Origin of the sequence: Empedobacter sp. R750, assembly GCF_030324345.1 — a bacterium.
GTDB lineage: Bacteria > Bacteroidota > Bacteroidia > Flavobacteriales > Weeksellaceae > Empedobacter > Empedobacter falsenii_C.
This window is the reverse complement of sequence record NZ_JACAGF010000003.1, coordinates 1-57671: the sequence shown is the minus strand read 5'-3', so window position 1 is coordinate 57671 and position 57671 is coordinate 1. Positions and strand designations below refer to the sequence as shown.

At 30.2% G+C, this 57671-nt stretch carries 57 protein-coding genes and 6 tRNA genes (1 of these 63 running past the window's edge); 34 read left to right on the top strand and 29 right to left on the bottom strand.

Annotated features, from left to right (window positions below; translation table 11 throughout):
- The 3 genes from typA to HXZ74_RS04325 form a co-directional block, all read left to right on the top strand.
- Positions 1–1284, top strand: partial view of a translational GTPase TypA gene (typA, locus tag HXZ74_RS04335; protein WP_038334507.1) — the 3' portion only. 519 nt of this gene lie to the left of the window's left edge; only the last 1284 of its 1803 coding nucleotides appear in the window; its start codon lies beyond the left edge, outside the window; the stop codon is at positions 1282–1284.
- 158 nt (positions 1285–1442) lie between these two features.
- Complete coding sequence (locus tag HXZ74_RS04330; RefSeq protein ID WP_115001378.1) at positions 1443–2075, top strand: phage tail-like protein; 633 nt, start codon at positions 1443–1445, stop codon at positions 2073–2075.
- Between the two features lie 10 nt (positions 2076–2085).
- Positions 2086–6294 carry a hypothetical protein gene (locus HXZ74_RS04325; RefSeq protein ID WP_286474021.1) on the top strand — a complete coding sequence of 1403 codons (4209 nt, stop codon included), beginning with the start codon at positions 2086–2088 and terminating at the stop codon, positions 6292–6294.
- A gap of 31 nt (positions 6295–6325) precedes the next feature.
- Here HXZ74_RS04325 and HXZ74_RS04320 read toward each other — a convergent pair whose 3' ends face one another.
- From HXZ74_RS04320 to HXZ74_RS04310, 3 genes are all read right to left on the bottom strand, one after another.
- Positions 6326–6658: a hypothetical protein gene (locus HXZ74_RS04320; protein WP_286474019.1), complete on the bottom strand. Its 333-nt coding sequence runs from the start codon at positions 6656–6658 to the stop codon at positions 6326–6328.
- Positions 6658–8952 (bottom strand): choice-of-anchor L domain-containing protein, encoded by a 2295-nt coding sequence (locus HXZ74_RS04315; RefSeq protein ID WP_280062543.1) that lies wholly within the window; start codon positions 8950–8952, stop codon positions 6658–6660. Before HXZ74_RS04315 ends, HXZ74_RS04320 begins: the two co-directional genes overlap by 1 nt.
- 92 nt (positions 8953–9044) lie before the next feature.
- On the bottom strand, positions 9045–9443 hold the full coding sequence (locus tag HXZ74_RS04310; protein ID WP_038334509.1) for a hypothetical protein: 399 nt from the start codon (positions 9441–9443) through the stop codon (positions 9045–9047).
- A gap of 41 nt (positions 9444–9484) precedes the next feature.
- On the opposite strand from HXZ74_RS04310, the gene HXZ74_RS04305 reads away from it, so the two are divergent.
- The 6 genes from HXZ74_RS04305 to HXZ74_RS04280 all read left to right on the top strand — a co-directional run bounded on the left by HXZ74_RS04305 (position 9485) and on the right by HXZ74_RS04280 (position 13071).
- Complete coding sequence (locus HXZ74_RS04305) at positions 9485–10081, top strand: NUDIX hydrolase (protein ID WP_280062542.1); 597 nt, start codon at positions 9485–9487, stop codon at positions 10079–10081.
- Between the two features lie 11 nt (positions 10082–10092).
- The gene (locus HXZ74_RS04300) at positions 10093–10659 is read left to right on the top strand and encodes a DUF4920 domain-containing protein (RefSeq protein ID WP_286474017.1); all 567 of its coding nucleotides are present in this window, start codon (positions 10093–10095) and stop codon (positions 10657–10659) included.
- Positions 10660–10734: 75 nt separating this feature from the next.
- Positions 10735–11163 carry a hypothetical protein gene (locus tag HXZ74_RS04295; protein ID WP_286474014.1) on the top strand — a complete coding sequence of 143 codons (429 nt, stop codon included), beginning with the start codon at positions 10735–10737 and terminating at the stop codon, positions 11161–11163.
- Between the two features lie 53 nt (positions 11164–11216).
- Complete coding sequence (locus HXZ74_RS04290) at positions 11217–12164, top strand: hypothetical protein (RefSeq protein WP_038334513.1); 948 nt, start codon at positions 11217–11219, stop codon at positions 12162–12164.
- 71 nt (positions 12165–12235) lie between these two features.
- The gene (locus HXZ74_RS04285) at positions 12236–12577 is read left to right on the top strand and encodes a hypothetical protein (RefSeq protein WP_038334514.1); all 342 of its coding nucleotides are present in this window, start codon (positions 12236–12238) and stop codon (positions 12575–12577) included.
- Positions 12578–12684: 107 nt separating this feature from the next.
- Positions 12685–13071: a hypothetical protein gene (locus HXZ74_RS04280; protein WP_038334515.1), complete on the top strand. Its 387-nt coding sequence runs from the start codon at positions 12685–12687 to the stop codon at positions 13069–13071.
- 49 nt (positions 13072–13120) lie between these two features.
- On the opposite strand, the gene HXZ74_RS04275 is transcribed toward HXZ74_RS04280, so the two are convergent.
- Both HXZ74_RS04275 and HXZ74_RS04270 read right to left on the bottom strand, forming a co-directional pair.
- A complete protein-coding gene (locus HXZ74_RS04275) occupies positions 13121–13723 on the bottom strand; it encodes a hypothetical protein (protein WP_038334516.1) in 603 nt (200 codons plus the stop codon).
- Positions 13724–13727: 4 nt separating this feature from the next.
- Positions 13728–14951, bottom strand: a complete 1224-nt coding sequence (locus tag HXZ74_RS04270) for an exo-beta-N-acetylmuramidase NamZ family protein (protein WP_286474013.1) — start codon at positions 14949–14951, stop codon at positions 13728–13730.
- Positions 14952–15025: 74 nt separating this feature from the next.
- Between HXZ74_RS04270 and HXZ74_RS04265 the strand changes: the two genes are divergently transcribed.
- The 4 genes from HXZ74_RS04265 to HXZ74_RS04250 all read left to right on the top strand — a co-directional run bounded on the left by HXZ74_RS04265 (position 15026) and on the right by HXZ74_RS04250 (position 19350).
- Positions 15026–16255, top strand: a complete 1230-nt coding sequence (locus HXZ74_RS04265) for an ABC transporter permease (RefSeq protein WP_038334518.1) — start codon at positions 15026–15028, stop codon at positions 16253–16255.
- 33 nt (positions 16256–16288) lie between these two features.
- A complete protein-coding gene (locus tag HXZ74_RS04260; RefSeq protein ID WP_280035549.1) occupies positions 16289–17650 on the top strand; it encodes a pyridoxal-phosphate dependent enzyme in 1362 nt (453 codons plus the stop codon).
- A 30-nt stretch (positions 17651–17680) separates the two neighbouring features.
- Positions 17681–18409, top strand: coding sequence for an LPS export ABC transporter ATP-binding protein (gene lptB, locus HXZ74_RS04255; protein ID WP_125348857.1), 729 nt, complete (start codon positions 17681–17683; stop codon positions 18407–18409).
- 161 nt (positions 18410–18570) lie between these two features.
- Entirely contained in the window at positions 18571–19350 is a 780-nt protein-coding gene (locus tag HXZ74_RS04250) for a polysaccharide deacetylase family protein (protein ID WP_038334520.1), read from the top strand.
- A gap of 31 nt (positions 19351–19381) precedes the next feature.
- Here the strand turns inward: HXZ74_RS04250 and HXZ74_RS04245 are convergent, their stop codons facing one another.
- The 3 genes from HXZ74_RS04245 to HXZ74_RS04235 form a co-directional block, all read right to left on the bottom strand.
- Positions 19382–19621 carry a hypothetical protein gene (locus tag HXZ74_RS04245; protein WP_038334521.1) on the bottom strand — a complete coding sequence of 80 codons (240 nt, stop codon included), beginning with the start codon at positions 19619–19621 and terminating at the stop codon, positions 19382–19384.
- A gap of 127 nt (positions 19622–19748) precedes the next feature.
- Positions 19749–20267, bottom strand: a complete 519-nt coding sequence (locus HXZ74_RS04240) for a nucleoside 2-deoxyribosyltransferase domain-containing protein (protein ID WP_286474010.1) — start codon at positions 20265–20267, stop codon at positions 19749–19751.
- Between the two features lie 127 nt (positions 20268–20394).
- Positions 20395–20529 (bottom strand): 30S ribosomal protein THX, encoded by a 135-nt coding sequence (locus tag HXZ74_RS04235; protein ID WP_219033578.1) that lies wholly within the window; start codon positions 20527–20529, stop codon positions 20395–20397.
- A gap of 153 nt (positions 20530–20682) precedes the next feature.
- Here HXZ74_RS04235 and HXZ74_RS04230 point away from each other — a divergent pair, with 153 nt between their 5' ends.
- The 3 genes from HXZ74_RS04230 (at position 20683) to HXZ74_RS04220 (ending at position 25160) form a co-directional block, all read left to right on the top strand.
- Positions 20683–20838, top strand: coding sequence for a hypothetical protein (locus HXZ74_RS04230; protein WP_286474007.1), 156 nt, complete (start codon positions 20683–20685; stop codon positions 20836–20838).
- Between the two features lie 2 nt (positions 20839–20840).
- Positions 20841–22046, top strand: coding sequence for a metallophosphoesterase family protein (locus HXZ74_RS04225; RefSeq protein WP_286474215.1), 1206 nt, complete (start codon positions 20841–20843; stop codon positions 22044–22046).
- 72 nt (positions 22047–22118) lie between these two features.
- The gene (locus HXZ74_RS04220) at positions 22119–25160 is read left to right on the top strand and encodes an AAA family ATPase (protein ID WP_286474005.1); all 3042 of its coding nucleotides are present in this window, start codon (positions 22119–22121) and stop codon (positions 25158–25160) included.
- Between the two features lie 47 nt (positions 25161–25207).
- On the opposite strand, the gene HXZ74_RS04215 is transcribed toward HXZ74_RS04220, so the two are convergent.
- Genes HXZ74_RS04215 through rlmH form a run of 5 tightly spaced genes read right to left on the bottom strand, consistent with a single transcriptional unit; the run spans position 25208 to position 28214 of the window.
- A complete protein-coding gene (locus HXZ74_RS04215) occupies positions 25208–25363 on the bottom strand; it encodes a hypothetical protein (protein WP_260392482.1) in 156 nt (51 codons plus the stop codon).
- Positions 25364–25412: 49 nt separating this feature from the next.
- Complete coding sequence (locus HXZ74_RS04210; RefSeq protein WP_286474002.1) at positions 25413–26336, bottom strand: ribonuclease Z; 924 nt, start codon at positions 26334–26336, stop codon at positions 25413–25415.
- Positions 26333–26914: an RdgB/HAM1 family non-canonical purine NTP pyrophosphatase gene (rdgB, locus tag HXZ74_RS04205; RefSeq protein ID WP_125348823.1), complete on the bottom strand. Its 582-nt coding sequence runs from the start codon at positions 26912–26914 to the stop codon at positions 26333–26335. Before rdgB ends, HXZ74_RS04210 begins: the two co-directional genes overlap by 4 nt.
- Positions 26915–27748: a CPBP family intramembrane glutamic endopeptidase gene (locus HXZ74_RS04200; RefSeq protein ID WP_286473999.1), complete on the bottom strand. Its 834-nt coding sequence runs from the start codon at positions 27746–27748 to the stop codon at positions 26915–26917.
- Complete coding sequence (gene rlmH, locus HXZ74_RS04195; RefSeq protein WP_286473996.1) at positions 27741–28214, bottom strand: 23S rRNA (pseudouridine(1915)-N(3))-methyltransferase RlmH; 474 nt, start codon at positions 28212–28214, stop codon at positions 27741–27743. The genes HXZ74_RS04200 and rlmH overlap by 8 nt, the downstream gene beginning before the upstream one ends.
- 26 nt (positions 28215–28240) lie before the next feature.
- Between rlmH and HXZ74_RS04190 the strand changes: the two genes are divergently transcribed.
- Positions 28241–29212, top strand: a complete 972-nt coding sequence (locus tag HXZ74_RS04190; RefSeq protein ID WP_286473993.1) for a YihY/virulence factor BrkB family protein — start codon at positions 28241–28243, stop codon at positions 29210–29212.
- Here HXZ74_RS04190 and HXZ74_RS04185 read toward each other — a convergent pair.
- A complete protein-coding gene (locus HXZ74_RS04185) occupies positions 29209–30084 on the bottom strand; it encodes an ion transporter (protein WP_286473991.1) in 876 nt (291 codons plus the stop codon). The two genes, HXZ74_RS04190 and HXZ74_RS04185, sit on opposite strands and share 4 nt — an antisense overlap.
- A gap of 45 nt (positions 30085–30129) precedes the next feature.
- Here HXZ74_RS04185 and HXZ74_RS04180 point away from each other — a divergent pair, with 45 nt between their 5' ends.
- From HXZ74_RS04180 to HXZ74_RS04165, 4 genes are all read left to right on the top strand, one after another.
- Positions 30130–31020: a TIGR01777 family oxidoreductase gene (locus HXZ74_RS04180; protein WP_286473988.1), complete on the top strand. Its 891-nt coding sequence runs from the start codon at positions 30130–30132 to the stop codon at positions 31018–31020.
- Between the two features lie 70 nt (positions 31021–31090).
- The gene (locus HXZ74_RS04175; RefSeq protein WP_286473985.1) at positions 31091–32959 is read left to right on the top strand and encodes a DUF3858 domain-containing protein; all 1869 of its coding nucleotides are present in this window, start codon (positions 31091–31093) and stop codon (positions 32957–32959) included.
- Positions 32960–33026: 67 nt separating this feature from the next.
- On the top strand, positions 33027–34544 hold the full coding sequence (locus HXZ74_RS04170) for a DUF3857 domain-containing protein (RefSeq protein WP_286473980.1): 1518 nt from the start codon (positions 33027–33029) through the stop codon (positions 34542–34544).
- Positions 34525–34887 carry a DUF3858 domain-containing protein gene (locus HXZ74_RS04165; protein ID WP_502875840.1) on the top strand — a complete coding sequence of 121 codons (363 nt, stop codon included), beginning with the start codon at positions 34525–34527 and terminating at the stop codon, positions 34885–34887. The genes HXZ74_RS04170 and HXZ74_RS04165 overlap by 20 nt, the downstream gene beginning before the upstream one ends.
- Before the next feature lie 43 nt (positions 34888–34930).
- Here the strand turns inward: HXZ74_RS04165 and HXZ74_RS04160 are convergent, their stop codons facing one another.
- From HXZ74_RS04160 to HXZ74_RS04145, 4 genes are all read right to left on the bottom strand, one after another.
- On the bottom strand, positions 34931–35914 hold the full coding sequence (locus HXZ74_RS04160) for a long-chain-fatty-acid--protein ligase (RefSeq protein WP_280063247.1): 984 nt from the start codon (positions 35912–35914) through the stop codon (positions 34931–34933).
- 44 nt (positions 35915–35958) lie between these two features.
- Positions 35959–36477 carry a DUF6584 family protein gene (locus HXZ74_RS04155; RefSeq protein ID WP_280063248.1) on the bottom strand — a complete coding sequence of 173 codons (519 nt, stop codon included), beginning with the start codon at positions 36475–36477 and terminating at the stop codon, positions 35959–35961.
- 181 nt (positions 36478–36658) lie between these two features.
- Positions 36659–37048 carry a hypothetical protein gene (locus HXZ74_RS04150; protein ID WP_286473978.1) on the bottom strand — a complete coding sequence of 130 codons (390 nt, stop codon included), beginning with the start codon at positions 37046–37048 and terminating at the stop codon, positions 36659–36661.
- 30 nt (positions 37049–37078) lie between these two features.
- The gene (locus tag HXZ74_RS04145) at positions 37079–38725 is read right to left on the bottom strand and encodes a Na/Pi cotransporter family protein (protein WP_286473977.1); all 1647 of its coding nucleotides are present in this window, start codon (positions 38723–38725) and stop codon (positions 37079–37081) included.
- 277 nt (positions 38726–39002) lie between these two features.
- Between HXZ74_RS04145 and HXZ74_RS04140 the strand changes: the two genes are divergently transcribed.
- From HXZ74_RS04140 to HXZ74_RS04120, 5 genes are all read left to right on the top strand, one after another.
- Positions 39003–39076: transfer RNA gene (locus tag HXZ74_RS04140), tRNA-Thr, on the top strand.
- A gap of 17 nt (positions 39077–39093) precedes the next feature.
- Positions 39094–39174, top strand: a tRNA-Tyr gene (locus HXZ74_RS04135).
- Between the two features lie 7 nt (positions 39175–39181).
- Positions 39182–39258 (top strand) — tRNA-Thr (locus HXZ74_RS04130).
- Between the two features lie 41 nt (positions 39259–39299).
- A tRNA-Thr gene (locus HXZ74_RS04125) sits at positions 39300–39373 on the top strand.
- A gap of 32 nt (positions 39374–39405) precedes the next feature.
- Positions 39406–39486, top strand: a tRNA-Tyr gene (locus HXZ74_RS04120).
- A gap of 99 nt (positions 39487–39585) precedes the next feature.
- Here the strand turns inward: HXZ74_RS04120 and HXZ74_RS04115 are convergent.
- Positions 39586–40344 (bottom strand): 5'-methylthioadenosine/adenosylhomocysteine nucleosidase, encoded by a 759-nt coding sequence (locus HXZ74_RS04115; RefSeq protein ID WP_286473975.1) that lies wholly within the window; start codon positions 40342–40344, stop codon positions 39586–39588.
- 218 nt (positions 40345–40562) lie between these two features.
- Here HXZ74_RS04115 and HXZ74_RS04110 point away from each other — a divergent pair, with 218 nt between their 5' ends.
- The 3 genes from HXZ74_RS04110 (at position 40563) to HXZ74_RS04100 (ending at position 42461) form a co-directional block, all read left to right on the top strand.
- The gene (locus tag HXZ74_RS04110) at positions 40563–41216 is read left to right on the top strand and encodes a hypothetical protein (protein WP_286473972.1); all 654 of its coding nucleotides are present in this window, start codon (positions 40563–40565) and stop codon (positions 41214–41216) included.
- A gap of 74 nt (positions 41217–41290) precedes the next feature.
- Positions 41291–41617 carry a DMT family transporter gene (locus HXZ74_RS04105; RefSeq protein WP_280063255.1) on the top strand — a complete coding sequence of 109 codons (327 nt, stop codon included), beginning with the start codon at positions 41291–41293 and terminating at the stop codon, positions 41615–41617.
- A 19-nt stretch (positions 41618–41636) separates the two neighbouring features.
- Entirely contained in the window at positions 41637–42461 is an 825-nt protein-coding gene (locus HXZ74_RS04100) for a helix-turn-helix domain-containing protein (protein ID WP_286473969.1), read from the top strand.
- A 391-nt stretch (positions 42462–42852) separates the two neighbouring features.
- Here the strand turns inward: HXZ74_RS04100 and HXZ74_RS04095 are convergent, their stop codons facing one another.
- From HXZ74_RS04095 to HXZ74_RS04085, 3 genes are read right to left on the bottom strand one after another with little or no spacing between them, the layout of a single operon-like run.
- The gene (locus tag HXZ74_RS04095) at positions 42853–44205 is read right to left on the bottom strand and encodes a UDP-N-acetylmuramate--L-alanine ligase (protein WP_280063258.1); all 1353 of its coding nucleotides are present in this window, start codon (positions 44203–44205) and stop codon (positions 42853–42855) included.
- 18 nt (positions 44206–44223) lie between these two features.
- Entirely contained in the window at positions 44224–45108 is an 885-nt protein-coding gene (locus HXZ74_RS04090; protein ID WP_038334575.1) for a lysophospholipid acyltransferase family protein, read from the bottom strand.
- A 19-nt stretch (positions 45109–45127) separates the two neighbouring features.
- Positions 45128–45772: an NUDIX hydrolase gene (locus HXZ74_RS04085; protein ID WP_180904922.1), complete on the bottom strand. Its 645-nt coding sequence runs from the start codon at positions 45770–45772 to the stop codon at positions 45128–45130.
- Between the two features lie 224 nt (positions 45773–45996).
- On the opposite strand from HXZ74_RS04085, the gene HXZ74_RS04080 reads away from it, so the two are divergent.
- From HXZ74_RS04080 to HXZ74_RS04065, 4 genes are all read left to right on the top strand, one after another.
- Positions 45997–48105 (top strand): M3 family metallopeptidase, encoded by a 2109-nt coding sequence (locus HXZ74_RS04080; RefSeq protein WP_286473966.1) that lies wholly within the window; start codon positions 45997–45999, stop codon positions 48103–48105.
- A gap of 95 nt (positions 48106–48200) precedes the next feature.
- Positions 48201–48932, top strand: coding sequence for a YebC/PmpR family DNA-binding transcriptional regulator (locus HXZ74_RS04075; RefSeq protein ID WP_038334591.1), 732 nt, complete (start codon positions 48201–48203; stop codon positions 48930–48932).
- Positions 48933–49018: 86 nt separating this feature from the next.
- Positions 49019–49426, top strand: a complete 408-nt coding sequence (locus tag HXZ74_RS04070) for a hypothetical protein (protein WP_286473962.1) — start codon at positions 49019–49021, stop codon at positions 49424–49426.
- A gap of 132 nt (positions 49427–49558) precedes the next feature.
- Positions 49559–49643: transfer RNA gene (locus HXZ74_RS04065), tRNA-Ser, on the top strand.
- Here HXZ74_RS04065 and HXZ74_RS04060 read toward each other — a convergent pair.
- The 7 genes from HXZ74_RS04060 to HXZ74_RS04030 all read right to left on the bottom strand — a co-directional run bounded on the left by HXZ74_RS04060 (position 49634) and on the right by HXZ74_RS04030 (position 56835).
- On the bottom strand, positions 49634–51157 hold the full coding sequence (locus tag HXZ74_RS04060) for a recombinase family protein (RefSeq protein WP_286473960.1): 1524 nt from the start codon (positions 51155–51157) through the stop codon (positions 49634–49636). The genes HXZ74_RS04065 and HXZ74_RS04060 overlap by 10 nt on opposite strands.
- A complete protein-coding gene (locus tag HXZ74_RS04055) occupies positions 51132–51302 on the bottom strand; it encodes a hypothetical protein (protein WP_286473958.1) in 171 nt (56 codons plus the stop codon). Before HXZ74_RS04055 ends, HXZ74_RS04060 begins: the two co-directional genes overlap by 26 nt.
- Positions 51303–51798: 496 nt before the next feature.
- Positions 51799–52515, bottom strand: coding sequence for an HNH endonuclease (locus HXZ74_RS04050; protein ID WP_115001310.1), 717 nt, complete (start codon positions 52513–52515; stop codon positions 51799–51801).
- 193 nt (positions 52516–52708) lie between these two features.
- Positions 52709–53944 (bottom strand): Shedu immune nuclease family protein, encoded by a 1236-nt coding sequence (locus HXZ74_RS04045; protein WP_115001308.1) that lies wholly within the window; start codon positions 53942–53944, stop codon positions 52709–52711.
- A 176-nt stretch (positions 53945–54120) separates the two neighbouring features.
- Complete coding sequence (locus HXZ74_RS04040; protein WP_115001307.1) at positions 54121–54924, bottom strand: DUF2971 domain-containing protein; 804 nt, start codon at positions 54922–54924, stop codon at positions 54121–54123.
- 263 nt (positions 54925–55187) lie between these two features.
- Complete coding sequence (locus tag HXZ74_RS04035) at positions 55188–56207, bottom strand: Kiwa anti-phage protein KwaB-like domain-containing protein (protein WP_286473955.1); 1020 nt, start codon at positions 56205–56207, stop codon at positions 55188–55190.
- A complete protein-coding gene (locus tag HXZ74_RS04030) occupies positions 56194–56835 on the bottom strand; it encodes a KwaA family protein (protein WP_115001304.1) in 642 nt (213 codons plus the stop codon). Before HXZ74_RS04030 ends, HXZ74_RS04035 begins: the two co-directional genes overlap by 14 nt.
- A 525-nt stretch (positions 56836–57360) precedes the next feature.
- Between HXZ74_RS04030 and HXZ74_RS04025 the strand changes: the two genes are divergently transcribed.
- The gene (locus HXZ74_RS04025; RefSeq protein WP_225540518.1) at positions 57361–57660 is read left to right on the top strand and encodes a transposase; all 300 of its coding nucleotides are present in this window, start codon (positions 57361–57363) and stop codon (positions 57658–57660) included.
- Positions 57661–57671: the final 11 nt, after the last annotated feature.

Here is a 57671-nt window from a genome sequence, read left to right as displayed (position 1 = left end):
GAAAATGTACGTGTAGACGATATTTCTCCATTAATGGATGGTATTCTTGAACATGTTCCTGCTCCAGAAGCTTATGAAGGTTCTTTACAAATGCAAATTACATCTTTAGATTATTCTAAATTCTTAGGACGTATTGCAGTTGGTAAAGTAAGTCGTGGTGTTATTAAAGAAGGAGATTGGGTTGCTTTAACAAAACCTGATGGAACATTCAAAAAACATAAAATCAAAGAATTATATACATTTGCTGGTTTAGGTAAAGTAAGAGCTACTGAGGTAAAAGCAGGTGATATTTGTGCTGTTGTTGGTATCGATGGTTTCCAAATTGGAGATACAATTGCAGATCCAGAGAATCCAGAAGCATTACCAGTTATGCACATCGATGAGCCTACAATGAATATGTCTTTCGGAATTAACAACTCTCCATTCTTTGGTAAAGACGGTAAATTTGTTACTTCTCGTCACTTAGTAGAGCGTTTAGAAGATGAGTTAGAGCGTAACTTAGCTTTACGTGTAGAGCCAACAGAAGATTCTAATACACAATTAGTTTACGGACGTGGTATCATGCACTTATCTGTATTAATCGAAACGATGCGTCGCGAAGGTTATGAGTTGACAGTTGGTCAGCCTCAAGTAATCTTCAAAGAAATTGATGGTGTAAAATGTGAGCCTTACGAAACATTAGTAATTGATGTTCCAGATGATTATTCTTCTAAAGCAATCGACTTAGTAACTCAACGTAAAGGTGATTTATTAGTAATGGAAGCAAAAGAAGGAATGCAACACTTAGAGTTCGAAATTCCATCTCGTGGATTAATCGGATTACGTTCTCAAATGTTAACTTCTACTGCTGGTGAAGCTGTAATGGCACACACTTTCTTAGAATACAAACCATTCAAAGGAGCAATCGCTGGTCGTTCTGCAGGTGTAATTATTTCGAAAGATCAAGGTACATCAACTCCTTATTCTATTGATAAATTACAAGATCGTGGAAAATTCTTTATCGAGCCAGGTGAAGAAGTTTACGAAGGAATGATTATCGGAGAACATTCTCGTAACAATGACTTAGTAGTAAACGTAGTTGAGGCTAAGAAATTAAATAATATTCGTGCAGCTGGTAAAGATGATTCATCTTCTATCGCTCCAAAAACAGAAATGACTTTGGAAGAATGTATGGAATATATCCAAGCTGATGAATGTATCGAGGTAACTCCAAACTTCATCCGTTTACGTAAAATTCACTTAAAAGAAGTAGATCGTAAACGTTTCGAAAAATCAATGAGCTAATCATTTGAAATTATATATAACAAAAAACCAGAAGTTAATCTTCTGGTTTTTTTATGGGTCAATATTTATTAAATCAAAAAATCACTATAATTAGTGATTTTTTGATTTAATAGACTGAATTACATTTGCTTATTAATCAGTCTTTAATCTATTTACCCATGAAAAAAATCTATCTTTTAGCAAGTGTTATAACTTTGCTATTATCTACAGCTTCATTTGCTCAAGTTGGAATCAGTTCTGCAACTTCATTCACGCCAGATACGAATTCAATTTTAGATGCAAGTTCTACAACAAAAGGAATTTTATTACCAAGAGTAGCTTTAACATCTACAACGACATTGGCACCAATTACAGGAACGTCTACAGCTCCAGAATCATTGTTTGTATATAATACATCGACAACAGGAACTTCTCCAAATAATGTAACACCAGGCTTTTATTTTTGGACTGGAACAAAATGGAATAGAGTTTTGAATACAGATAATGAAGCTAAGCCTATGGTTTTTTATGCTCCAAGTATTGCATTGGATACAACTCCCGGAGCACATACTGTGGATTTATATTTGGAATACAAAAATCAATTTGGCACACCAAAATATTCTTCAAATGTAGATACGCCTTTAACTGCCTACACAGTTGGTCAATTAGCTTATTTTATCACTTATATAGATGAAACAGTATTTACTTCTCCAAATTTATCTACTGACGGCAAATTAACTTACACTGTTCCGGCTAAGCCAACAATCACAGAAAAGACATTTATTAATGTAGTTTTTAAGGTTAGAAATTAATAAATAGGATATGAAAAAAATCTATTTATTTTTTGTTTTTGTACTAAGTATATTTAGTACGAAAGCATTCGCAGCTGATTTTTATTGGACAGGTAAAGGCTCAAATAGTAATTATAATTCTTTACAAAACTGGGCTTTAGGAAGTGTAAATGGAGGGACACCTACAGTAGCTCCGGGCGCTAGTGATAATGTTTTTTTTACAGATGGAGCAACAAAGTTTAATGTTGATTTTAGTCAATCAAATATTGTTTTTAATAATTTTACATCTAATTCTACTACAAATGATTTTGCATTTAGATTAACAGCTCCTGGTGGATCAGCAAAAACGTTAACTGTTAATGGAGTAATGAATTTATCATCTCGAGCTAGTTTTTCTAGTAGTTCTTCAGGTGATATTAGTTATGTTGGATCTTTAATTCTTAAGAATAATCCAATATTGAATAATAATGAACTTGCTGTTTATTTAGTTTTCAATTCAGGAACTAACATTGCTATTGCAAATAATTTTAATGCAATGTCTATTATTGTAGATAATGGAACAACGTTAGACTTATCTAATCGATCAATTATCTTAAAGAAATACGCTAACAATAATGAAAATTCTGCAGGAATGTTAAAAGTATTAAACAGTAACAGTGGAATTAAATTAGCAGGAACTACTTTAAATATAGAATCTTTATGGTTTGTAGATTTTAGTATAGCAAAATCAGATTTAACCAACTCAACTATATATATTCATGGAGGAGGATATGACCCTACTGGTAGTATGAATCATAATACGTCTGTATCTACATTTTACTATGGATTAACTATAGAAAAAACAGATCTAACTTTACCAAAAGTAATCATCGATAATGCTAATAATTATTCAACGAGAGTTTCTAGTATTATTAACAATAATAAATTAACCATTACAGATTTAACGATAAAAAATACGAGTACATATTTTGATACGGCTAATTTATTAGTAACTAATTTAACAATTGACAAAGGATATGAGTATCGATTTTATGGTACTTCTACACAGACAACACCAAGTATAAATCCTAATGTAAAGGTGACAAATCTTAATTTTAATCCTTCATCTTCAGGAACTACAAAGTTTAAATCATATTTATCAAAAGATAATACTTTAGCTCATTTAGATATACCTACAACTTCAATACCTGCATACAGTAATATGATTGCAAATGGTATTTATTCTAAGAATGTAGTCACATTTACTAATTCAGTTTTAGAAAATTTGAATAAAAATATAAATGTGACTAGTGGAGTTGCTGTAGATTATTATTGGGGAGGAAAAGGTGATGGAAAAACATGGACAGATTTAGCTAACTGGAGTTCTAGTGGATCAGTACAATCACCTGTTGCTACTTTACCATCTTCAAATGATAATGTATATTTTAATGCAAATTCAACTATTTCAGGAAGAATAGATATTGATCGAGTAATTGATATTCATAATTTCACTGTTTTACCAGATTTTATAGGGAAAACATTTGAAATTTTTAGTTTAGCAAGTGATGCATTTACAATACGAGGTTCTTTACAATTACAAGTAGGAGCTACACTAAGTATTAGAAACTTGTATTTTGTTCCTAAGTCTACAAATATTAATTCTCCTGAAACAATTACATTAAATAATGGAATATTAAAAGGCTCTACTTCAAATAGAGATAGATTAGTTGTAACTGGTGGAGGAGCATTAAGTTTAAAAGGTGCAGATTTTTCTTATTATAATTTTGCAGATGCAAATAGAAATACATTTGTCTTAGAGAATGGATCATTAATATTTGATGCAGCAACAGTAAATTTTAATGATTTCAATGGAACAATAGCAAAAGGTTCTTCTTTTAAAACGAATTTGTATTTAAATAATAGTATTGTCAATACAAAATATTGGACGTATAATAATGTAAATACCACTAACCCTGCTGGACAGTTTACGTTAAATGCTGGTTCTAGTACGTTTAATATATATCAAAGTTTTAATGCTGCTGGTGATACTAATGATTATACGATCGATAATAAGTTGAAGTATAATAAAATTATATTAAAAAACTCGAATAGTACTATAGGTCAAACAATATCAGGTGTCTTTGATGCTAGTTATATAGAATTAGAGCCAAATGCGACTTTTAGAACTGAAGGTGCAGGTATTTTTTCGACAGCCGCAAACCAAGTTAATATTAATGAATTGAAAGTATACGCAGGTAATTTAATTGCTTTTGATAGTGGATATCGAATAAATATTATTGATAAATATCAGACGATTAATACAGGAACATGTCAATTGGTTACAATCTTAGATGGACAAACATATAATGTTAATTTTAAGGTCGCATCAACTGTAACAGATGAAACAAATACGCCAAATGTTTTAACTTTAAAAGGTTATGATGTGCGAAAAATTGATTTTACGAAGAATGCTGGTTATAGCATTAATATATCAGGAAGTGTAACAAATTCGACAGGTTATACATCTATTAATCCTGCGACTCCTACAAATTTATATTGGATAGGAAGTACTTCTTCAACAAATGAGTGGCATAACTCAATCAATTGGACTACAAATGCAAATGGTACAGCAAATACGTCTTCATGTTCTCCAACAAAATTTGATAATGCTCATTTCAAATCATATTCAAACGCGAAAGGAAATGAAGTAGCGATTAACAATGATATTTATATCAATAATATCATTTTTGAAAATGATTCGCCTGCCGGAATGTCTCTGAAAGGAATTGGATCTAAAGATATTTATTTATCAGGTTCAATGTATTTAAACAATAATATAATTACAGGATTTAATCGTATTCTTACTTCTGGTAAACAAACCGATGCTACTTATGATGGTACAGCAAGACATAAAATACAGTTAAGAGGGACAGATCTTAAAATGCGTATCAACTTTCAGGACGAATCTTATTATAAATTAGTTGATGATTATAAAAGTACAAGTAATAATTTATATTTTATAGGAACTTCAGATATTGATGCTTCAAATATTACAATGAATTTAGCAAATATTACTGCTGCAACTGCAGCACCAATTGCTTCAGGTAAATTAAATATCAATAATTCGAAAGTTAATTTAACGAATAGTTTTGATAGTCAATCTCCAAGTTTTTTAGTTACTGCAGATAATGCTATAATTAAGTTGTTTTCAAATTCATCTTCAAGTTTTAACTATTTTAATCCAATAAATAGCACAACAGCTTTTAATACTGCTATGTTAGAATTTATTGATGCTAGAGCATCTACAAATACAATTCTAGGACCTACAACTGCAGCATTAGTCTTTAAAAGTATTACAACAAGAGGTGTAACATTTAATGCAAATTCAAATATCACAACAGAGGTTTTAAACTCTTTAAGTAACAAAATTTCTATTGCCGCAGGAAAAGAACTAAAAGTTACTCAACAAGCTAATTTAAGTGGAACAGCTTGTGATGTGACACGTTCTATTGTATCTTCTGTAGCTGGAACTAGAGCTAAATTTACGATAACAAGTGGTCCTACTAATTTTGATTATTTGACTGTTAAAGATATTGATGCAAATTCTAGTTATCAAATTTTAGTTTTTGGAACTTATAGTACAAATGGAGGAAATAATACAAGTTACGTAACTTTTCTTGATAAAACTCAAGATGACTCGACTTATGGTTTTGGAGCTGTATCAGCATGTAGAGATTTAACGACTTCTTCGTTCTTGTCAGCAGACGGATTTTATCCAAACGCATTTACAACATATAAGTGGTATAAGTTAACAGGTAACAATGCAGACCCATCAATACTTATTGCCACTACTCGAAATATTGATTTGTCATTATATGGTTATGGAACATATAAATTAGAAATTAATTATGATCCAACTACAGCAGGTTCTTGTGTGATTACAGATCAAATTATTATCAATCCCACACCAACTAAACCAACAGAATTATCTGATGATAAATTCTGTAAAAATAAAGTTGTTACATTGGGAGATATTCAATTACCAGGATCTACTTTAGTATGGTATAATTCAGATTCAGCAACTACACCATTGCCTTTAACAACTATTGTTTCAAGCGGTACAACATATTATGTTGCTCGTAAATATGATAGTGGGAGCGGAATGGCTTGCGAATCTACAGATCGATTAGCTTTACAAGTAAAATTGGATGCTTGTGGAGGAGTGTATTTGAACCCAGTTTTAAGAATGAGAGGTTTATAATAACAAATTCTATTAATAATAAAAAGGAACATCAATTTGATGTTCCTTTTTTATTGATTATATTTTTTAAAGTTTCAATTGCTAAATCTAATTCATTTTTAGAAGCGTTATATTCTATTATTTCGCCCTTAATTTTGAATCTCGAAACATTAAAACCTTCTTCGATATCATTGTACCAAATCAAATAATTTTCACATAAAGCAACGACCCAAAAATTATCCTCAATAACATCATTACATTTCCATATTTCAGGAGAGATTTTAATTTCATTCCAAAATAATAAAGTTTCGTCTTCCATATTTTGTTCCGAAAAATAAATTTCGAGCACCAAATCCTTTTTTGGGAAATTTATCCAATTATCCATTAATAAGTACTTTTTAATAAAATCCAATCTTCAAATTTTTGGATTTGAGTTGAATTTGGTTCAGTCCATTCGATAATATACCAATAACTATCAGAAGGAAGTGTTTGCCCATTCAGTTTTCCATCCCATGTATAATTATTAGCTTCAGAACCTGTAAATAATAATTTTCCTTTTCGATTATAAATGACAAATTTCGGATTGATTTTACTTTTTAATTGAGAATAATCCAACACGTCATTTTTACCATCACCATTTGGAGAAATAAAATTGATTAGTTTAATCAGCGAAAATTCTTTCGAAATAGGCGTACAATTAGCCGCAGATTTTACATAAACTGTATGAATTCCTAAAGTTACATTTGTGAAAATATTTGAAGATTGAAAAGCACCATTATCCAACGAATACAGATATGGCGGTGTAGATCCAGTAACTTTTATAGTCACCGTAGAACCTTGAATTTCGATGGATTGAATAATTGGATCTTCGGCTTCAATAACTTTTACTTCTTGGGTATAAAAACAACCATTTAATCCTAATTTTACATAATAAGTTCCAACAGAAACATTTGTAATAGATTGATTTTTATTACCATTATGCAACCATTCGTAAGTGTCAAATCCTGTACTTGCATCCAAAGTAGTCGTTGTTCCTTTGCAAATTGTAACATCTTTTAAGGTTGATGATTTTCCAGATTGTTTGAAAATAAAATGAATTGGAGCAACATTTTCGCATAAACCATTTTGTTTAAATCTTACCCAAAATGTTTGATCTGAATTTATTATTTGTGTCGCGCTGATTGCATTTCGACTATTTTTTGCATCAGCTTCGCTTAAATAATAAGTTGGAGATCCGTATATATTCGTAATCAAGTCATCAATATAATCGGATAAAACAATTTCTTCATCGTTACTTAAATCCTCGTCACAAATTTCTATTGGAGGAATTATGTTTGCAATACTTAGATTATTTAATGTAAAAGTAATTTTTTTTATAACTGGATCACAAGTCCCGATTTGAACACGAATCCAAACTTCTTTAGATGTCTGAATTCCATTTAGTTCAAAATTCGTTATTCCTGCAGAAATATTATCTTTAGCATCTTGTTCGGTATCAAAATATTTCACTTGATGAGCAGAATAATAATCTTCTACAATTCGATCAGTATATTCGTCTAAATTTATTTGTGTTTTTCCATCTAAATCATCATCACAAATAGAAAAACGATCTTGATAAATTTGCGGTTCTTCTTGTACAGAAACATTAATATGACCTTTCAAAGAACAACCAGTATTCAATGTGATTTCTACTTCGTAATAACCTGTTTCATTTACCACTAATGTTGCATTTGTTTCACCACTAATTTCCACACCATCTTTGTACCATTTATAAGCTGTAGCATTTGTAGTTGTCGCATCTATTGTTTCAGATTTTCCAGGACATAATACAACATCAGAACCTAAACTTTTTGATCCTACAAAACTTCCAGCTTTCAAGAAAACAGCAGAATCATAAAGGCCATAACTATCTCCATGGTCAGCAATTACCAATTTTATGTGGTATTTTACGCCTGCTACAATTTGTGCATTTGCTTTCAAAACTTTTGTTTGTCCATTGAAATTTGTTGGACTATTCCTAGAATTAAACCCTCCAAAATATTCTTGGAAACTTTTACATCTATCTGCTCCATTAATTGTTTTAGTTGTTACAGGAATAGTTGTATTTGGAATTAATGCAATGTTTTGATAAGGTTCAGAATTATCTGCTTTTTTGATTAAGAAGGCAAAAGCATCAGAATAATCACAATTATCAATTCGATATTCTTCTGAAAGAAACATGTACTCGAAACTAATTTGATCTGTTGTAAGGTTTGATACAAAATCAAATTCGAGAGATGTAGCATTTAAAATTTTGTCATGAGGTAAATTAGATTGTATCAAAATATCAATTAAGTCTTGATCTCCTCCCCAATTAATTCCATAAAAACTTTGTAAAGTAGCATTTGGACCTTCAGCAGCTTTTGCTTTTCCAGTAGATAAAATAATTCCTTCGGAAAGATCAAAATTACTAGTTCCTTTTGTAAAATAACCATAGCTTATTTCATCATAAGATCTATTGTATCCAGAAATATTAATATTAGAAATAGTAATACAACCTGTGTTTGTTCCAATAAATTTATCAATTAATTCTTCTTTCGATAAAGATGTATCTACCAGAATATATTGACCAAATAAAAAACTATTTAGTGTAAAAGTAAAAAAGAGTAGGAGAATTATTTTTGAATAAAAGTGTTTCATAAAAAATAATTTAGATAAAAAAACTGCTAAATAACTTTAAAATATAAAGTTTATTTAACAGTTTTAGGAATTTTATTTATCGAAAAATAGTCTTAGCCTATTTTTCCTAAATTTTCTGCAATAGTTTCAATGAAAGATGTCAATGGTTTTTTTGCCATCATTTCGATCATCATATTGAAATTTCCATCAAAATCTAACGTAACATCAGACGAATTCTCATCAACAGCATCAATAGAAATTGTCAAAGTATATTCAAAAGCAGGTGCAGGAGATTCGAAAACAATTTTCGATGGCTCAACTGTCTCTTTCAAACGCATTCCAACCTTTGGTAAAGCACCAACACCAACCGTAAATCCTTTTCCAGATTCGTGAATTTCAAACGATTTTGTATCCTCTGGCATCAATTGCTCATAATTCTTCATATCCAACAAAAAAGTGTATGCTTCTTGTTGATTTTTTGCAAAACGGACTTTATTTGTATTTACCTTCATATCCTTGTGAGTTTTTTATAAATTTGTAACAAATCGTTCAAATGTACAAAGTTTTTTTTAATGAAAGTTTGTTAACTTTCAGCAACCAATCTAATCCAGAAGCAAAAAATATTTTGTTTCAAAATGAAGCTCAATTTGATGAATCTTTTCATTTATTATCATCAAAAGCAGCAACTTTAGTCAATATTTTTAGTGAAGATATTGATGATGTTTGGACGAAATTCTTAAAATATTACAAACATATACAAGCTGCGGGCGGAATTGTTCGTAATCCGCAAGACGATTATTTGTTCATTTTTAGACTTGGAAAATGGGATTTGCCAAAAGGTAAAATGGAGAAAGGAGAATCGAGAGAACAATCTGCAATTCGCGAAATTGAAGAAGAATGTAGTTTGACAAATTTGGAGTTGAAACGATTTTTAATGCCAACTTTTCACATTTATTTTTTGAGAGAATATATTATCAAAGAAACATTTTGGTTCGAAGTTTTTTATGACGGTGTTGAATTGCCTTTGCCACAAACTGAAGAAGGAATTGAGTCGGTTGAATGGAAAAAAGAGAATGAAATTCCTGAGTTATTAGAAAATTCTTATCCAAATATTAAATTATTGATGGATAATTATTTAAATTTGAACTAAATAAAATTAATATGAAAAAATATATATTAACTTTTTGTGTCTTAACATCTTTTGCTTTGACAACTAATGCTCAAACGAAAAAAGATACCAAGGTTAAAACTGAAAAAGCTTCTAAATCTCAATCAAAAATTTTAGATAACGGAACGGCAAAAATAGACGATTTATATGCGTATCAAGTGTATGGAGAATCGTTTGATATCAAAAATACATTGACGAAAAACGAACTTGGAAAGTTATACGATAACATGAAAAGTGGTGATTCTTTGGAAAATGTTCAGTTTGTTTCGACGATAGAATCTGTTTGCAAAAAGAAAGGTTGTTGGATGAAAGTTGATCTTGGAAAAGGCGAAGAACAGTCGTTTGTGCGTTTCAAAGATTATGGTTTTTTTATGCCTTTAGATGGTGAAAAAGCGAATGTTGTCGTGCACGGAAAAGCTTTTGTAAATGAAATTTCTGTTGAGAAATTGCGCCATTATGCAGAAGATGCAGGACAATCGAAAGAAGAAATTGCGAAAATTACAAAACCTCAGTTGCAATATAATTTTGAGGCTGACGGAGTTTATTTGAAAGAAAACTAAGATTTTTAAATCAATAATTAATCAAAACCTTTCTATTTTTGGAAAGGTTTTTTTATGAAATCAATTCTATAAAATATGACAAACTTATTTCAAGCCAATCCAAATCAGTATTTTTCTTTGATCGGAAAATCGATGAATGACAAATTATTTCAATCATTTCAAACTGAATTTGAATCTGATATTTCAGAGCAAAATATTCCTCAAGGAAAAATTGTGTTGTACAAACAGCATGGAATTTCGGTGAAAATTGTTGATGAAATGATTGTTTCGATTAAGTTTTATCTTTCTCCAAATCCAATTTGTAAGGTTTATGAAGGTCAAAATATTTTTGATTTGAATCGAAATATTGATGAAACTCAAGTTCGTAAAAGTAATGATTATCAAAGAATTATTAATAATGATCCAAATCGTTTAGCAAATGATTATAGTCGTTTAAATTGTTTATTCTCTTTTGATTCGATGACAGGAGAATTCTTAACGATTGAAATATTAAACAAATTATAAGATGTTTTTCTGCTGAAAATTTTAGATATTTATCGTTTAATAATAAACCTTAAATGAAAAAATATTTATTTTTAATTTCTTTATCATTTTCTCTTTTTGCCACAGCTCAAACAAATTACAATAAATCATTTATAGAGAACGATTCGCAAGTTTCTTATACGTACAAAGCGGTTTTCGATTCGGGTTCTAAAGAAGCAATTATAAATCGAATTTCGTCTGAATTTAAAGCGCCAAAAGTCAACAAAAATGATTTGGTTTGGAATTATAATGGAAGTTATGAAATTGTTGTACGAGAAAATGATGTGAATATAAACTTCGGAAAAAGCAATGATAATCAGGCTTTGTATGAAAAAGTGAAAGCATTAGGAAAGGATTTATCGACAATTGTCAGTCAACCCGTTTTTAAACATCGCTTGATTACAGAGAAATTTTATGTTGTAAATGACAAAGCAAATACATTTTCGTATCATGGAGTTTTTACGCTGAATAAGCGAGCAAATATTAAGAAAAGTATCGAAAAATATTTTGGAGAACCAACGTTAAAAACAGATAATTTTGATTGGAAAACGGCTGATTATGATATTACGTTGAAGAAAGATCAAGTAGAATTTTTTCTAATGAAAAATAATTCTGATGATTCATTTTATCAGCAATTTCTGAATTTAGAGAAAGAATTAACTGAAATTATTATCAATCCAGGACCAAAAAATACATTGATTACAACCAAGAATTACGCCTTGAACGACAATCCAATGTCGTATACATACAAAGCAGTTTTTCATCCGCAACAAAATGATATGGTAAAAGAGTTGATTGAAACACAATTCGGAAAAGGAAATTTGAGTGGAGGAGATTTGGTTTGGAATCGAAATGGAAGTTATGAAATTATCTTGTCTGATTATCAGTTAAAAATAAATCTTGTAAAAAGTAGCGATACAGAAAGCATTTATCAGCAAATAAAAGAATTAGGAACAACGATTACAAAAGCATTGAATTATTAATTTAAGTATTTAATAAACGACTATTAATTTATTTTTTGTGATATTTAATCAATAAACCTAAATAAATTAATATGAAAAAATATTTAAGCTTGTTCTTATTGTTATCAACGTTTGCAGTTTTTGCACAATTGAGAGCGAATAATACGGAGTCTTATTACTCGATGAAAGGAACCTTTAATTCGAATATAAAAGATATTATCAAGAAAACAATCGAGAAAGAATTTGGTGAAGGAACTTTAGAAGACTCTGGTTATATCTGGACTGGACGAGGAAGTTTTGAAATTATTTTGAATGATAATTCGCTTAAAATGGAGATTCAAAAAAGTACCGATAATCAAGAAGTTGTGGATAAAATTAAAAATCTTGGAGACAAAATTCTTGCGACAAAAAATATAAATAATACGAATACGTAAAAAATGAGCTACAATTATTTTGTAGCTTTTTTTGTGTTAACGCTTCGTTAACCGTTCATTAACCTACGCAAATTAATCTTTTTCAGAATTTTATAAAAAATAAAAATATGAAAAAGATACTATTAATTGGAGCTATTTTGATAACAGCTTTTACTTGTCAAGCCCAGACTGCAACTGCGGTCACGAAAACAAAAACATCGGGGACAACAACTCATTCTACAGTTTCGATAAATGTGAGCGATAGCAACGAAGTTTATTCGTATTCGGCAATTTTTGATAAACCAAAATCTAAAGCTGCAATAAATGAAATAGAGAAATCTTTTGGAAAGCCAACGACTGAAGGAAAAAACTATGTTTGGAGAGAAGGAGAATCTTTAGAAATAAAGGCTCGTGAAGGAAAAATTTCGATAGAGTTTGAAAAAGGTTCTACAAAATTATATGAAAAAGTAAAAGAATTGGGTGAATCTATTTCTGTGGTTGTCGGAGAAAAATAATCATTCTAAAACATAAAAACGGAAGTCAAATTTGACTTCCGTTTTTTTATTATTTTAATTCTCTATACTTAAAATCTTTTCCAAAAAAGTAATTCCATATCAAGCTAATAAGAATCAAATTTGCTATTCCACGAATTGTTATAAATATCCCGAAATTACCAAAACGTTTGTATTTAATATGTGATAATTCTTCTTGATGATTAACTATATATTCGTATAAATAATAATCAAAAACTAACATCGAAAGGCTAAAAAGAGCTAAAATAACATAATGAAAGCGTATTATGTCTTTAATTTTTTTTAGATTTTTATACAATAATACAGCTCCAATAAAAGAAAAAAATACGCTTGAATGAAAAACAATTTCAGTTATAGTATGAAGTTTCGGAACCTCATTATTTTCTTCAATATCTTCAACTAAATTTGGCTCGAAAGAATTCTTCTTTTCTTCTTTTTCGTGATAAATAATTTTAGATGAAATTAAATTTTTAATTCGAGTTGTTTCGATTTCAGAAAACTGAACATTTCGTTCATTTTTTAAAATTTCGAAAGCCATTTCTATTGCTTCAGGAACAAATCTAGAATCATCTTTGATGTAAGAATTTAATTCATTTGTAGACAGTTTTTGAAGAACGCTTCTTTTAACTTGCATTAATTTAATTATAAATCAAATATTTTGCTCTTATCTTCTTGAAAGCTTCTAAATCTTTTTGCCAAGTTGCTTTTATTTCTTCTTCTGATAAACCTGCTTCTATTTGTTTGCGCAATTCATCAGTTCCAGAAAGTTGATCAATCCACAATTTTTTACCATTCATCGTCCAAAAAGGTTGCTTCGTATTGTTTTTATACGCATTGATTAACCATTTCAAATTGATGGAAGATTGATACGGAACATCCGATAAATCCTCGCCATAACAAACTTCATCTTTGAATTTTGGACTTGTTGCACCAGGTTTTGAAGTTGGCGTATATTGATAAGGCATATTTTTTAGGAATGGTGAACCATAAACCTGAAACTGAATATCTGTTCCACGACCTTCGTTAACGTTTGTCCCTTCAAACAAACAGGTGCTTGGATATAAATTTATCGCGTGAGCATTTGGTAAATTTGGTGATGGTTTTACTGGTAAATTGTACTTGGATTGATGGGTATAATTGATCAATGAAATAATTTCCAAATCTGCTTTTATACCATTTGCTAACCAACCTTCACCGTTGATCATTTGCGCATATTCGCCAATCGTCATTCCATAAACAATCGGAACATTGTGCATTCCAACAAAGGATTTATACTCGTTTTTCATCACAGGTCCGTCCACATAATGTCCGTTCGGATTTGGTCTGTCTAACACAATTACTTTCTTGCCATTTTCAGCCGCAGCCTCCAAAACATAATGCAAAGTAGAAATGTAAGTGTAAAAACGCGCACCAACATCTTGCATATCAAAAACCAAAACATCTACATCAGCAATCTGATTTGCTTTTGGTTTTTTATTATCACCATAAAGCGAAATAATTGGCAAGTTAGTTTTAGCATCAACACCAGATTTTACCTTAGCGCCAGCATCAGCATCTCCACGAAAACCGTGTTCTGGGGAATAAAGTTTAACCACATTGATGTTATTTTTTAATAACAAATCAACTGTATGCATCGTAGTTCCATTAATGGTTACAATTCCTGTTTGATTAGAAATTAATCCAACTTTTTTACCTTTTAATTTCGAAAGATAGTTAGCTGTATTTTCTGCTCCAACAAGAATAGTTGAATGATTTTCTATCGTTTTTGATGTATTATTTTGAGCTAAAATTGGAGTAGAAAAGCCGAAAAAAATAACTGAACTAAGTAAACCAATTGATGTATATTTGACAAAGTTTTTCATTTCGTTTTGAATCATTTGAATTTAGGCGAATTTAAAGCCTAAAGTTAGTTTTAATCTTATAAAAAATATATAATTTGAGTTTTTCTTGGTGGTTTTCAAAAAAAATTGCGCTTGGTAAAAATACTAAAAATAACTTATCGAGTATTATTATTCGAGTAGGTCAAATTGCGGTAGCATTAGGGTTGATTGTTTCTTTGGTGACGATTTCGACTGGTGTTGGTGCAAGAAAGGCAATCAAAGAAAAGTTGGCCGATTTTAATGGTCATATTACGATTAGAAACTACAATAGTAATACGTCATTAAATTCTGATTCATTATCACTTCATCAAGCTTTTTATCCAAAGTTTAAATCAATTCCAGAAATAGAACATGTACAAGCAATTGCTAATAAAAGTGGTGTAATCCGAACGGATGAAAACTTTAGTGGTGTTGTGTTCAAAGGAGTTGGAACAGATTATGATTCGGTTCGTTTCGAGAAATTTATGGTAAAAGGACATTTTCCACGAATCAATAAAGATTCGATAATGGATGAGGTTTTATTATCGAAAAAGATTGCGGACGAAATGAAATTGGATGTGGATAGTTCGTTTGTGATGTATTTTATTCAAGAGGATACGAAGCCAATTTATCGTCGATTTACCATTTCTGGATTATTCAAAACAGACATCAAAAATTTTGACGATCAAATTATGTTTGGTGACATCAAGCATGTACAACGTCTTAATCGTTGGGATTCGACAACTGTTGGTGGATTTGAATTATTTGTAAACGATGTCGAAAATATTGACCCAATTGCAAAGCGTGTGCAAGAAAATATTCCATACAATTTGTATGCAGAATCGGCTACGGCTTCTTTTGCTCAGATTAACGATTGGATTTCTATTTTCGATAAAAATATTGTCATTATTCTTTTTATCATGCTTTTTGTCGTGGTGATTAATATGGTGATGGTTTTATTGATTTTAATTTTAGAACGAACACATTCAATCGGAATTTTAAAAGCATTTGGTGCAACAAATTGGCGAATTCGAAAATTATTCATCAATTACGCATTATTTATTATGTTGCCAGGATTAATTGCTGGAAATGCAATTGGACTTGGATTATTATTCATTCAGAAATATTTCGGAATTATCAAACTTCCGGCAGAAAACTATTATTTATCAACAGCTCCAGTTTATTTAGATTTTGGCACAATTGTTTTATTGAATGCAGGAGCGTTATTAGTTTGTGCAATTGTATTACTTTTGCCATCGTATATGATATCTAAAATTACACCTGCAAAAGCGATTAATTTTAGATAAAATTTAATGTTTTAATTTAAAAGTTAGAAAAAAATGAAATACGCAAACAATATATTAGAAACGATTGGGAATACACCTTTGGTTAAAATTAATAAGATTACAAAGGATTTACCATGTACAGTTTTAGCAAAAGTTGAATATTTTAACCCTGGTCATTCTTGTAAAGATCGTATGGCATTGAAAATGGTCGAAGATGCCGAAAAAGATGGTCGTTTAGTTCCTGGAGGTACAATTATCGAAGGTACTTCTGGTAACACAGGAATGGGGTTAGCTTTGGCTGCTGTGATCAAAGGTTACAAATTAATTTGTGTGATTACAGACAAACAATCGAAAGAGAAAATGGATATTTTGCGCGCTGTTGGAGCAAAAGTTGTCGTTTGTCCTACAGATGTTGAGCCAGATGATCCACGTTCTTATTATTCAGTTTCGAAACGTTTGGCACAAGAAACGCCGAATGGTTGGTATGTCAATCAGTACGATAATCCATCGAATGCACAAGCGAATTATGAGCAAACTGGACCAGAAATTTGGGAACAGACAGAAGGAAAAGTAACGCATTTTATTGTTGGAGTAGGAACTGGAGGAACAATTTCAGGTGTTGGAAAATACTTGAAAGAAAAAAATCCTAACATTAAAATTTGGGGAGTTGATACGTATGGATCAGTTTTCAAAAAATATAAAGAAACCGGAATTTTCGACGAAAATGAAGTGTATTCTTATGTAACAGAAGGAATTGGTGAAGATATTTTACCTGAAAATGTAGATTTTGATATCATTGATGGATTTACAAAAGTGACTGATAAAGATGCAGCGGTTTATACGCGTCGTTTAGCTTTAGAAGAAGGTTTGTTTGTCGGAATGTCTTCGGGTTCTGCGATCAAAGGATTATTGCAAATGAAAGACGAATTCGGACCAGATGATGTTGTTGTTGTTTTATTCCACGATTCAGGTTCTCGTTACGTAGGAAAAATCTTTAATGATGATTGGATGCGTGATAGAGGATATTTGGACGAAGAAATCAAAACTGCTGTAGATTTGATTAAAGAGCATGTCGATAAACCTTTGGTAACGGTTCGTACAGAGGAATTGGCTTCTCATGCAATTGATCGTATGCGTCGTTTCAAAATTTCTCAAATTCCAGTAATGGATGTAAATGGAATTGTTGGTTCTTTGGATGAATCAGATTTGTTTCAAGCATTTTTAGAAGATAGAAATGTTGCTGAAAAACCTGTTCATGAAATTATGGGAAAACCTTATCCAGTTGTTAAAGCAGGAACATCTATTGAAGAAGTTTCGAAGTTAATTACAAAGGATAATCAAGCTGTTTTAATAGAATTAGAAAACGGAAAATATCATATCATCACAAAATATGATATTATTAACTCGATTAAATAACAAAAATCCTATCTTTGAAGCGATATGGGAATTGTATTAAAAGGTCAGAATTTAGTAAAAGATTACGGTAAAAAACACGTCGTAAAAAATGTGTCTTTTCAAGTAGAACAAGGAGAAATTATTGGATTATTAGGACCAAATGGTGCTGGTAAAACGACTTCTTTCTATATGATTGTTGGTTTAGTAAAGGCTACGCAAGGAAAAGTTTTTTTAGATAAACAAGATATCACAAACGATGCGATGTACAAACGCGCGCAAAAAGGTATTGGATATTTGGCGCAAGAAGCCTCTGTTTTTCGTAAACTTTCTGTAGAAGATAACATCAAATCTGTTTTACAATTCACGAAACATTCCAAAAAAGAACAACAAATGCGTACAGATGCTTTGATTGAAGAGTTTTCGTTAGAGCATGTTCGTAAAAATCGTGGAGATTTACTTTCTGGAGGTGAGCGTCGTCGTTGCGAAATTGCACGTTGTTTGGCAACAGAACCTAATTTTATCTTATTAGATGAGCCTTTTGCTGGAGTTGACCCAATTGCGGTTGAGGATATTCAGAAGATTGTACGTTCGTTAAAAGATAAAAATATCGGAATCTTAATTACCGATCATAATGTATCGCAAACGCTTGCAATTACCGATAAAACGTATATTATGTTCGAAGGTAAAATCTTGAAAGAAGGTTCGCCAGAAGAATTAGCAAATGATGAAGATGTTCGTCGCGTTTATTTAGGTGAAAACTTTATGTATCAGCAGATATAAATTACACTATAGTATTTTCTAAACCACTCAATTTTGAGTGGTTTTTTTGTTTTAAATCACTTCAAAATGATCTAAAATTAAGATTTGCTTAATTTTAAAAATTTCTCATTTTAGCAGTTACTTTTTCGATATATTTAAGTACTAAAACTTACTGATAAAGAATGCTAAAACTTAATTATTATTTTATTTGCTTAATTTCAATTTTTGTGTTGAATAGCTGTACACACGAAGAAGATGCGATAAAAGAACCAAAAAAATCTACAAATAGAGCAGGAGTGGTGCTTACGTTTGATGATGATTATGTGGACGAATGGTTCAATGCGAATATAAAATTGAAACAATACAATTGGAAAGGAACGTTCTATGTAACGCATTTTGATAAGCTTTCGGAGAGTCAAATACGTGAGTTAACTTATCTGCAACAAAACGGAAATGAGATTGCTGCGCATGGTTTAAATCACGTTCATACAACAAAGTATATAAAAGAATTTGGAGGAAAAGAATTTATTGATAAAGAAATCGCTCCAATGCTAACTTTGATGAAAAACAAAGGTCTTGATGTAACCGATTTTTCTTATCCTTATGGCGATCGAAGTGTAGAATCGGATCAATTACTTTTCAATCATTTTAAAACATTAAGAGGAACAACTTATGGAAACGAAGCACCTAATTTTCAGAACTGTTATTATCAAAATAAACCGTTATTTTTTGGTTTAGGAATCGATAATAGTTACGCGCATTTTAGTGTACCTTATTTTATTTCGTTGTTGCAATACGCAAAGGATAACAATAAGATAGTCGTTTTTTATGCGCATAAAACAGTTGCAAAAGCAACTAATAATTATGAAACTGAATTTAAAACCTTAGAAGAGATTTGCAAGTTTGTAAAGAACAATGATATGAAGTTTTATACGGTTAATGACTTACAAAAATTGAAATAAAAAAATGCTCAAATTCTTGAGCATTTTTCGTTTATTCTATAAAAAGTAAATCTCCTTTTTGGTTAACAGCTTCTTTGAAATAAAGATAAACATCTTGTATATCAAAACGTCTAAAATTGATTGCATTAGAAATATTTTGTTCAGGAAGTTGATAAATCATTTCAAAATTTAACATGCTACCAAAACCAGAACTCTCGATTTTTTCGACCAAAATTCCTAAAGATTCTAATCGTTCAATCAACCGATTAATTTCCAAATCATTATGTTTCATAATCTCTAAAACTTACTATTAAAGCGGTTTCAAAGCTAAAACATAAATTTTTAAAATAAGATTTTGAGAAATAAAATTATATGTTAAACCTTTCATGTTTCAACTTAAATCTCTCTTTTTTAATTATTTATTTTAGAATATTTTTTAAATAATCCAACACATTTTCTATTGAATCAAATTGTTTCACACCATATTTTTCTGCCGTAATATCAACATTCCCTTTTCGCCAAAAACCATCTGGACAAATCACCAAAAGTTTTCCACTTTTTGCATACAATCCCATTTCCAACAAACTAATCGGACTTTTAGAATCTTTTCCCAAAAACATAATAATATAGTCTGCGTTTTCCAATGCATTCAATTCCCACTCCACTTGTTTGCGAAATTCGGGCTCTTCTTTTACAGGTTTCCAAGCAGTATTCCAATCATCACGACGAGGATTTAGCAAGATGACTTTTTCATTTTTTAATTCTTTTGAAACTTTCGCTTGCCAATCTTCAGAATTTCCCATATCAATCGTTCCTCCCAAAAATATCTTTGTACGTTGATCATTTTTAGGAAGTTCATTTGGTGATTTTATTTCAAGAGATTGAGCAAAAATTGTAGTATTCAATAATAGAAATAAGGCAAATAAAATTGCTTTCATGTTATTTTTGTTTCGGCAAATATAATGAGGTTGTTGATTTTGTATTCAATGACTTTTGTTAGAATGTCTAAAAATTCAATAAAATAAAAAAGCTGAAAATCAATCGTGATTTTCAGCTTCAAAAAAATTACTTTTTAGCTTTTTTGGTTGGTTTTTCTTCAACCACATCTTCCTCATAATAATACTTATGTCTCGGTCGTTTTACACCATAAGAGCCATTCACAATTTTTCCTCTTCTCGATTTTTTATCGCCTTTTCCCATTATAAATGTTTTAAAATTAATAAATTCGATTACTTTCTACCCAAGTTAATAATTTCAATTTAGTTGGACAAAAGTTTTACAATTCTTTATCATTTAATCTAACTTTGCGACATCATTTGGCGTGGAGAAAAATTAATTTTAAACCAAATAGAAATGAGTAGAAATACAGACGCAAATAAAAAAGCGCACAAGAAAAAGTTAGATCAAAAGAAGCGTAAAACGCAAGAAGCTGAAGCCGAACGAAAAGCTCGATTGAAAGCAATTAATCAGAAATTTAACGATAAAAATAAACCAGAAACGGAAGAATAATGATAAAAATTCTACATACAGCCGATTGGCATTTGGGCAAAAAATTAGATAGTTTTTCGCGGTTAGAAGAACAAATCTTAGTGATGAATGAAATTGTCGAAGTTGCAGATCAACAACAAGTCGATTTGGTACTTATTGCGGGCGATTTATTTGATAATTTTAATCCAAGTGTAGAAGCTGTAGAATTATTTTATAAAACATTAAAAAGATTTTCGAATAACGGAAAACGTCCTGTTATAGCGATTTCTGGTAATCACGATTCTCCAAGTTTGATTGATGCGCCAGATCCGTTGGCACGTGAATGTGGAATTATTTTGATTGGATATCCAAATGCAAAAATTCAGGAATTTGAATTAAATGATTTCAAAATTTCGAAATCTGTAGAAGGAATGATTGAATTGAAATTAAATTCTTTCGATTTTCCGATTCGAATTATCCACACGCCTTATGCAAACGAAATCCGTTTGAAACAATATTTTGGAGAGAATAAAGAAGAAGCTTTGAATGAAGTTTTAGCGACAAATTGGAAAAATATTGCGAATGAATATTGTGACGAAAATGGAGTTAATTTGTTGATGGCGCATCTGTATATGAACCAAAAAGGTGCTGAAATTTTAGAGGAACCAGAAGGTGAAAAACCGATTAAAATTGGAAATGCAGACATGATTTTTTCCGAAGCTATTCCGCCTCAAATTCAATATACAGCTTTGGGACATTTGCATGGTTTTAAGAATATCGGAACGGAAATAAAGCCTGTTGTGTATAGCTCTTCGCCTTTGTGTTATAGCTTTTCCGAAGCTGGTCAAACCAAATATGTTTCGATTATTGAAGCTGAGCCAAATCAAACTATTTCTTATCATAAAGTTGAATTAAAGAACGGAAAACCACTTATTCGAAAAACTTTTGATGATATAAATATTGCTGTAGAATGGTTGAATGAAAATCAAAATGCGTTGGTTGAATTGACTTTAGAAAGTGATTCTTTTTTGAAAGCTGATGAACGAAAATTGATTTATCAATCACATGATGGAATTATTCATTTGATTCCGAAAGTTAAAAATCAAGAAATTGAAACGATTGAATATAAGTTTGCAGATCAATCAAAAGATATGAAAGAATTGTTTACAGATTATTTCAAATCGAAGAATGGAAATCAAGAACCAAACGACGAAATAAAGGATTTGTTTAACGAAATTTTAAATAGTTAAATTGATTATTTTTTGAAGTTATATTATGATATCAAGAAATCTTATCCTTAATCTAAACCTTAAACTTAAAAAATGATTCCAGTAAAATTAACCATAGAAGGACTTTATTCATACCAAGAGCGCCAAACAATTGACTTTTCTGAATTAACTGAAGCAGGATTATTTGGAATTTTTGGGAATGTAGGTTCAGGGAAATCGTCAATTTTGGAAGCGATTATGTACGTTTTGTATGGAGAAACAGAGCGTTTAAATTCCAAAGATAAACGCGCTTATAATATGATGAATTTGAAATCGAATTTGTCATATATCGAGTTTGATTTCTATAATTTTGAACAAAAATTATTTAGAGCAACGCGCGAATTTAAACGAAATTCGAAACGTTTTGAAGATGTAAAATCGCCAACAGTTGTTTTTTATGAGCAAAAAGACAATGAATGGATTCCGCTTAATCATTCAAAAGCAGAGGAAATAATTGGGTTGAGCTACGAAAATTTCAAGCGAACAATTATTATTCCGCAAGGACAATTCAAGGAGTTTATTGAGTTGGGCGCTAAAGATCGAACACAAATGATGAAGGAAATTTTTGGACTTCATCGTTATGATTTACAAGATAAAGTTGCGGCTTTAAATTCTCAAAACTTAACGAATCTGAATCAATTTGAAGGAAAATTATCTGGATTTGAAGAAGTTTCGGAAGAAAGAATAAAAGAGCTTGAAGATAATTTGATTGAGCAAACAAAAGTTACCAATCAAGTTCAAGAAGAATATAATCAATTGAATGAATCATTTCAACGTTTAAAAGCGTTGAAATCAGATTTTGAGACGTTAAATCAAAAGAAAATTGAATTCGAAAAAGTTTCAGTTCAGAAAAATGAGATGGATCAACGTAAAGTTGAAATAGAGCGCTATGAATTGATTTTTAATGTGTTTTCTCAACTTTTAGAAAATCATAAAAAAGTTTCAAATCAGATTGAAGAAAAGTCAATTTCAGTTGAGAATCAACAAAAACAATTGGCTTTAATCGAAAATCAAATCAAAGAAATTTCGAACCAAATTGAAGCGATTAAAACTGATTATGAAGCTTTACCAATAAAACGAAAAGAAGAAACGGATTTAGAATTAATTGTTCAGATTTTAACTTTTTCAGAGGAAATAGAAAAGTTAAAAGTGAGAACAGCAAAAGGTTTGAGAGAAGTTGAAGAGGTTCAGAAAAATGAACAAAAAATTGAAGCTTCAATCAAATCATCTGAAAAAGAAGTCAAAACTTTAGCTGAGTCAAAAATAGATTCTCAGACTTTGATGGAAGTAGGAAATTGGTTTGTTCAGAATCAAAATTTACAGCAATCTATTCAGAAACAACAATCTAAAATAGAAGAACAAAAGCAACAAATTAATGTTTTTGAAACTCAATTAAAAACAAAAAATATTGAGATTTCAAGTTTTGAAAATTGGTTTAATTCTGAATTTGAAAAGCTTGAATTAGCTAAAAAATCAACTGAAAAACAGAAAAATGAACTAGAAGTTCAGCAAAAGTTGGCACATTTTGCACATAATTTACACGAAGGTGAATCTTGTCCGCTTTGTGGCGCTTTAGAGCATCCAAATATTGTTGAGATTGATGATATTTCAACGAAATTTGAAATTGTAGATAATGAATTAAATCAAATTGATGAAAAGTTAAAATCACTTCAGAAAAAACAAAATGAAGTTCAAAAAAATATTGATCAAAAACAGTTTATTGAAAAACAAATTGAACAAGAAAATCAAGTTTTGAATGAGTTGAAAATTGAACAAGAAAATCATTTGAATTTGTTTGTTTGGATAGATTTTGATCCAAAAAATGTTGAATTGTTTGAAGAAAAAAAGAAAGCAGCTATTGCTTTGGATAAAACAATTTCGGATAAAAATAAAGAGATTGAAACTTTTCGCGAAACTTTAGAAAAAGAACGTCAATCTGTTGAAAAATATAAAAATGCTTTAGAAAAATTTAGATTAGAAGAAACTGAAAAAGCTTCGCAAATCAAGCAAAATCAAGCAAATTTAAAAGTATTGAATTTTGAAGATTTTCAAAGTAAAACAACAGAAAATGTGCTACAGAATTTGAATGATTTAAAACTTAATAATGCGAAAATTGAACAAAATTATATTCAATTTATAGAAAGTTTAAATCAATTAAATCCAAAATTAGCTTCTCAAAAAACTTCAATCGAATTGATTGAAAAACAAATCATTGAGTTGAAAGAAGAATTGGCTATTAATCAAAATCAATTAGAAAAATCATTAGAAAAAAATCAAATACAAAATATTGAAGAAGTTCAATTAGTTTTAAATCAACAGTTTAATGTTTCTGAAATCAGAAAAGAATTAGAAGATTTTAGAATTTTGTTCGAAACATTAAAAAGTTCAATTCAAGAATTAGAGCAAAAATTAGCGGAAGTTTCTTTTGATGAAACGATTTATAAAACTCAAGAAGAAAAATTAATTTTTGTAACAAATCAATTAAAAGAAGCGAGCGAAATTGTAACAAAAATAAAAACTGAAATTGAGCGATTAAATAAATCTTTTGCAGAAAAGAAAGATTTGTTAATTGAATTGGAAAAATTACAAAAACGAGCGACGAATTTACAAACGATGCGAAATTTGTTTAATTCAGCTGGATTTGTGCAATATGTTTCGTCTATTTATTTGAAACAATTATGTGATAACGCAAATGTGCGATTTCATCGAATGACGAGAAATCAATTGAGTTTACAAATGAATGACAACAATGATTTTGAGATTATAGATTATTTGAATGAAGGGCGTTCACGTAGTGTGAAAACGCTTTCTGGAGGACAATCTTTTCAAGTTTCGTTGAGTTTAGCTTTGGCTTTGGCAGAAAGTGTGCAAACAAATGCGAAGTCAGAAAAAAACTTCTTTTTTATTGATGAAGGTTTTGGAACGCAAGATGCAGATGCTGTAAATATTGTGTTTGAAACGTTGATGAGTTTGCAAAAAGAGAATCGAATTGTCGGTATTATTTCTCACGTTGATGAATTAAAAGATAGAATTCCTGTTGCGCTTCAAATTACAAAAGACGAAGAAAAAGGTAGTTTGATAGAAGTAGTTTCGTAAACAAAAAAATCCGTTCGAATTACCGAACGGATTTTTTAATATTTTGATTACAAACTTTCAATTTTTATAGTTTTTAACAATTCTGGTAAAACAGTATTCGTAAATTCTTCTTGCGCTTCGATTAACAAAGGTTTATAATCGTGATAACGATTAGAGAAATGACCTAAAATTAATTTCTTTACATTGGCTTGTTTCGCAATCATTCCAGCTTCTTTTGCAGTCGACTATTCGAACGGATTTTTTATATTTTGATTAGAGACTTTCTATTTTTATTGTTTTCAACAACTCAGGTAAAGAGGTATTCGTGAATTCTTCTTGCGCTTCTATTAACAAAGGTTTATAATCGTGATAACGATTAGAGAAATGACCTAAAATTAATTTTTTTACATTGGCTTGTTTCGCAATCATTCCAGCTTCTTTTGCAGTTGTATGCCCTGTGTAAACCGCTAAATCTTTCAATTCGTGTAAAAATGTTGATTCGTGATACAACAAATCGACACCTTTTATAATTGGAACAATATCTGGTTTATATTTTGTGTCCGAACAAAACGCGTAACTTAATGATTTTTGCGCATCAAACGTTAAATAATCATTCGGAATTATTTCTCCAGATTCTAACGTAAAATCTTTTCCATTTTTCAAATTTTGATAATCGCAGATTTCAATTTCAGGAAATTCTTCAATTGTATCCATGTTCAATTTTCGAGGTTTTGGTTTTTCTCGAAAAAGATAACCATTTGTATAAACTCGGTGATTTAGCGGAATAGAATACACTTCAACTTTATCATCTTCAAAAACTAAAACAGATTCTTTTGTATGTAATTCATTGAAAATAATCTCGAATGAATTATTAGATTCTGTTAAACGTAATTGTGTCGTAATAAATTCCTCAATTCCTTTCGGACCATGGATGTACAAAGGCATATCGCGACCAAGTAATTGAAGTGTAGAAATTAATCCAATCAATCCAAAAACATGATCGCCGTGCAAATGCGATATAAAAATGTGATTTATTCGGTTGAATTTTGCCTTCGCTTTTCGCAATTGTACTTGTGTTCCTTCTCCGCAATCAATCAAAAAATAGCGTTCTGCGATGTTTAATAATTGAGCGGTTGGATGCGTGAAAGCCGTTGGTAATGCCGAATTAAATCCTAATATTGTTAGTTGTAAACTCAATTTACGTTTAGATTAGTTAAAAAATCGTTTAATTTTTCGACAGCTTTTCCTCGGTGGCTAATTGCATTTTTTTCTTCAGGAGACATTTGCGCAAAAGATTTTGAAAAACCATCAGGAATAAAAATCGGATCGTAGCCAAAACCATTGTCTCCCATAATTTCAGTTGCAATAGTTCCGTTTACTCGACCCTCGAAAAAATATTCCTTTCCATCCAAAATTAAACAGAAAATAGAAATAAAATACGCTTTTCGATTCGTTTTTCCTTCCAATTCTTTCAACGCTTTTGCAATATTATCTTCGTCTTTTCCTGTACCAGCATATCGAGCAGAATATACACCAGGAGCGCCATCTAACGCTTCTATCACTAATCCAGAATCATCTGCAAAGATATTTTTTCCAGTTTTATCGAAAATAGTTTTCGCTTTCAGTTGTGCATTTTCTTCGAAAGTTGTTCCAGTTTCTTCAATTTCATCAAAGAAATTAATATCAGTCAACGATTTCATCGATAGGTAAGAAGGTAACATTTTTGTAACTTCTTTTACTTTATTGTTGTTATGTGTGGCAAAAATTAATTCCATTTATATTGTTTTTTGTTCTGTTTTTTTGATTAATAAATAGACAGATAAAATTCCGATAAGTGTCATTCCTCCAATTAATAAATAATCTCTTTGTGCAAAAACTTCGCCTTCCATATCGCCTTGCATTAGCATTAACGAGTAAGAAAGTGTGTTGTTTAGGAAATGTAGTAACATAGGCAAAAACAACGATTTAGTACGATAATAAACTATTCCAAAAATGATTCCTAAAAGTCCAGCGCCTATAAATTGCCAAGGATTCATGTGTGCACATCCAAAAATAAATCCATTGATTAAGATTGCAGTGGTTGGATTTACATTGAAATTTAGCATTCCTTTCAAGATTATTCCTCTAAAAATAATTTCTTCGAAAATTGGAGCCAAAATACAAATCATAATAAATCCAGCGATTTTGTAATCTAACATCATTTCAAAAGAAGCTTGAAAGATTTTATAGATTTCTTCTAAAGGTCCAGTTGTCGGAATTAAACTCGTCGCGATCTCGGCTAAAGGTAAAAGAAATAACCAACAAGCTATTGATAAAATGAGTTGAATTGGTGTAAAAGAATGTTTGATATCTTTTAAAATCAATGCAAATTTAGTTTGTGTCAACATCAATAAAATAACAATCGCACAAACCGTTCCTGTTAAAAATCCTAATGGTAAAAGAACGTGATTAAGCGGTTTGTAAAAAAGTGCTGGAGCAGAAACAATTCCGCCTGCAAATTGCATGATGATCACCGCAATTGCGCTATACAAAAGTGCTTTTCCAATGCCAAAACTTAGTTTATTTTCTTGCTTTGGAACAAATTCTTCAAACGGAGAGGTGTTATTCATGATGATAAGGTTTACCCTGCAATATACTAAATCCTCGGTAAATTTGCTCTGTTAAAAATAAGCGAACCATTTGATGCGTAAATGTCATATTGGATAAAGACATTTTTTTATTTCCTCGATTATAAACAGATTCGTCAAAACCATAAGGGCCACCAATCACAAAGACAAGATTTTTGACAGATTGATTCATGTAATTCTGAATATCATCTGCAAATTGCTTCGAAGTAGGCTGTTTCCCTTTTTCATCCAAAATGATCACAAAATCTGTATTGATGATTTTACTCAAAATTTGCTCAGCTTCTTTTTGTTTTTGTTGAATTTCGGACAAATTTTTACGATTTTTGATGTCAGGAATTTCAATTCTTTGATAATTAATGTGCGAAGGCAATCGATTTTCATACTTTTGTAATAGCATTTCGATGGCTTTTTCGTCTGTTTTACCGATACAAATGGTCGTAATATTCATTCAAAATTATTTATTGAGACAAAAATATGCGCATTCTACAAGATTTTAAAACATATACAGGAATAAATTATTTTCGAGATTGGTCGAAAACAAAATTGATGAACAAAAATACGGGCATCACGGTATATGATTTCTTGAAAGTTTTTTGGATTCGCGTCATGAAAGGTAATTTTCCGTTGCGTTCGGCGGCAGTTTCGTGGATTTTATTTTTTAGTATGTTTCCATTTTTGCTTTTTTTGTTCAGTGTTTTACCGCATTTGGCTTATTACCAAGAGATAAAAAACTTACTGTTTACGCAACTTCTTCCCCAACTTTTACCTAAACATGTGAGTAACGAAGTGATTTCGTATATTGATAAAACGACGGCTGTACAAGGAAAACGTAAAGTGAATTATTTCTTGATTTTGATTACAATTTTTATGTCATCCAACGGAATCCAAGGAATTATTAATGGATTTAATGTCTCGTATCAAGATGTTTATGTGAAACGAAAAAATTCTAAATCGAGAATGATTTCGATTATTTTAACCTTGTTTTTTACAGCTTTTATTGTGTTGCAAGTGTTTTTATCGTATTCGACATCAATTATTTGGAAATATTTAACTAATGTTTCATATTTGACTAAACTTGGTCAATTTTCGTATTTAATCAATTATTTTTCGGTATTTATTTTCTACTTTGTTTCGATGTGTATGTTGTATTATTTCGGACCAAATCACAAAAAATCGCGTAGTACAGTAATTCCAGGAGCATTGTTAACTTCTGCTTTATTCTTATTGACAGTTATTGGTTTTAACACGTATTTGAGCTATTTTACCAACATCGATTTGTTGTATGGATCGCTTGGATTAGTGATGATTATGATGATTTTTGTGTACATCAATGTGATTTTGATGTTAGTTGGTTACGAATTGAATATGTCAATTAATTACACTAAAAATTACGAATATGTCAATCATATTGACAACAACCGATTTATTAATTTGGATAAATTTTAAGGTTCATTTAGTAAATGACCACACGTTTTGCAATAAATCGCTCCATCTAAGTGATAATCATCGCCACAGTTGCGACATCTTTGCGTATTTGTAGGAATATCTTCTTTTGTTCTGGAAGCTTTATTCATTTCCATTGTAATAATACTTGTTGGTACAGCAATTACACCATAACCTATAATCATAACAACAGACGCTAGGAATTGACCTAAACCTGTAACAGGTGAAATATCTCCATAACCTACTGTTGTTAAGGTAACAATTGCCCAATAAATACTTATCGGAATGCTTGTGAAACCAGATTCGGGATGATCGTGTTCAACCATATACATGACAGAACCGATTACTACAACAATCAATATTACGAATGATAAGAAAACAATGATTTTATCTTTACTTTCTTTCAGTCCTAGCATCAATACATTTTTTCCTCGTGTAAATCGAGTGAGATTAAAAATTCTGAAAATACGTAACAATCTTAAAATACGAATACTTGCTAAGTACTTACTTGTAGGTAAAACTAAACCAAGATAAAATGGTAAAATAGACAATAAATCAATAACTCCATAAAAACTAAAAATATATCGCCAACGATTTTTAACACAATAGATTCTTAATAAATATTCTATAGTAAACAAAAAGGTTAAAATCCATTCTAAAGATACTAAAACTGTATGGTGTCTCGCATTAATTGCTGGAATAGACTCCAACATAACCAAACCTACACTTAATAAAATTAAAAGTAATAACGAGATGTCAAAAAGTTTTCCATAAGGTGTATCAGCTTCAAAAACTATATCGAATATTTTTTGTTTTAGCTTCTTTTCTTCATCAGCCCCCATTCTTTTTAGATAAGGAAATCTACCTTTAAACATTGGTTTATATTTTTGGAATGAGCTAAATTAGGAAAAAATTTTAGTATGAATATTCTATTGACTGGTGGAAGTGGATTAATTGGTTCAGAATTAACAAAGATTTTAATTGAAAATGGACATCAAGTTCGCATTTTGACAAGAGAAAAAGAGATTGAACATCCTTTTTATCATTGGGATAAAGATACAATTGATGAAAAAGTTTTTGAAAATTTAGATGGAATTATTCATTTGGCTGGAAGCTTAATTGCGAAAAGATGGACAAATTCTTACAAAAAAGAAATTTTTTCGAGTAGAGTTGATACAGCGAATTTACTTTTTGAGTATGTCAAAAAATTGAATATTGATTTGAAATTTTTTATCTCCGCGTCTGGAACAGCTTATTATGGACAAATTACTTCGAATATGATTTTCAAAGAGTCTGATGAACCGAATATTGATTTTTTAGGTAAAGTTTGTGTCGCATGGGAAAATGCTGCTTATCAGTTCGAAAAAATAGGTGCAAGAGTGGTTTGTCTTAGAACTTCTTTGGTTTTGTCAAAAAACGGCGAAGGTTTCAAATTATTGAAGAAGCCTATTCAACTTGGTGTAGGAGCAAATCTAGGTGACGGAAAACAATGGATGCCTTGGATACATAATGCGGATTTGTTACAGATTTATGCGCAAGCTGTCGAGGATGAAAAAATGAATGGAAGTTATAATGCCTCGTCACCAGAAAATATCAATCATTCAAATTTCAATCATATGTTAGCGAAAAAAATGAATAAACCGTTTTTTATGCCAAATATTCCTGCTTTTGTAATGAAATTAGCGTTAGGTGAAATGAGTGATTTGGTTTTGAAAGGCTCTCGAATTGACGCAACTAAAATTCAAGAAACAGGTTTCGAATTTCAATATCCTACCTTAGAAAAAGCGTTGGAGGAGTTGATAGAAAAGTAACGAAAATTTTATTTAGATTATTCTTTATGTATTATTGTGTATCGTACTTTTGCAGGAATTACAAATTGAAATGAAATTAAAAATTACTTTACTCTTTTTATTTATTGCATTATATACAAATGCGCAATCGAAAGATTTAAAATTCGGAAAAATTTCGGAACAAGAAATTAACTTAACTCAAGTTCCTTTTGAGAAAAATGCAGATGCTGTTATTCTTTCGGAAGAAGGAAAAATGGATTTAACTTCGTCTAATTATTATTTGACTGTAAAACGAAGAATCAAAATACTGACTGATAAAGGACTTGATGAAGCAAATATACAACTGAATTATTACAGCAAGAATAGAAATGAATCTATAAGCGGAATTAAGGGAGTTACAATTAATATTGTAAATGGAGTAGAGCAAATGACTCCGATTGATGAGAAAGAGATTTTTGATGTTTCTCTAAATGAATTGTATGCTGCAAAACGTTTCACTTTTCCAAACGTAAAAGTTGGTTCTATTATCGAGTATACTTATATCAAAAGTAGTGAATACAATTTTTCTATTGATGCATGGAATTTTCAACACGATATACCAACGCTTTCGAGCAAGTTTCGATTAAATAATCAAGCTTATGGTACCTATTCGATTATTACAATTGGTGATGGTTTGAATACAAAGTATAAAGGCAAATCAAGTTCAACAGAATGGTTATTACATAATATCCAAAGTTATAATCAATTAAAATACGTTTATAATCCTGAAGATCAAAGTGAACGTATCAAAATTCAGGCTGCTACTTATCATACAGATGGAGCAAAGAAAACTACGATGAGCGCGTGGAGAGATTTGATTCAAGATATAAATGCACAATATGATTTGTATCGAAATCCTTCTGCAATCAGAGATGTTGCGCAAAATATTCCGAATGGAAAAGATGAGGTAGAAACGTTGAAAAATGTGATTGAATATATTGATTCAAATGTAAAATGGAACAGATTTTATGGAATTATTCCAACGCGTTCAAACAAAACTTTATTGAAAGAAAAGTCTGGTTCTACGGCAGATATGAATCTTTTATTGAATGAAATTTTAACAGCCAAAGGTTTCGAAACTTCGATGGTTATGTTTAGTAGTCGTCATCATGGACAAATTTTGTTTTCTTATCCAATTGTCAATCAATTCAATTCTGTTTTGACGGTTGTGAAATTGAATAATGGCGCTTCAAATATTATTTTGGATGCTTCAAAATTAAACAAAGAGCAAATTGAATTTGGACCTTTAGATGTGTTTAATTATCATGGAATTGTCATCAAAAAAGGTGATGCTTCGTTTGTAAAGTTGAATCAAAAATTGTCTTATTACGAATCATCATTAAAGTATGATTTTTTGAGTAATGGAAATTTAGTTCTCAATCGTAAAGACAAATTCAATGGTTATTTTTATGATGATGATGTAGACGAAAAAAATGTTTTGAATAGATATTTGACTGAATCTTTAGATATACGTTTGGACGAAGAAATTAATGATAAAACGATTTTTGATACTGATTCTTACGTTAAAAACTATAAAGCAAAAACTGTAATTCCGAATGCTCCATTTTATACATTTATTAATCCTTTGCGCGAATTTCTAAAACAATATACTTTTGAAGATACTAATCGTCAACGCAAAATAGAATTTAATTATCCTTATTTGTTTAATATTCAGGTTAAATCTAAGATTCCAGAAGGTTACGAAGTGATAATTGATGAAAAATACAAAGCACATCACAAAACTGAACTTGGTTTAGAATATTATCAAGAAGCTAAAGTAAAAGATGGACAATTCACGTTAGCGATTCAATTTTTATTGCCAGAAGGTGTTTATGAAGCGGATAAATACAATGAATTGAAACAGTTTTTTGAGAAAATAAAAACAGAATCTCTGAAAGAAGTTTTAATGAAAAAGAAATAAACCAAAATCCCGCACTGAATTTCTCAGTGCGGGATTTGTTTTTTATATTTATACAATAACACTATGTATGAAATTTAATATTTATTTTATTTTTAGTTTTTTATTGGTTCAATTAAGTTTAGCCCAATCAACTAAATTTGAATTCGGAAATATATCCGAAGAAGAATATAACTACACAAATGTTCCATTTGAGTCAGATGCTTCAGCTGTTATTCTTTCAGAATACGGAGAATTACAAATGAAAAATTATGGATATGTTATAAAACAACATATTCGAAAAAAGATTTTAAAACAAGATGCTATTGAAGGAAATATTCTAGAATTCACTTATAATCCTAATAATAAATATAATCGTCCAAAGATTAATAAAGTTCAGGTTTATAATAAGATTAATAATGAAATAATTATTTCTAAACTTAATAAGGCTGATATTGTAGAGGAAACAGTAGATGAAAACACAAGGAGAATAGTTTATGCAATTCCAAATATTAAGGTGGGCTCTATAATAGAATATGAAACGGAAGATGTACGTACAGCAGATTTATATGCGACACCGTGGAATTTTCAGAATGATTATCCAACTTTAGTATCAAAACTAGATATTAGAATGCATACAGATTTTGATTATCGAATTTATTTGATTGGTCAAAAGCTGAATGAGAAATATGGAAACAGAAAGGCAAACAAATCTTGGGAAATTGAAAATGTTCCAAGTGTTAAGAAATTCAATAAAGTATATAATATTAGAGATTTTAAAGAGTCAATAGGATTTCAATATACAGCGGAGCAAGATTGGCATGGTACTATTTTTTCTTCTCCAACGTGGACTTCATTTCGATCTGTTTTTACAAAGAAAATAGAAACGAATTTAAGAGGAGCCAATTTTAATGAGATTGCTTTAAAAATTCAGAATGGATCTTCTCAATTAGAAACATATAAAAATGTGATAGAATATGTGAGAAAAATTTACAAGACAGATAATTCTAAAATTATTGATAAAATCTCAAATTTTAATTCTGGAATTTTAAGAACCAAAATAGGTTCTAATTTAGAGTTAGTTATTTTAGTTAATAAACTACTCAAATCAAAAGGAATAGAATCTCATTTAGTCATAAATAGTTATAGAGGTAGAGGAAGATTAATCATGAATTTTCCTATTGTATCAAGAATTTCAAATATTCAAAATATGTCAGTTTTAGATAATCAGATTTATCTTTTTGATGAAAATATTTTAAAAATAGTTGACGATAGTTACAAAGAAAAGATTGTTTTTCCTTATTTAGATTTCTATAATCAATTGGTTTTAAAACTCGAATCCAAGCAGGATGAATTTTTTAATATAAATCCACCTTTATCAGAAAGCTATTTGATAAATGAAATTGAGTTTAAACAAGATGATGTTAAAATGAAGTCTTTAAATAAATTCAAAGGTTATTTTAACAAAGACAATCAAAAGAAATATGATTTTCCAATGTTTAATGAATTAGTGTATTCGTCAGATGATACAAATAATCAAGGAGAATATTCTTCTATTAATAAGATATTTGCTGTAAAAGAGAAAAAAAATAGATTATTTAGGATTTGAATTTCCGTTTAATGAAGATTTAAATTTTTTAGCCATTGATAAGGATAGAAAATATCAAGTTGAATTAGATTTTCCATTTCAAAAAGTGATTCAATTTAAATCTAAAATTCCAAATGATTTTACATTAAAACATGATAGTTTTGATAAAGAAATTAATGCTTTAGGAAATAAATTACAATATAAACAACATCTAGAAATTAAAAATAACGAATTTGTTATTTCCTATATTTTATTGGTTAATCAAGCAATTATAACCAATAAAGAACTCAAAGAATATTCAGAATTTTTAAACAAAATAGCAGAAAGAAATAAGGATACAGTCATTTTAATGAAAAAGAAATAATAAAAAATCCCGCACTGAATTTCTCAGTGCGGGATTTTATTTATTATTCAATCACCATCAAATTACAACCTCGCACATCCGAATGATCGAAACGTCCTAAGATTTCAAATTGATTGTGAGTTATTTTTTTACCTAAATCATCAGTTGCAATAAAACTAATCGAATTGTAATTTGCCAAATCAATCACATTTACGCCGCCTGTTTTTCCTTCTTCAACATATTGGAAAGGATCTTCGGTTTCTCTGATCAAAATTCGCATCCAATTTGGCGATTTAAACGTCAAATCTCCTCGAGAATAACCTTGCGAAAGCAATTCCGTCATTCCATATTCCGAATGAATTTCATTTGTGCCGAAACCATTTTTCAAAATTGAATGCAATTCTTCGCGCGTAATTTCTTTCTTGCGACCTTTCATTCCGCCAGTTTCCATCACAATTGTGTGCTGCAAATTCATTTTATAATTTTCGACAAAATCTAATAAAGCAAATGAAACACCAATCAAAATTGCTTTCTTGCCCGTTTTTTCGTGTGCAATAAGATTTTCGTACAATTCATCGTGATTATACAAATAGAAACCACTTTTATCGCTGCCAGATTTCTCAATCCAATACTCCACCATATCAATCAGTGAGGAACCTGTTCGCTCCAAATACGAAGGTAAAAGTGCGAAAATAGTATAATCGGAAAGCGGACCATAAAATTGCTCGAAACATTTTTCTAAACTATAATGATACAATGCCAAATCCGTTACCAAATGTTTACTTGTCGCCATTCCAGTTGTTCCCGAACTTGTAAAAACCTTTTCCACTTCACGATTTCCCGAAATCAATTCAAATTTCTTAAAAAACTGAATCGGTAAAAAAGGAATTTCGTTGGTGTGTTTTACAGTAGAATAATCAACGTTCAAGAAATTTAAGAAGTTTTTGTAGACTTCATTTTCTTGCGCTTGATAACGGAAAACTTCCAATGCAACGTTTTGGAAATCTTCTTCGGATTGAATAGAAAAAATTTGCTTTGAATCAAACATTTTGCAAAATTACAAAATAGAGTAGAAGTGAGCGAATTTAGAAGTTAAAACCATTCAATTAATTTTACAAATCCAAGTATAATCAATAGAACTATAAATATAAGAAATCCAAAAAATAAATATTTTATAAGTTTATCTTTAAAGGTTTCTTTATAATTATTTTCTTCTCTGTAATTTTTCTTAGGTAGAAAATTGGGAATATTTTTAGTCTTTTCGAAACTATCTTTTTCTAATTCATTCAAAATTGATTGCAGATGAGGTGATAATTTAGTTTTATCTCCTCGAAAAACAATGTCTTTCAAAATTTGATTTCCAGAATTATTGACAGAGTTTTTGTAAATTTCGATACATCGTTCAATTTCTGAATTTCTTTCTTCCGATAAAATCCAAAATTTACCAGCTTCATCTAAAAAGCCACTTTCATAGTAAATTTCAGCAAGTTTATTTCTTAAAGTCAAATCATTTGGAAATTCATTGATAAGATTTCTTAATCGTAAAGTTGCTTTGTACTTTCGACCTTGCTCCAAATCATAATTTATTTTTTCAGATAAACTTCTTCGCATGCTATTATTTTGACTTGATAATTTTATAGATAAAACCGTCAATTCGAGTGAAATTCGTTTAGAATTTTGTATCGAGAATAAGGTTTTAGTATTTAAAAATTCATCTTAATTCTCGATACAATTTTTAGAAAGATATTTCTAAAAATCACTCGAACTGACGAATTTAATTCAAGATAAGTCATTATTTAAAATATTCATCAAAATGATGTTTGAATAAAGTTGACATCGTTTCAGATTCTAAACCATATGAGGTAATTTCAAATTCAATTCCGTCGTCAGAAATTTCAAGACCACAAATAGAACTTCCCCAACCTTTTAATTCATCTTTAAAATCATTGTAATAAATTTTAAGATTCGGAATTAAAGCGGTATTAATTAGTTTAATATCTATTATATCACTATAAATTTCAATGTTATTTGCTAAACAATAATTTTTGAATAATAAATAAGGAGATTCAATATCTATAAAATTTATTTTGCCATAAACAACTCCCATCGGAACATCTGCAAATTCAAATTCTGTCGTTCCAATAATTTGTTCTTCAAGCTTTATTTTAAATATAGTAGCCACGCAATATTATATCTTTAAACTTACAAAAATCTATTGATTTTTTAGCTTAACAATTGTTGCATTAGCTTTGTAAAGATGATCACCAAGAATTTCGTAATTCTGAATTAAATCTTTGTAGAAAAGCGCACTTGTAGTCAAAAGCTTCTCTTTTTCGATCGTTTTCATCAAATTAGCTTCGGCTTCTTTGTAAATTGTATTAATGGTTTTTTCGATAAATTCTGCTTGTTTGATAGAAACTTCTTCCTGTGTTTCGTTCAAATTTTGATTTAAAATACGCGTTGTTTGATCCAAATTGTTTTGAAATTCGACCAAATACGTTCTCATTTTTGGCGTAAAATAACTGTTTGTCATTCGACGACGACGATGAATAGAAGAAATTTTAATTGCAATATCACCCACACTTTCCAAATGATGACAAAGTGTAATTAACTGATGAATCGCAATTGTATTTTCGTTTGGTAAATCTAAATCAGCAATTTCATTCAAAAATTCATTGACTTCTCGCTCCAATTGATCACCTTCTTTTTCTAGTTCTAAAATTCGTTCACGAAAAACCAAAATCTTTTCTTCATCACTTTCGGTAATCATTCGACCAAGTGTATAAATCGTTTGTTTCGTTGTAGAAGCAAGTTTCAGAAGTTTTTTGTTGGCTTCATTTTTATATAGGTCAGAATTTGTTCCAAATGGAATCGCATAAAATTCTAATTTATTGTCAGTAGATTTTACAGAGAAATATTTTTTCTGACAATAGAAAGCTATTTTATTGATAAAAGGCGTAAATAAAATTACACCAACCAAATTACTAATCGTATCAAAAGTAATCAGCTGAACAGCTATATTTGATGAAATTGTTGTTCCAATAAATTTTAAAACAAAATTTGCAATCAACATAAAAATTAACGCAATTACAATATTGAAAAATGTATGAAATGCTGCGACAACTTTCGTGTATTTATCGCCAATTGCTGCAACTAAATGCGCTGTGAAAGTTGTTCCGATATTCGCTCCCAAAACGATCATTGCAGCTAATTCGATAGGTAAACCTTTGCTCGCTAATAACATTGCAATCGTAATTGATGCAGATGAAAAGTGGACTAAAACCGTTAGTAATATTCCAAATAGAATAAACAACAAATTAGTCAATAAGCCATAATTCGATAGATGCTGAAAAAACTCTTGTAACTTCTGATGACTTTCGATAGAAGGCAAAAAAGTTTTCAGGAAATAAAGGGAAAGAAAAAGCAATGAAAGCGAAAATAAAATTCCACCTACTTTTCTTTGGTTACGTTTTTTCGATAAATAAAATGGAAAAGCCACTAATATGAGAGGCAATGCAATTTGTATCAAATCGAATTTCATTCCGAAATAGACCAACCACAATGTAAGCGTAGTTCCGATATTTGCGCCTAATATTAAGCCAAATGCTTTTCGCAAGTTAATCAATCCAGCATTTACAAATCCCAATATAAACACACTCGCAGCCGACGAAGATTGTATGGCTGTTGTAAAAAGAGTACCTGTAACAATTGTCGAAAAATTGTTTTTGGTTAATTTGTTTAGAGTACGTTTAAAATTCGATCCAGATAATGCTTGTAAATTTTCGCTTAATAGTTTTATCGCAAAAATGAACAAAGCAATTGCTCCGAAAAGTTGCAAAATTTGTATGATAAGATGCATTAATGATTAATTGACTACAAAAATAGGGACTCTAATGTAAATAGAATATTATCTTTTTTACTTTTATTGAAAAAAAGTTTAATTTTTTTTTGAATTCTAAAATTCTGATTTTCAAAATTGAAGTGGTTTTTTCGAAAAAACTTCTACTTTTTTTTGAAAAAACATTTGCGAGATTCGAAAAACTGCCCTAATATTGCACCACGAAAAAGGAACAACACTTCTTTCGAGAAATGAATCTCCTGTTTTCAATTTGAAATATTCAAATAATAATATTTTTGCCGATGTAGCTCAGCTGGCTAGAGCAGCTGATTTGTAATCAGCAGGTCGTGGGTTCGAGTCCCTCTATCGGCTCAGCAAAAATATAGGTCGGGGAGATACTCAAGCGGCCAACGAGGACGGACTGTAAATCCGTTGGGTAACCTTCGCAGGTTCGAATCCTGCTCTCCCCACTAAAAAGCCGATGTAGCTCAGCTGGCTAGAGCAGCTGATTTGTAATCAGCAGGTCGTGGGTTCGAGTCCCTCTATCGGCTCCAAAAAAGTTTATATTTTACTTTTAAAACAAAAATAAAAAATCGCCGATGTAGCTCAGCTGGCTAGAGCAGCTGATTTGTAATCAGCAGGTCGTGGGTTCGAGTCCCTCTATCGGCTCTTCTTTTTTGAAGAATACTTTATTATTAGGCGGGGAGATACTCAAGCGGCCAACGAGGACGGACTGTAAATCCGTTGGGTAACCTTCGCAGGTTCGAATCCTGCTCTCCCCACATTCCATTTTAAATATTTGGAAAGCAAATCATCAAATCTTTTGATGATTTTTTTTATTAATGTGTGCATCATAAAAAAAGCCCTTTTTAAAGGACTTTTTACTTGATGATGTTCTTAATAATCTCTATTGAATATACATTCGAAATCTTTTCTATAAAACTATTAAAATCTAATGTAGAATGATCGTCGGCATCGTCTGATATTGTTCTGATGATGATAAAAGGAATATCAAATTCGTAACAAACTTGTGCTACCGCAGCGCCTTCCATTTCGACACAAAGTATTTCGGGTAAGTTTTGTTGTAATTTTTCTTTCTGAGAATTTGTCGAGAAAAATAAATCTCCAGAACCTATTAAACCAACATGTAGTTGAGGTTGATGAATATTAAATTTATCCAAATCTTTTTCAGAAATCACATTATGTAAATGTTGCTCTTCTAAAATTTCTAAAATAGCTGTTGTCGCAACTTCTAATTGAGAAGAATCAGCCTCAAAATAAGCTTTTCCTAACATTGGGATTTCATAAGCAGGAAAAAGAGGTTGTGCATTCATATCATGTTGAATCAAACTTTGTCCTAACACAATATCTCCAATTTTTACATCAGCATGAATTCCACCTGCAACACCTGTAAAAATCAATTCAGAAACTTTGAATTCAAGGATTAAAGTTGTAACTGTAGCAGAGGCAGCAACTTTACCAACACGAGAAAAAACCACCACAACTTTTTGATTGTTTAATTCTCCAGTAAAATAACTTCTTCTACCAATTTTATGTTCTTGCTTGTTTGTTAATAAATTGACTACACCGTTTATTTCTTGCGGTATAGCACCCATTATTCCTATTATTCTTTCGCTCATCTTTTCAATTTGAAAGCGAAGTTACCAATTTATTTTCTGTATTTGTAAACCGAACAATAAATCTCATAAATTAAGATAAATGGCAAACAAATGATAATCAAACATGTATTTAGAAGATTTTTTATCATGTTACAAAAGTAGAGTTTTTTCAGAATATGTTAAAAATCAATTGTGAATTAGTCTTGGCTTGTTGTACTTTTGTAGCATAAAAGTTTGAAATGAAAAAATTATCTATAGCGATTATATGCTGTGCATCAGTAATGCTGATGAATTGTACGAATAAAACAGAAGAAAAACCAGTAGAACAACCTGCTAAAACTGCTGTTACAGTGGAAGAACCAACGGAAATTGTAGAAGGTGTGATTAGAAAATCTGGAGTTGAGTGGACGGCTTATAAAACTACAGAAAAAGTAGCTGTTTCAGGACGTTTTGATGTTGTTTTGGTGAAAGATGCAAAAGAAGATGGAAAAACGCCTCAAGAAGTTTTAGAAGGTGCAAATATTATTGCGACAGTTGCGACATTAAATTCTGATCAAATTGATCGTGATCAAAAATTGAAAGATATTTTGTTTGGAAATATGATTAATACAAGCGAAATCAAAGGTCAATTACATTTCAGAGATGGTAAAACTTTCTTGAATTTAACGTTGAATAATGCATCTAAAGAATATGAAGTAAAATCGACGTTTGAGAACAATGTTTTCACAATTGAAACAGATGTTGATTTGATGGATTTTAACACAGGAAAAGCGATGGAAGCTCTTAATCAGGCTTGTTTAGAATTACACAAAGGTGCAGATGGCGTTTCTAAAACATGGAGCGAAGTACACATCAAAGGTCAAGTAGAATTTAGCGATAGTTTCGGTAAATAATTCAAAAAATAAATAATTAATTTTAAGGCTACAATTTTTTGTAGTCTTAATTTTTATAAACAAATCAGTAAAAAATGAATTGGGTAATTTTACTAATTGCAGGATTTTGCGAAGTCGGTTTCGCATCATGTCTTGGAAAAGCAAAAGAAGCAACCGGAAATGATACCTATTTATGGTATGGTGGTTTTTTATTTTTCTTAACGGTGAGCATGGTTTTGTTGGTAAAAGCAACGCAAGCATTACCAATCGGAACGGCTTATGCAGTTTGGACGGGAATTGGAGCAGTCGGAACAGTTTTGGTCGGAATTTTTATTTTTAAAGAACCGGCAAGTTTTTGGCGCGTTTTTTTCTTAACGACTTTAATCTGCTCTATTATTGGATTAAAATTTGTGTCAAATTAACTGAATATTGTGTTGATTTATGGAGAATTTTAATGTTTTTGATCAAGAGGAATTTATTCAGCAAACTGTCGAGAATAAACGTTTGAAAAAAGATTTGATTCAAACGATTTTTATTCAACATGGTTATTTAATTATTTCTCAAAATGACCAAGAAATTAAACTTAAACAACACGATGTTTTCTTCCCTGAACCTAACAAATCCTATCAAATAATTTCAAAATCATCTGATTTAGAATTGTTGAGTTTAGTCTTAACCAAAAAGATTTTAGATACGTCGATTATCGATTTGAGTGGTTATGAATACAACCAATTTTTTGGCGAAAGTAGAGTCAATAATTATCATTTCAATGAAATAGAATTTTCTGCTTTAATCGAACTTTTATTGCAGTTAAAGTTGCGTTTGCAAGAGAAATCGACCAAATTCGTACGTTATTTACAATTCAATTTATTTTATGCGATTGTTTACACAACGTTTAGCGAACTTTCGAAGCAACAAACAATTATTGTAAGAAAAGGAACGCGAAAAGATGATATTGTAAAACGTTTTTTGAATGACTTAAATAAGGGTTATATAGAAAATAGAGATGCAAAATATTATGCAGATAAACTGAATATTACAGTTAGATATTTAACTGAATGTTGCAAATCAATAACGGGTAGAACGACAAAGGAATTAATCAGTTCTGTTGTGATTCGTGAATCGAAAGTATTGTTGAGTGAAACAACTAAAACAATCTCAGAAATTTCGAATGAGTTAAACTTTTCTGATCAATATTCATTCGGAAATTTTTTCAAAAAACATCTAAAAATTAGTCCAACTCAATTTAGAAAAAGTTTACAATAACTTCCGTTTTGGACATCTTTAGGCTACTTTTCAAACTTTTTTTAATCTCGATTTTTATCATCTTTGTTACTATCAAAAGGGTCACTATAATTTTATAGTAAAAACAGAGGTGTTTTTTGATGGCGAAAGCTAACAAAAGTGAGTAGAGTATTACTAAAAGTTTATATCACCTCTGTTTTTTCTAAAATAATGTTTTTAAAATTAATAGTTCCGAAAAAGTTTAAAATAGTTCTAAGTTTACTGATATTTGAAAAGAAGTAATCCAAAAACCCAAAATAATTATTTTGACCATTTGAGAAAAAATAAAAAGAGAACCTAAAAAATTAAGTTCTCTTTTTCTATATTTTATAGATATTTAAGTGGAAATCACCTTTTTTTGAAAGGTGATTTTTTATGCTTTAAATAATTCATTCAAGTTTACTCCACCGAAGTTTCCTGAACTCATCATCAAAAATACTTTATCTTTTTTATCTAAACTTTCGATATAATCTTGCAATTGTTCACCATTTGTAAACACCAAAATCGAATCGTCTCCAAACGCTTTTTTGATATCTTCTGGAGAAATCATTTCCATACGTTTTATTTCTAATGCTTCTGGACTATACATCACAATTTTGATATCGGCTTTATCTAAAGCTCCTTTATATTGAACCAAAAACTCAGGATTTAAAGACGAATAGGTATGAATTTCCAAACATCCCACAACTGTTTTATCTGTATATTGTTCTTTTACCGCATTGGTCACCGAAGTTACTTTACTTGGCGCATGAGCAAAATCTTTGTAAGCAACAAAATCAGAAGTACGATTAATTAATTCCAAACGTTTAGACGCACCTTTGAATGATTGAATTGCTTCATTGAAATCATCATCCATTACACCTAATTGTTTACAAATTGCACGAGCACCTTCTAAATTCATCAAGTTATGATTACCAAAGACTTCTAGCGGAATTGGACCATCTTCTGTTTCGATAAAAGTGATTCCATTTTCGATAAAATGTTCTGGTAAATGATAAGGAAATTTCTTGATTGCTTTCTCAGTTTCTTCAACAACTTTTACAACTTCTTCGTCTGTTTCATTGTAAATTAAAGCACCTCCATTCACGATAGATTCTACGAATTTTGAGAATTGAGAAGTGTAATCTGCAAACGTTGGAAAAACATTGATATGATCCCAAGCGATACCAGAAATCAACGCAATATTTGGTTGATACAACAAGAATTTTGAACGACGATCTAAGGCAGAAGATAAATATTCGTCACCTTCCATAATCATAAATTCGTTGTCTTCTGTCAATTTTACCATCACATCAAAACCATCCAATTGTGCACCAACCATATAATCAACATCGATATTATGATAATGCAAAACGTGAAGAATCATTGATGTAATCGTCGTTTTTCCATGAGAACCACCAATTACAACACGCGTTTTATCTTTGGATTGTTCGTACAAATATTCTGGATATGAATAGATTTTTAAACCTAATTCTTGCGCACGTAACATTTCAGGATTATCAGCGTGAGCGTGCATACCCAAAATCACAGCATCTAAATCTGTTGTAATTTTTTCTGGAAACCAACCCATTTCTTCTGGTAAAATACCACGTTGATCCAAACGTGTTTTCGAAGGTTCGAAAATTGCGTCGTCAGACCCCGTTACTTGATAACCTTTTTCGTGCAAAGCAATCGCCAAATTGTGCATTGCACTACCGCCAATTGCAATAAAATGAACTTTTTTCATTTTGTATGTTGTATTCTTTTAGTCTTTTTTATTTTCTTCGTCGTAGCCCATTTCTTCGAAATCATCAAACTCTTCGTCATCTTCATTCAAATAATCGTCTAATGATTTTTCGCTATTTTCAGCAAGAATTTCGTCCATTGGTCGAACTTTATTAAACTCTGGAGCTTGCTCGATTGCATTCATAATTTTTTTCATGATAGCATCGCTCGAATCATTTTCATAATCTATTTCCAAAGGCTCTTTGAATGTCATTGTCGCATTAATTCCACGTTTTTTAATACGCAACCCTTTTTTATCAAAAGCTCTACGAAAACCATCAATCACAACTGGAATTACAATTGGTTTATTTTTCTTGATTAAATGCGCAGTTCCACGACGACCAGGCGCAAACGCAGTCGTAGTCCCTTGCGGAAATGTTACTACCCAACCACTTTGCAACGCAATATCGATATTGTTAATTTCGCTTAAATCAACTTTTCTATTTACATTTTCTCCTTTTGCACGCCACGTTCTTTTTACGGTTACTGCTCCTGTGTAGGCAAATAATTTTGTCAAAAGATTATCTTTCATCGTTTCCTCAGCGGCAACGTAATAAAAGTCAATCTTAGGATTAAGTAAATAAATTGGATTTTTGATGGTATCAATAAAACCATTTTTTACACTACAAAATACATGATACATCGCAAAAACATCAGCAAAATAAGTTTGATGATTCGAAACGAATAATACATTTTGAGCAGGTAAATGAACCAAGTTTTTTGTACCGCTAACTTTTAGTTTATTAAAACCATTATAACGGTTATAGGTAAATGATCCTAATAAGAAAATTAACGTCCTTTTTAGGAAATATAGATGTCCAAATGAATCGCGAAATGCGTTCTTTTTCTTTGCTTTTTGAGACACGAGTTCTTAATTGTTTAAGTTACAAATTTAATACGATTTTTAGATAATCTTTAAATTCTTCTAAAATCATTGCCGTTGCACCCCAAAGAAATTCATCGTCACCAATATTATAACCAGGGATTTCGACAACTTGACCAGAAAATTCTCTCTCAAAAACTTCGTAATCAGCATTCAAAAAAGCTTCCAAATTTAACGGAACAACATATTGTACTTCACGCTCATCAGGGTTGAAATGAGGTTCTCCATGATAAATTCCGATGTACGGATAAACCAAGAAATTGCTTGGTGGAATATACATTTCGCTCAATTGTCTTACAATCTCAATGTTTTCGTAATCTACACCAAGTTCTTCCACAGTTTCGCGAATAGCAGTTTCGTCAAAACTAATATCTTGCTCTTCAAATTGTCCACCTGGCAAAGAAAACTGATGCGAATGCGCTCCTTCATAAGAAACACGCATGGTTACTGGAAATTCAATTTCTCCATCTTCGTTTTGATACAATAAAATCATGACAGATGCACTTCTTGGATTGGTACGTTTTACATATTCTAAATCAAATTTTTGACGATATGGAGGTGAAAGCTTTTGGTGCGATTCCCAACTAGGCAATTCTTCAACACTTTCGGCTAATAAATATTTTAATTCTTCTAAATCTAAATACAAAATGGATTGATTTTTAGGGTAATAAAAAAGAGTGAAATTTTTCCTCACTCTTTTTCAAAGATAATTATTTTCGTCGAAGAAAATTCAACCTTTTCGGTAAGGTTTATTAATTATTTAACTTTTAAGATTTAGCTTAAATATTTTCCATTGTTTGAATGAAAAACAGAATGTTTTTGAAATTTCACATTATAAGTTTAACTTCGTTAGGTCTAAAAATAATAAAAATGTTTAATAAAAAACTTTTTTACGGAATGATGGTAGGATCGTCAATCCTAGCCACTTCTTGTAGCGAAAAGTCAACAAATAGTATGTGGAACGATAAAAATCCTTTTTTTGAAGTGAGCACTTTGCCTTATCAAACTACTGATTTTTCGAAAATTAAAAACGAAGATTTCAAACCTGCTTTGTTGCAAGGAATGGCTGAACAATTAGTCGAAATTAATAAAATTGCTAATAATTCTGAAGCACCAACTTTCGAAAATACATTAGTCGAAATGGAAAGATCTGGTCAATTATTAACACGAGTTAATCATGTTTTTGGATTATTGACTGGAGCAAATACAAACGAAACATTGCAAGCAGTAGAGGAGGAGATGTCGCCTAAATTTGCCGCTCATAGCGATGCAATTTATTTGAATGATAAATTATTTCAACGTGTAAAAACTTTACATGATAATAAAAAATCATTGAATTTAGATAAAGAATCATCACGTTTGTTAGATGTGTATTATCAACGATTTGAATTGGCTGGAGCAAATTTATCTACTGCGCAAAAAGATGAATTGAAAAAATTGAATGGAGAAATAGCTTCTTTGGAAACTAAATTCTCAAATCAATTATTAAAAGGAACAAAATCTGGTGGTGTTACTTTTACAAAAGAAGAATTAGCTGATTTGAGTGATGCTGATTTAGAAGCTTTCAAACAAGCTGATGGAACATATTTAATCAGTTTATTGAATACAACTCAACAACCTGAGTTGCAAAATATGACTAATGCAGCTTCTCGTAAAAAATTATTTGATGCAGCTTGGATTAGAACAGAGAAAAAAGACGAAAATGATACGCGAGCTACAATTTTAACTTTGGTTAAAAAACGTGCGGAGAAAGCTAAATTATTAGGTTTTGCAAATTATGCAGAATGGAATTTGCAAGATCAAATGGCGCAAAATCCAACAGCAGCAAAAGGAATTTTGAATCAAATGATTCCAGTGGCAACTGCAATGGCGCAAAAAGATGCAAAAGAATTTGAAGCGTTAGCGAAGAAAGAAAATCCGTCAAATACATTAACTGCTGCGGATTGGAACTATTATGCTGAGAAAGTTCGTAAAGAGAAATATGATATCGACGAAAATGAAATGAAACCTTATTTCGTTTTAGATTCAGTTGTAGAGAATGGAATTTTCTTTATGGCGAAAGAATTGTATGGAATTTCATTTAAAAAAAGAACGGATATTCCAACTTGGCACGAAGATGTGAAAGTATACGAATTGTTTAATGAAGATGGTTCTCAGTTGGGATTATTTTATACCGATTATTTCAAAAGAGATTCTAAACAAGGAGGAGCTTGGATGAGTAATCTTGTAGAGCAATCGCATTTATTCGGAACAAAACCTGTTATTTATAATGTCGGAAACTACACAAAACCTGCAAATGGTCAACCTGCGTTGATTTCGTATGATGATGTAGTGACAACTTTTCACGAATTTGGACATGCGTTGCATGGTTTCTTTGCAAATCAAAAATATCCAACTTTATCTGGAACAAATGTTTCGAGAGATTTTGTGGAATTTCCATCTCAATTTCACGAACATTATGTAACGGAACCATCTATCCTAAAAAATTATGCGAAGCATTATCAAACAGGAGCTGCGATTCCTGATGCGTTGGTAGAAAAAATGAAAAAAGCATCTAACTTTAATAAAGGTTATACGTTAACAGAAATGCTTTCTGCGGCATCTTTGGATTTATCTTGGCATACAGTTTCTACTGATAAAGTAATCTCAAATGTAGATGATTTTGAAAAACAAGCCTTAATTGATATTAAAACAAATTTACCACAAGTTCCGCCTCGTTATCGCTCTTCTTACTTTAGCCATATTTTTGGAGGAGGATATGCAGCGGGATATTTTGCGTATATCTGGGCAGAAATGTTAGATCATGATGCATACGAATGGACAATAGAAAATGGAGGAATGTCACGTAAAAATGGTCAAATTTTGAGAGATAAAGTATTTTCTCAAGGAAATTCGGACGATTTGAATGTAATTTACAAAAATTTTAGAGGTAAAAATCCTTCAATTGAGCCAATGTTAAAATACCACGGATTGAAATAATCATTCTAAAATATTAACATCTTAAAAATCCAAGACATAGTTCTTGGATTTTTTTCGTTTTATGAATAAATTTGCAGCTATAAAAACAAGTATAAATGGGAAGAGCATTTGAATTTAGAAAAGGACGTAAATTAAAACGTTGGGCGGCAATGTCTAAAGCGTTTACTAAAATTGGGAAGGATATCGTAATGGCAGTAAAAGCAGGAGGACCTGATCCGCATTCAAATTCTCATCTTCGTGCGGTGATTCAGAATGCGAAGGCTGTTAACATGCCAAAAGATAACATCGAACGCGCAATCAAAAAAGCATCTGATAAAAATACAGAAAACTATAAGGAAGTTATTTTTGAAGGTTATGGACCTCACGGAATTGCCGTTTTAGTTGAAACTTCTACAAATAACAACAATCGTACAGTAGCTAACGTTCGTTCTTATTTCAGTAAATGTAATGGACAATTAGGAACGCAAGGTTCTGTTGAATTTATGTTTGATCATATCTGTAATTTCAAAATTCAAAAACCTGAAAATGTAGATTTAGAGGAATTAGAATTTGAAATGATTGACTTTGGAGTAGAGGAGATTTTTGAGGATGAAGATGGAATTGTATTAATTGCACCTTTCGAGAATTACGGAACAATCTTCAAATCTTTGGAAGAAGGTGGATATGAAATTATTTCATCAGAATTTGAAAGAATTCCACAAACAACAAAAGAATTAACAGAAGAACAAAAAGCTGACATCGAGAAATTGTTGGAGAAATTTGACGAAGATGAGGACGTAAATAACGTTTATCATACGATGAAAGAAGACGAAGAAGAGGAAGAATAATCTTTTTTTGAAAAGAATAATATGAGAACCGTTTAATTTATTTTAAACGGTTTTTTTTATCTTTAACCATAATTGAATTTTTGAGAATGATAAAAATTTTTACTTTACTTGGTTTGATTTTACAATTTGTTGCTTTTTGGATGGCTGCGCCAGAAATTCTTGGAGCTGATTGGTTAAAAAAGACTGAAGAAATGATTCGGAAAGCAATTAACCAGTTGCCACAATTAATTTTAGCTGTATTAGGAATGGCGATGGGAGTGATGTTTTATCATTCGATGAGTTCTATTTTGATATTTACAGTTGTTATGGTGATTATAATTTTATTATTGATTTTCTATAAAAAAGTAGAAAAGCTTTTGGACGAAAAAATCTCGAAACCATTGGTCAATAAATTAATCATAAACGAAACTTTTCGCTTTACTTTATTGAAGTTTGCAGCCTTGTTTTTCACGCTTGGTTTCCTTATTCAGATAGCTTTGGTAATAATTGTATAAAATTTTTTAAAAATATTTATTTGATAATGAATAAAGTATGTTTTTGTATTAAAAAAACTTTAAATTAAGGTTTGCAAATTCGAAAAAGCGTTCTATATTTGCACTCGCAATACCGCAATAAACTGCGTTATTGGAGAGTTGGCAGAGTGGTCGAATGCGGCAGTCTTGAAAACTGTTGAGGGTCACACCTCCGGGGGTTCGAATCCCTCACTCTCCGCTGAAAGGGATTCTATCATTTAGAATCTCTTTTTTTGTATAAATAAGTAAGTTTTCTTCCTTCATTTTCAAATGGTTATTCGAAAATAAATCCATCATTGTAGGTGTTCGATAAATACCATTTTCATAGTATAAATTGCTGTCGAACACTATGTTTACAAATTCTCTTTTCTGTAAAGTATTAGCTTTTGAATAAACAAACTTCATATCTGTTAATTGATTCAGATTCTTTTCTAATATTTTAAAAGCAATTTGTTGGTCAGTCCTATATCGCTCTATTGATCCTTTAAGAGTTATAATTTCATCATTGTAACTAGAAAACCAACGATGATACGTATCCTTGCTTACTTCGTTTTTAATCCATTTTTCTTCTACCGAAAATAACTTCTCTTGAACTGCTAATAATTGATTTTGTTTTTCAACAACCTTTTTTCTATTGTTTGATAGCTCAATTTCAAGTGATTTATTCGTTTCAGATTTAATTTTATTGAGTTGAACAGATGATAAACTCATTAATTCACAAATTTGAAGAAGTTGATTATGAGCTTTTATAGTACTAATGTTGTTATGTCGTGAATGTCGGCATTTATAATAATAAAAATATTTACCAGATTTCCCTCTCGAAGGAGCACCTGATAATTGTGTCCCACAATGGCATTTTAATATCCCTCGTAGAGGAAGTTCATCATCTATGACTACACGCTGTTTAGTTGGATTTTTAAATTTTTCTTGAACCATCATCCATAAAGTTTTATCGATGATTGGTTCATGGATCGCATCAAATAATCCCCCAGGATAATTTTTATAAGCTTCCACTTTTAATAATCCTGCATAAACAGGATTTTTAAGAACACGTTCAATTGCCATATTTCCTTTGGTAGTAAATCCAAGATTTCTAGCTTCTTCTTTTATCAAATAAAGGGGCGTGTTTTTAAGAAAAGCGTCATAAATATGGCGGACAATTTTAGCTTCTGTTTCTTCTACAATTAGTTTTCTTTCTTTTCGTTCTCCAATTTTCCTGTAGCCAAATGGAGCATTTTTAAAAACAAATCGTCCTTCTTTTGCTTTAGCAGTATAAATACCGCCTTTCACCTTTATACTTCGATTAATGTTATCTTCTTCGGCAAGAAGTAATTGTAAACCAGCTCTGAAAAAACTACCAGGCGTGTCGTAATCGAAAATTATTCCCTCTGTAACACTTACAACTTGAATGTTGTATTTTTTCTGAAGTAATTTCACCATACTCATCGCTTCACCTGCATCGCGACTAAAACGATCCAGTTGGTCGACAAGAAGATAATCAACAGTTTTGTAATGTTTCTTAATAAAGTCTTTGAGTTTAATAAAATCTGGACGATCAAATGTGCGAGCACTTTTACCACGATCAATAAAAGTGTCTATTAATTTAACTTCATTAAATTCTAACCATTGATCAGTATAAAGTTCTTGTCGTTCTATTGAACCATTACTCTGTCCGAGCTGACTAAACCTAAGGTATCTTATTGCTCTTTTCATAGTATTCCTTTAAAGTGGTAGATAAAATGATCTCTATAATCAAATTTACAACTTTTTCTTCCTTCTTAGCTTGTCTTTTTTGATTTATATCAATATTATCTTTTTGATTATCAGATATTTTTAAATACTTGTCACCTTTCTTCATTATCTTACTCTTTATCATTCATAAAGTTTTTAAACATTTGAATCGTTTAATAAAAAGTAGTTCTAAATGATGAAGTAGCTATAAATAGGCATTTATTGGAGCTATATGTCAGGTATTGGTTTTGATTAATTAAGGAATTAATCAAGAGGTTAATTTTGTAATTTGGAGAGGTCTTACGCAAAAAATAGTAGACTAGCTAAAATGTATTTTTTGATGTATCTTCTTCGACAATCCTTCGACCGTTGTTCGACTGATGTTCGACAAAACATACTTTTTCTCGAACCATTGTCGAAGGACACTCGAACAAACTCCGAAGAAATAGACTATTTTGTTATTATAAAATATATACGATAAAAAAAGAAGTATACCTTGTTGTATAAAACAAAAAAACTCACTAAAAACACTTAGCGAGGTTGTTTATTTACTGTTGTTTTAATAATATTACAATACATCTCATGCCCACCGAGCAAGACAAAAGCTTAGTTACTAAGAAAAGTTATTTTTTATATAATGTTTCATTATAGATTTCTCTATGTTGTTTTAGATACTTGATATTTTCTTTATTAACATTAAAAAGCTTGTCATTTTTATTAATACCAAGAATACTTTGTTCTGTCTCTAAGATTTTATATGACACAATAATTTTACCATTATCTTCAAAAGAAATTAGTCCTTTATCAAATAATTTGTCATAGTTTGGTAATAATAAAAGACCATTAAATTTATCTAATCTTTGAATATTTGTAGATTTATGCCAAGGCAATATATGAGAAGCAATTAATAATTCTGTTTTATGAAATTGGGTAACTGAACATTTCTTCCATAGTGAAATTAACGCTTTTCTATATTTACCTTGACCTATGCGTGCTTTTCTTAATTCTTCTTTTTCTGTTTCAGAAATAATCTCATATTCAATACTTTCAAGATCACTAAGAATTGGGAGATAATCAGCTACAATGAATTTTCTATATTTATTAAGAGCTGAACCAAAGTCTGAATAAGCATCTTTGGATTTATATATTGAGCGGGTATTTTCCTTAGATTTCAATTTAGAAATTATTTCTTGATTAGATTTCAAGTTTGTATTTACTTCAAATCCTTGCTCAGAGATAAAATTTAGCCAACTTATATAATTTGATGCAGAAGACTTACCTTTTGGTCCAAATTCCTTCATGAATTGCCTAAACTCATTCTCGTTTTCGATGTATGACATAGCTGAGTTTTTTTATAATTATTGCTAATATCCTAAAACCATCTTATAAAAAATTACGATTTCACGTAAAAACAAAAAACCTCCCTAAAATCACTTAGTGAGGTTGTATATTCTAATATTTTTGTATCAAGTGGACTTTCAATACATATTATGCCCTCCGGGCAAGACGAAAGCTTAGTTATTAGGCGAAGTTTTATTCTTCATTTGTGATTATTTGGTCATAATACTTGTTTTTTTGATTTTCCATACCCTCAACTAATTCGTCATATAATACTATTTCTATATTTTTTAATGATTTTCTTAATACTTTAAAATCTTCTTTTTTGTTATCGTCGTCAAGTTGATTAGAATGACCTATTATTAAAATAGCTCTAGGTTTAATCACCTTTACATCAATTCTTTCTTCTCTTCTTATATCATCTGCAAGAGTACTAGCTTTTCTTTCTGCGTTATATAAGTATTTTTCTGCTTGTACAATTGCTTTAACTGTCTCTGCGTGCCAATAATAATTTCCTCTATCAGTTTCCTTAGACAATAAAGTTGTATTTGGTTTTTTTATTTCGAAGATATCTAAAAAACCTTTTGTATCTATCATACCGAAATCAGCATTTCTAGAACCTCTTAAAATAACATTTAGTTCTGGCAAAATTTTCACATATTTAGATTCTAAAAGAAATAAGTTTTTTTTCAGATATTTTCCCCAAGAATTTTCTGAGATATTATTTGATAAATTTTCTTCAAATTCAGCAATAATTCTATCTATAGCAACAGTATCAACTTGAATTTTTGTTCTAGCTAATTGTAAAAATTTATGTGAGTTACTTTGGTATCTATTTTTTAATAAATCCGAAATAAATGTTTCTACAATTTGTAAATCTGCTGGAGTTAAATGTGGAATTATTTCAGAATTTAAATTTCTAATAAAATTACCTTTTTGTCTAAGTGGCGTATTTGTTGATTCAGGAAAAGTTGTTGGAAATATTCTATAGAAAAAGCTATCAATAATATCATTTTTGGCTTGATTGTATTGATTTTTTTCAGCAATGAAATTTTCTCTTAATGTTTTAAAATCCTCGTAGTTTAAAACTAAGGAATAAGTGTTAGCATTTCTATTTTTTCTATATGAATTGTCACCATTACTAGTAATTGTAAGTTTAGAAATTCTATTTTCTTGAAGTTTTTTATTTAAATAGTATTGAACAGATTGTTTTATATAACCACTTTCAGAAAAATCATCTGGTAATCTTGAAAAACCTACTAAGGCAATTTCTGAAATGTCAAATTCTCCAGGTTTTGGATAAAATGTAATTTTATTGTCTCTTGTATTAAATCTATATGCTAATCTTCTTGTTGTTGAATCATCGTCTTCAATTACCCAGATTTCTCTACCTGTTGAAACATTTGATGTTTCTGTTGTATATTTTGCCATAAAGATGTTTTAAAATTACGCCTAACATAATTTTTTACGAAAATACTACATCTACATTTCGTAAAATTAACCCCAAATATACAAACAAAACTGCATTGTATACCTTGTTGTGTAAAAAAGAAAACCTCTCTTAAAAAAACTTAGCGAGGTTGTATATTTATAGTTATTTGCTGTAGTTATACTAATCTTCTTGTTAATTCAAATTTAAAAGGTGTTTTTTGAATTTGATATACTTTAATATCATGTTCATTAGCAATTTTTAGAATGTCATCTTTATCTTCAGAAGATATTTTTAAACCTAAGTTTATCTCCTCGATAAAACCGAAAGGTATTTTTTTTACTCTCTCATCTTCTGTAGGTTCATTTGGATAAAATAATTTAGTTAATCTATATTCTTCCTCATATTCCCATTCTTTTGATTTATAATGAGATTTTTGAAAAGAAGAAATCATAGAATGTTCTTCAAAAGGATCTATAAATGGGTAATCTGTAGAATAAATCACAGGACCTCCTTTTCCGAAAATCCCAGAGGTTCTCATCTTCTCTTCATTATAACCAATATTAAACCCCTTATGATTTTCAGCGTAATGAGACCACATTAAGATAGAATTCCATCGACCAGAAAGAGATAACACTCCTTGGTACTTGTTTATAGCATTGAACTCTATATTTTCCCATTCCTTTTGATATTCTTCGATATTTTTTAATCTATTTAATTGAAATTCCCTTTCCTTTGCTAAGTTATATCCTTTACTTAAAAGAAAGTCTTTATGTTTTTTTAATCCATCATCGACATACTTCTCAATTTTTTCTTTAGTATCAAGAGTTAGAAAATTTTTTGTAATTCCAAAATCAAAAGGGTCATTAAATGAATTTGGAGCAGCTAAGTAAATTTCACCATCCGTTAAAATTTTTCTATGATATATATTTTGCCAATTTCTGTATTTGTATATTATTTCAGGATAGTCTGTAGTGTTCATTAAGATACGTTTTTTGGAATAATTGCTACTAACATATTATTTTACGAAGTAAATGATAGAAAAGTATCGATAAAATATCTTTATATCTATTTATGATTCGTATAATTACGACCAAACATACAACAACCATTTAATAATAAATTACGGTTTTACATAAAAACAAAAAACCTCCCTAAAATTGTTTTTAAAGAGGTTATTATTTATACTGTTTTGTGTCTAAAATTAGAGTTGTGCAACAGTTACACATGTTGTATGCTGCCCGTTTATTCGGTAGTAGTTAATGCTTTTCCGGCGAACGTTCCATAAGGTTTTCCAGAAACCTCTCCAACTTTATAATAGTCTGCTAAGACCTTTAATGTTAGTGTGATGTCGTTTTCATCTTCAATATGAATTTTACCATCTTTTAAATTTAGTTTTTCTCCGTACTTCTTGCAAATTCCTTGCATTTTAGTAACAGTTTTTTTATCGAGTGTTTGGTAATTACCAATTTTTGATAGTCTAACAAGTTTTTTATGAAGAGAAGGATTTTTGTCAGAGCTGTTTTGTAATAATTCAGTTCCTATGAACATATTAGTTTGTTCAAGTTGAGTAATAACTTGATTTGCTTGAATTCTATATTCTTCTTCCAAGCCAATAATTTGTTCAAATTGTGTCTTTTTTGCTACATAAAAAGTATCCTCATAAAAAATACAATCGATTTGTTTGTCAAGGTTTACCGTTTCACCTTCGATTAATTCGAGTTTTTGGCTTTTAGAATTAAAAAGTGTTCTGATTGATTTTTGAAGAGCATTTTTTTTGTTTCCACTTTTTTCATCAACAGCTACCTTTGCTGATAATATTTTTCTAAATGTATAAATCCATTCCTCATTTTCATTAAAAAAACCAACACAATACGCCCAAAGCTCTTCATTCATAATGATTTCCTCAAGACTTTTTATTTTTGGTGGATTATTTACGAGTTGGTTATTGATCACATCCGCAAAAGACATAGCCTTATTAGTCATTTGGTAGGTAAATAACTGTTGACTATCGTCAGTTATAACATCATATTCATGAAGTTCGGTTTTGTATTTTAATATAGTGCCTATTTGTTCAACAGATAGGTTATACAAATGTTCTCTAATTTCTTCATTGATATCAATCTGATAAACTTTGAAATCATATTTGTCAAGCATTTTAGTTGATGCTTTAACATTAGGCTTTAATATTCTAGTAATAAAATAGAGAATGATGTTTCCTTTTCCATTTTCCTCTATTTTTTGAAGAATGTCATTTAATATCATTTATTTTGAATTTGTAATTAGTTGCAAAAAATAATTTATGACCTATTTCGTAAAATTTCATTTTTTCTTCGTCCTGTATCCACTTGTTTTTGGAAATAATCAGTCCGTTTTTGTTTTTTGAATTTTGTGTATATTCAACTTCATAAATTCCATAACTAAAACTTAAAAGTGGATTAATTAATAATAAAGAGGAATTAATGTAAATTCTATAAATTATTATTAATAAGAATAATACTGATGCACATTCATAAAAACTATCAAAACTTTGAAATAGAAATGGGATAATATATGTGGCAATATATCCAATACTCTCACTGTTTTTGTTCTTAACATCAATAACTTTAACTGGAAAGCCGTTATTTTCAGCAACCTCTTCAATATTTCCTAATGTTTTGCGATATCCAAAATATCCAATAATTGAAATAACGATAAGTGTTGAAGACAATAGAAATTTTGAAAAAAAGATTATAATTGCTTCTAAATTGAAACCGCCCCAATTGAGATATTCTACGTTCATTGAAACTTGTCTTACAATTAGAAGTATGAACAAAGGTAAATACGAAGAAACAAACAATGAAAATTGCGCTGTGCCATGTAATTCATTTATTTTGTTTTTCGGTTCATTCATCTGATGAAAAGTTATGTACGGTTGTTGGGTAGGGTTGCATACAACATTGTTTTTTTTTACGAAACTACTAGAACATATGTCTCGTAAAAAAAACACATATATTTATTTTTTCGTTAAATTATCCCCAAATATGCATAATTCATTTCACAATAAATTACGGTTTTACGTAAAAACAAAAAAACATTTAAATCAGCTTTTGAGTTTATCGAAATATAAATAAGGATAATAGTTTTTTTTTCTGAAATATTTAGTAGTTACTCTTTTTACCTCTAGTATTTAGTTAAATTTGTTATTGATTTTAAATAGATATGATAATTGATTCCCTTCGCTCTTTAATTCAGCTTCCATAAGAGAAATTCTATTCTCATTGAACTTAAAAAATAGATCTGTGATCTTTCTAAATTTCAATTTTGCAATATTTTCTATTAATTCAGCACTTGTTTGTATTGTAGTTTGAAATAAACTATTTGGATATACTAACTTAGTTGGGAGTAAAAGTTAAGCATAAAACCTTAATTTTAATATATGAAAAGAATCCGTAAAATTTATCCAAGCGATTTTAAACTCCAAGCGGTTGAATTAAGTTTTGAGCGAAAAAACATATCAGAATTAGCCAGAGAATTGGGTATAACAGTTAGTTTACTATATAAATGGCGCAAAGAATATGCTGAATTTGGTACAGGAAGTTTTCCAGGTAAAGGAAATCTTAAACTCACTGCAGAGCAGGAAAAAATTCACGATTTAGAGCGAAAACTGAAGGATGCTGAACTTGAACGAGACATCCTAAAAAAGGCGATCAGCATTTTTTCCAAGAGCGGTCGTTGAAATATCAATTC

What these genes read in the sequence shown, in the direction of transcription:
- HXZ74_RS04030 (WP_115001304.1), bottom strand. Translation starts at nt 56,835, where the DNA reads ATGAATGAACCGAAAAACAAAATAAATGAATTACATGGCACAGCGCAA.
- HXZ74_RS04080 (WP_286473966.1), top strand. Translation starts at nt 45,997, where the DNA reads ATGTTTAATAAAAAACTTTTTTACGGAATGATGGTAGGATCGTCAATC.
- HXZ74_RS04035 (WP_286473955.1), bottom strand. Translation starts at nt 56,207, where the DNA reads ATGATATTAAATGACATTCTTCAAAAAATAGAGGAAAATGGAAAAGGA.
- HXZ74_RS04025 (WP_225540518.1), top strand. Translation starts at nt 57,361, where the DNA reads ATGAAAAGAATCCGTAAAATTTATCCAAGCGATTTTAAACTCCAAGCG.
- HXZ74_RS04295 (WP_286474014.1), top strand. Translation starts at nt 10,735, where the DNA reads ATGACAAACTTATTTCAAGCCAATCCAAATCAGTATTTTTCTTTGATC.
- HXZ74_RS04145 (WP_286473977.1), bottom strand. Translation starts at nt 38,725, where the DNA reads ATGCATCTTATCATACAAATTTTGCAACTTTTCGGAGCAATTGCTTTG.
- HXZ74_RS04320 (WP_286474019.1), bottom strand. Translation starts at nt 6,658, where the DNA reads ATGGATAATTGGATAAATTTCCCAAAAAAGGATTTGGTGCTCGAAATT.
- HXZ74_RS04175 (WP_286473985.1), top strand. Translation starts at nt 31,091, where the DNA reads ATGAAATTAAAAATTACTTTACTCTTTTTATTTATTGCATTATATACA.
- HXZ74_RS04060 (WP_286473960.1), bottom strand. Translation starts at nt 51,157, where the DNA reads ATGAAAAGAGCAATAAGATACCTTAGGTTTAGTCAGCTCGGACAGAGT.
- HXZ74_RS04310 (WP_038334509.1), bottom strand. Translation starts at nt 9,443, where the DNA reads ATGAAGGTAAATACAAATAAAGTCCGTTTTGCAAAAAATCAACAAGAA.
- HXZ74_RS04200 (WP_286473999.1), bottom strand. Translation starts at nt 27,748, where the DNA reads ATGAATAACACCTCTCCGTTTGAAGAATTTGTTCCAAAGCAAGAAAAT.
- HXZ74_RS04215 (WP_260392482.1), bottom strand. Translation starts at nt 25,363, where the DNA reads ATGATTGCGAAACAAGCCAATGTAAAGAAATTAATTTTAGGTCATTTC.
- HXZ74_RS04285 (WP_038334514.1), top strand. Translation starts at nt 12,236, where the DNA reads ATGAAAAAATATTTAAGCTTGTTCTTATTGTTATCAACGTTTGCAGTT.
- HXZ74_RS04250 (WP_038334520.1), top strand. Translation starts at nt 18,571, where the DNA reads ATGCTAAAACTTAATTATTATTTTATTTGCTTAATTTCAATTTTTGTG.
- HXZ74_RS04305 (WP_280062542.1), top strand. Translation starts at nt 9,485, where the DNA reads ATGTACAAAGTTTTTTTTAATGAAAGTTTGTTAACTTTCAGCAACCAA.
- HXZ74_RS04100 (WP_286473969.1), top strand. Translation starts at nt 41,637, where the DNA reads ATGGAGAATTTTAATGTTTTTGATCAAGAGGAATTTATTCAGCAAACT.
- HXZ74_RS04330 (WP_115001378.1), top strand. Translation starts at nt 1,443, where the DNA reads ATGAAAAAAATCTATCTTTTAGCAAGTGTTATAACTTTGCTATTATCT.
- HXZ74_RS04300 (WP_286474017.1), top strand. Translation starts at nt 10,093, where the DNA reads ATGAAAAAATATATATTAACTTTTTGTGTCTTAACATCTTTTGCTTTG.
- HXZ74_RS04070 (WP_286473962.1), top strand. Translation starts at nt 49,019, where the DNA reads ATGATAAAAATTTTTACTTTACTTGGTTTGATTTTACAATTTGTTGCT.
- HXZ74_RS04260 (WP_280035549.1), top strand. Translation starts at nt 16,289, where the DNA reads ATGAAATACGCAAACAATATATTAGAAACGATTGGGAATACACCTTTG.
- HXZ74_RS04245 (WP_038334521.1), bottom strand. Translation starts at nt 19,621, where the DNA reads ATGAAACATAATGATTTGGAAATTAATCGGTTGATTGAACGATTAGAA.
- HXZ74_RS04160 (WP_280063247.1), bottom strand. Translation starts at nt 35,914, where the DNA reads ATGTTTGATTCAAAGCAAATTTTTTCTATTCAATCCGAAGAAGATTTC.
- HXZ74_RS04270 (WP_286474013.1), bottom strand. Translation starts at nt 14,951, where the DNA reads ATGAAAAACTTTGTCAAATATACATCAATTGGTTTACTTAGTTCAGTT.
- HXZ74_RS04180 (WP_286473988.1), top strand. Translation starts at nt 30,130, where the DNA reads ATGAATATTCTATTGACTGGTGGAAGTGGATTAATTGGTTCAGAATTA.
- HXZ74_RS04275 (WP_038334516.1), bottom strand. Translation starts at nt 13,723, where the DNA reads ATGCAAGTTAAAAGAAGCGTTCTTCAAAAACTGTCTACAAATGAATTA.
- HXZ74_RS04050 (WP_115001310.1), bottom strand. Translation starts at nt 52,515, where the DNA reads ATGTCATACATCGAAAACGAGAATGAGTTTAGGCAATTCATGAAGGAA.
- HXZ74_RS04115 (WP_286473975.1), bottom strand. Translation starts at nt 40,344, where the DNA reads ATGAGCGAAAGAATAATAGGAATAATGGGTGCTATACCGCAAGAAATA.
- HXZ74_RS04325 (WP_286474021.1), top strand. Translation starts at nt 2,086, where the DNA reads ATGAAAAAAATCTATTTATTTTTTGTTTTTGTACTAAGTATATTTAGT.
- HXZ74_RS04240 (WP_286474010.1), bottom strand. Translation starts at nt 20,267, where the DNA reads ATGAAAGCAATTTTATTTGCCTTATTTCTATTATTGAATACTACAATT.
- HXZ74_RS04075 (WP_038334591.1), top strand. Translation starts at nt 48,201, where the DNA reads ATGGGAAGAGCATTTGAATTTAGAAAAGGACGTAAATTAAAACGTTGG.
- HXZ74_RS04170 (WP_286473980.1), top strand. Translation starts at nt 33,027, where the DNA reads ATGAAATTTAATATTTATTTTATTTTTAGTTTTTTATTGGTTCAATTA.
- HXZ74_RS04315 (WP_280062543.1), bottom strand. Translation starts at nt 8,952, where the DNA reads ATGAAACACTTTTATTCAAAAATAATTCTCCTACTCTTTTTTACTTTT.
- HXZ74_RS04190 (WP_286473993.1), top strand. Translation starts at nt 28,241, where the DNA reads ATGCGCATTCTACAAGATTTTAAAACATATACAGGAATAAATTATTTT.
- HXZ74_RS04155 (WP_280063248.1), bottom strand. Translation starts at nt 36,477, where the DNA reads ATGCGAAGAAGTTTATCTGAAAAAATAAATTATGATTTGGAGCAAGGT.
- HXZ74_RS04045 (WP_115001308.1), bottom strand. Translation starts at nt 53,944, where the DNA reads ATGGCAAAATATACAACAGAAACATCAAATGTTTCAACAGGTAGAGAA.
- HXZ74_RS04185 (WP_286473991.1), bottom strand. Translation starts at nt 30,084, where the DNA reads ATGTTTAAAGGTAGATTTCCTTATCTAAAAAGAATGGGGGCTGATGAA.
- HXZ74_RS04280 (WP_038334515.1), top strand. Translation starts at nt 12,685, where the DNA reads ATGAAAAAGATACTATTAATTGGAGCTATTTTGATAACAGCTTTTACT.
- HXZ74_RS04040 (WP_115001307.1), bottom strand. Translation starts at nt 54,924, where the DNA reads ATGAACACTACAGACTATCCTGAAATAATATACAAATACAGAAATTGG.
- HXZ74_RS04110 (WP_286473972.1), top strand. Translation starts at nt 40,563, where the DNA reads ATGAAAAAATTATCTATAGCGATTATATGCTGTGCATCAGTAATGCTG.
- HXZ74_RS04220 (WP_286474005.1), top strand. Translation starts at nt 22,119, where the DNA reads ATGATTCCAGTAAAATTAACCATAGAAGGACTTTATTCATACCAAGAG.
- HXZ74_RS04235 (WP_219033578.1), bottom strand. Translation starts at nt 20,529, where the DNA reads ATGGGAAAAGGCGATAAAAAATCGAGAAGAGGAAAAATTGTGAATGGC.
- rlmH (WP_286473996.1), bottom strand. Translation starts at nt 28,214, where the DNA reads ATGAATATTACGACCATTTGTATCGGTAAAACAGACGAAAAAGCCATC.
- HXZ74_RS04095 (WP_280063258.1), bottom strand. Translation starts at nt 44,205, where the DNA reads ATGAAAAAAGTTCATTTTATTGCAATTGGCGGTAGTGCAATGCACAAT.
- rdgB (WP_125348823.1), bottom strand. Translation starts at nt 26,914, where the DNA reads ATGGAATTAATTTTTGCCACACATAACAACAATAAAGTAAAAGAAGTT.
- HXZ74_RS04290 (WP_038334513.1), top strand. Translation starts at nt 11,217, where the DNA reads ATGAAAAAATATTTATTTTTAATTTCTTTATCATTTTCTCTTTTTGCC.
- HXZ74_RS04055 (WP_286473958.1), bottom strand. Translation starts at nt 51,302, where the DNA reads ATGAAGAAAGGTGACAAGTATTTAAAAATATCTGATAATCAAAAAGAT.
- HXZ74_RS04230 (WP_286474007.1), top strand. Translation starts at nt 20,683, where the DNA reads ATGAGTAGAAATACAGACGCAAATAAAAAAGCGCACAAGAAAAAGTTA.
- HXZ74_RS04105 (WP_280063255.1), top strand. Translation starts at nt 41,291, where the DNA reads ATGAATTGGGTAATTTTACTAATTGCAGGATTTTGCGAAGTCGGTTTC.